General features: G+C 67.2%; 49 protein-coding genes and 2 pseudogenes. 10 read left to right on the top strand and 41 right to left on the bottom strand.

All coding sequences use genetic code 11. The features are described 5' to 3' along the window. Positions 1-692 (bottom strand): autotransporter-associated beta strand repeat-containing protein (locus FV226_RS14505; RefSeq protein ID WP_187278761.1); only part of this gene is annotated, 692 nt, incomplete at its 3' end. Between the two features lie 710 nt (positions 693-1,402). Between FV226_RS14505 and FV226_RS14500 the strand changes: the two genes are divergently transcribed. From FV226_RS14500 to FV226_RS14485, 3 genes are all read left to right on the top strand, one after another. Then, complete coding sequence (locus FV226_RS14500; protein ID WP_147763459.1) at positions 1,403-1,582, top strand: hypothetical protein; 180 nt, start codon at positions 1,403-1,405, stop codon at positions 1,580-1,582. Positions 1,583-2,835: 1,253 nt separating this feature from the next. Further along, complete coding sequence (locus FV226_RS14490) at positions 2,836-3,096, top strand: hypothetical protein (protein WP_147763457.1); 261 nt, start codon at positions 2,836-2,838, stop codon at positions 3,094-3,096. Next, positions 3,093-3,272 carry a hypothetical protein gene (locus FV226_RS14485; RefSeq protein ID WP_147763456.1) on the top strand — a complete coding sequence of 60 codons (180 nt, stop codon included), beginning with the start codon at positions 3,093-3,095 and terminating at the stop codon, positions 3,270-3,272. Before FV226_RS14490 ends, FV226_RS14485 begins: the two co-directional genes overlap by 4 nt. Before the next feature lie 73 nt (positions 3,273-3,345). Here FV226_RS14485 and FV226_RS14480 read toward each other — a convergent pair whose 3' ends face one another. Further along, the gene (locus FV226_RS14480; protein WP_147763455.1) at positions 3,346-3,753 is read right to left on the bottom strand and encodes a MucR family transcriptional regulator; all 408 of its coding nucleotides are present in this window, start codon (positions 3,751-3,753) and stop codon (positions 3,346-3,348) included. Between the two features lie 665 nt (positions 3,754-4,418). Next, on the bottom strand, positions 4,419-5,294 hold the full coding sequence (locus tag FV226_RS14475) for a LysR family transcriptional regulator (RefSeq protein ID WP_187275150.1): 876 nt from the start codon (positions 5,292-5,294) through the stop codon (positions 4,419-4,421). 77 nt (positions 5,295-5,371) lie between these two features. On the opposite strand from FV226_RS14475, the gene FV226_RS14470 reads away from it, so the two are divergent. Together FV226_RS14470 and FV226_RS14465 are read left to right on the top strand one after the other, a co-directional pair. Beyond that, positions 5,372-6,592 (top strand): YbfB/YjiJ family MFS transporter, encoded by a 1,221-nt coding sequence (locus FV226_RS14470; RefSeq protein WP_187278760.1) that lies wholly within the window; start codon positions 5,372-5,374, stop codon positions 6,590-6,592. Continuing rightward, positions 6,592-7,170: a carboxymuconolactone decarboxylase family protein gene (locus FV226_RS14465; protein WP_147752596.1), complete on the top strand. Its 579-nt coding sequence runs from the start codon at positions 6,592-6,594 to the stop codon at positions 7,168-7,170. Before FV226_RS14470 ends, FV226_RS14465 begins: the two co-directional genes overlap by 1 nt. A gap of 61 nt (positions 7,171-7,231) precedes the next feature. Here the strand turns inward: FV226_RS14465 and FV226_RS14460 are convergent. The 11 genes from FV226_RS14460 to FV226_RS14410 all read right to left on the bottom strand — a co-directional run bounded on the left by FV226_RS14460 (position 7,232) and on the right by FV226_RS14410 (position 19,319). Then, positions 7,232-8,175 (bottom strand): IS630 family transposase gene (locus tag FV226_RS14460; RefSeq protein ID WP_147763454.1). Its coding sequence is split into 2 segments (ribosomal slippage): positions 7,232-7,839 and positions 7,839-8,175, totalling 945 coding nucleotides; the frame shifts between segments, so codons are not numbered across the junction. 517 nt (positions 8,176-8,692) lie between these two features. Then, positions 8,693-10,192 carry a CoA-acylating methylmalonate-semialdehyde dehydrogenase gene (locus FV226_RS14455; RefSeq protein WP_147763453.1) on the bottom strand — a complete coding sequence of 500 codons (1,500 nt, stop codon included), beginning with the start codon at positions 10,190-10,192 and terminating at the stop codon, positions 8,693-8,695. 55 nt (positions 10,193-10,247) lie between these two features. After that, positions 10,248-10,721: a carbon monoxide dehydrogenase subunit G gene (locus FV226_RS14450; RefSeq protein ID WP_147763452.1), complete on the bottom strand. Its 474-nt coding sequence runs from the start codon at positions 10,719-10,721 to the stop codon at positions 10,248-10,250. A gap of 73 nt (positions 10,722-10,794) precedes the next feature. Then, positions 10,795-11,499, bottom strand: coding sequence for an ABC transporter ATP-binding protein (locus tag FV226_RS14445; protein ID WP_147763451.1), 705 nt, complete (start codon positions 11,497-11,499; stop codon positions 10,795-10,797). After that, positions 11,492-12,280, bottom strand: a complete 789-nt coding sequence (locus FV226_RS14440; protein ID WP_147763450.1) for an ABC transporter ATP-binding protein — start codon at positions 12,278-12,280, stop codon at positions 11,492-11,494. The genes FV226_RS14445 and FV226_RS14440 overlap by 8 nt, the downstream gene beginning before the upstream one ends. After that, a complete protein-coding gene (locus tag FV226_RS14435) occupies positions 12,277-13,293 on the bottom strand; it encodes a branched-chain amino acid ABC transporter permease (RefSeq protein WP_147763449.1) in 1,017 nt (338 codons plus the stop codon). The genes FV226_RS14440 and FV226_RS14435 overlap by 4 nt, the downstream gene beginning before the upstream one ends. Before the next feature lie 12 nt (positions 13,294-13,305). Further along, positions 13,306-14,202, bottom strand: a complete 897-nt coding sequence (locus FV226_RS14430) for a branched-chain amino acid ABC transporter permease (protein WP_147763448.1) — start codon at positions 14,200-14,202, stop codon at positions 13,306-13,308. A gap of 26 nt (positions 14,203-14,228) precedes the next feature. After that, positions 14,229-15,476 (bottom strand): ABC transporter substrate-binding protein, encoded by a 1,248-nt coding sequence (locus tag FV226_RS14425; RefSeq protein WP_147763447.1) that lies wholly within the window; start codon positions 15,474-15,476, stop codon positions 14,229-14,231. 80 nt (positions 15,477-15,556) lie between these two features. After that, on the bottom strand, positions 15,557-17,923 hold the full coding sequence (locus FV226_RS14420) for a xanthine dehydrogenase family protein molybdopterin-binding subunit (protein WP_147763446.1): 2,367 nt from the start codon (positions 17,921-17,923) through the stop codon (positions 15,557-15,559). Further along, positions 17,920-18,444 (bottom strand): (2Fe-2S)-binding protein, encoded by a 525-nt coding sequence (locus tag FV226_RS14415; protein ID WP_147763445.1) that lies wholly within the window; start codon positions 18,442-18,444, stop codon positions 17,920-17,922. The genes FV226_RS14420 and FV226_RS14415 overlap by 4 nt, the downstream gene beginning before the upstream one ends. Continuing rightward, positions 18,441-19,319, bottom strand: a complete 879-nt coding sequence (locus FV226_RS14410; RefSeq protein WP_147763444.1) for a xanthine dehydrogenase family protein subunit M — start codon at positions 19,317-19,319, stop codon at positions 18,441-18,443. Before FV226_RS14410 ends, FV226_RS14415 begins: the two co-directional genes overlap by 4 nt. A gap of 116 nt (positions 19,320-19,435) precedes the next feature. On the opposite strand from FV226_RS14410, the gene FV226_RS14405 reads away from it, so the two are divergent. Then, positions 19,436-20,143: a TetR/AcrR family transcriptional regulator gene (locus FV226_RS14405; protein WP_147763463.1), complete on the top strand. Its 708-nt coding sequence runs from the start codon at positions 19,436-19,438 to the stop codon at positions 20,141-20,143. 310 nt (positions 20,144-20,453) lie between these two features. Here the strand turns inward: FV226_RS14405 and FV226_RS14400 are convergent, their stop codons facing one another. Both FV226_RS14400 and FV226_RS14395 read right to left on the bottom strand, forming a co-directional pair. Beyond that, complete coding sequence (locus FV226_RS14400; protein ID WP_147763443.1) at positions 20,454-21,305, bottom strand: adenylate/guanylate cyclase domain-containing protein; 852 nt, start codon at positions 21,303-21,305, stop codon at positions 20,454-20,456. Then, positions 21,194-21,513: pseudogene (locus FV226_RS14395) on the bottom strand (transposase); the annotation flags it as partial. The gene FV226_RS14400 and the pseudogene FV226_RS14395, both read right to left, overlap by 112 nt. Positions 21,514-21,715: 202 nt before the next feature. Between FV226_RS14395 and soxC the strand changes: the two are divergent. Continuing rightward, positions 21,716-23,008 carry a sulfite dehydrogenase gene (gene soxC, locus FV226_RS14390; RefSeq protein WP_147763462.1) on the top strand — a complete coding sequence of 431 codons (1,293 nt, stop codon included), beginning with the start codon at positions 21,716-21,718 and terminating at the stop codon, positions 23,006-23,008. 19 nt (positions 23,009-23,027) lie between these two features. Beyond that, a complete protein-coding gene (locus FV226_RS14385) occupies positions 23,028-23,540 on the top strand; it encodes a cytochrome c (protein WP_246691603.1) in 513 nt (170 codons plus the stop codon). 35 nt (positions 23,541-23,575) lie between these two features. On the opposite strand, the gene FV226_RS14380 is transcribed toward FV226_RS14385, so the two are convergent. From FV226_RS14380 to FV226_RS14340, 9 genes and pseudogenes are all read right to left on the bottom strand, one after another. Next, the gene (locus tag FV226_RS14380) at positions 23,576-24,661 is read right to left on the bottom strand and encodes a putative sulfate exporter family transporter (RefSeq protein WP_147763441.1); all 1,086 of its coding nucleotides are present in this window, start codon (positions 24,659-24,661) and stop codon (positions 23,576-23,578) included. 155 nt (positions 24,662-24,816) lie between these two features. Continuing rightward, positions 24,817-25,137 (bottom strand): cytochrome c, encoded by a 321-nt coding sequence (locus FV226_RS14375; RefSeq protein ID WP_147763440.1) that lies wholly within the window; start codon positions 25,135-25,137, stop codon positions 24,817-24,819. A 41-nt stretch (positions 25,138-25,178) separates the two neighbouring features. Next, positions 25,179-26,394, bottom strand: a pseudogene (locus FV226_RS14370) (molybdopterin-dependent oxidoreductase). Positions 26,395-26,440: 46 nt separating this feature from the next. Next, complete coding sequence (locus tag FV226_RS14365; protein ID WP_147763439.1) at positions 26,441-27,169, bottom strand: GntR family transcriptional regulator; 729 nt, start codon at positions 27,167-27,169, stop codon at positions 26,441-26,443. A 155-nt stretch (positions 27,170-27,324) separates the two neighbouring features. Further along, the gene (locus FV226_RS14360; protein ID WP_147763438.1) at positions 27,325-28,320 is read right to left on the bottom strand and encodes an Ldh family oxidoreductase; all 996 of its coding nucleotides are present in this window, start codon (positions 28,318-28,320) and stop codon (positions 27,325-27,327) included. 5 nt (positions 28,321-28,325) lie between these two features. Beyond that, positions 28,326-29,267 carry a hydroxyacid dehydrogenase gene (locus tag FV226_RS14355; RefSeq protein ID WP_187278762.1) on the bottom strand — a complete coding sequence of 314 codons (942 nt, stop codon included), beginning with the start codon at positions 29,265-29,267 and terminating at the stop codon, positions 28,326-28,328. Positions 29,268-29,336: 69 nt separating this feature from the next. Then, a complete protein-coding gene (gene dctA, locus FV226_RS14350) occupies positions 29,337-30,707 on the bottom strand; it encodes a C4-dicarboxylate transporter DctA (protein WP_147763437.1) in 1,371 nt (456 codons plus the stop codon). A gap of 132 nt (positions 30,708-30,839) precedes the next feature. Continuing rightward, positions 30,840-31,991, bottom strand: a complete 1,152-nt coding sequence (locus FV226_RS14345; RefSeq protein ID WP_147763460.1) for a UxaA family hydrolase — start codon at positions 31,989-31,991, stop codon at positions 30,840-30,842. Between the two features lie 136 nt (positions 31,992-32,127). Further along, positions 32,128-32,445 (bottom strand): UxaA family hydrolase, encoded by a 318-nt coding sequence (locus FV226_RS14340; RefSeq protein WP_147763436.1) that lies wholly within the window; start codon positions 32,443-32,445, stop codon positions 32,128-32,130. Between the two features lie 264 nt (positions 32,446-32,709). On the opposite strand from FV226_RS14340, the gene FV226_RS14335 reads away from it, so the two are divergent. Next, a complete protein-coding gene (locus FV226_RS14335) occupies positions 32,710-33,453 on the top strand; it encodes a sulfite exporter TauE/SafE family protein (protein WP_147763435.1) in 744 nt (247 codons plus the stop codon). Positions 33,454-33,469: 16 nt separating this feature from the next. Here the strand turns inward: FV226_RS14335 and FV226_RS14330 are convergent, their stop codons facing one another. From FV226_RS14330 to FV226_RS14290, 9 genes are read right to left on the bottom strand one after another with little or no spacing between them, the layout of a single operon-like run. Then, positions 33,470-34,486, bottom strand: a complete 1,017-nt coding sequence (locus FV226_RS14330) for an ABC transporter substrate-binding protein (protein WP_147763434.1) — start codon at positions 34,484-34,486, stop codon at positions 33,470-33,472. A 40-nt stretch (positions 34,487-34,526) separates the two neighbouring features. Beyond that, positions 34,527-36,158, bottom strand: a complete 1,632-nt coding sequence (locus FV226_RS14325) for a thiamine pyrophosphate-binding protein (RefSeq protein ID WP_147763433.1) — start codon at positions 36,156-36,158, stop codon at positions 34,527-34,529. A gap of 38 nt (positions 36,159-36,196) precedes the next feature. Continuing rightward, positions 36,197-37,927 (bottom strand): FAD-binding protein, encoded by a 1,731-nt coding sequence (locus FV226_RS14320; RefSeq protein WP_147763432.1) that lies wholly within the window; start codon positions 37,925-37,927, stop codon positions 36,197-36,199. Further along, positions 37,924-38,631, bottom strand: coding sequence for a fumarate hydratase C-terminal domain-containing protein (locus tag FV226_RS14315; RefSeq protein ID WP_348644110.1), 708 nt, complete (start codon positions 38,629-38,631; stop codon positions 37,924-37,926). The genes FV226_RS14320 and FV226_RS14315 overlap by 4 nt, the downstream gene beginning before the upstream one ends. Then, positions 38,571-39,443: a fumarate hydratase gene (locus FV226_RS14310; RefSeq protein WP_147763430.1), complete on the bottom strand. Its 873-nt coding sequence runs from the start codon at positions 39,441-39,443 to the stop codon at positions 38,571-38,573. The genes FV226_RS14315 and FV226_RS14310 overlap by 61 nt, the downstream gene beginning before the upstream one ends. Positions 39,444-39,468: 25 nt before the next feature. Next, positions 39,469-39,849, bottom strand: a complete 381-nt coding sequence (locus FV226_RS14305) for a succinate dehydrogenase (RefSeq protein ID WP_147763429.1) — start codon at positions 39,847-39,849, stop codon at positions 39,469-39,471. Next, on the bottom strand, positions 39,846-40,175 hold the full coding sequence (locus tag FV226_RS14300) for a succinate dehydrogenase (RefSeq protein ID WP_147763428.1): 330 nt from the start codon (positions 40,173-40,175) through the stop codon (positions 39,846-39,848). Before FV226_RS14300 ends, FV226_RS14305 begins: the two co-directional genes overlap by 4 nt. Then, positions 40,172-40,957, bottom strand: a complete 786-nt coding sequence (locus FV226_RS14295) for a succinate dehydrogenase/fumarate reductase iron-sulfur subunit (protein ID WP_147763427.1) — start codon at positions 40,955-40,957, stop codon at positions 40,172-40,174. The genes FV226_RS14300 and FV226_RS14295 overlap by 4 nt, the downstream gene beginning before the upstream one ends. Positions 40,958-40,960: 3 nt before the next feature. After that, on the bottom strand, positions 40,961-41,980 hold the full coding sequence (locus FV226_RS14290) for an ABC transporter substrate-binding protein (RefSeq protein WP_147763426.1): 1,020 nt from the start codon (positions 41,978-41,980) through the stop codon (positions 40,961-40,963). A gap of 105 nt (positions 41,981-42,085) precedes the next feature. Here FV226_RS14290 and FV226_RS14285 point away from each other — a divergent pair, with 105 nt between their 5' ends. Continuing rightward, entirely contained in the window at positions 42,086-42,907 is an 822-nt protein-coding gene (locus tag FV226_RS14285; protein WP_147763425.1) for a GntR family transcriptional regulator, read from the top strand. Here the strand turns inward: FV226_RS14285 and FV226_RS14280 are convergent, their stop codons facing one another. From FV226_RS14280 to FV226_RS28000, 7 genes are all read right to left on the bottom strand, one after another. Beyond that, positions 42,908-43,807 (bottom strand): ABC transporter permease, encoded by a 900-nt coding sequence (locus FV226_RS14280; protein ID WP_147763424.1) that lies wholly within the window; start codon positions 43,805-43,807, stop codon positions 42,908-42,910. Next, complete coding sequence (locus tag FV226_RS14275) at positions 43,800-44,588, bottom strand: ABC transporter ATP-binding protein (RefSeq protein WP_246691602.1); 789 nt, start codon at positions 44,586-44,588, stop codon at positions 43,800-43,802. Before FV226_RS14275 ends, FV226_RS14280 begins: the two co-directional genes overlap by 8 nt. A gap of 223 nt (positions 44,589-44,811) precedes the next feature. After that, positions 44,812-45,846: a zincin-like metallopeptidase domain-containing protein gene (locus FV226_RS14270; RefSeq protein WP_147763422.1), complete on the bottom strand. Its 1,035-nt coding sequence runs from the start codon at positions 45,844-45,846 to the stop codon at positions 44,812-44,814. 118 nt (positions 45,847-45,964) lie between these two features. Beyond that, positions 45,965-46,210, bottom strand: a complete 246-nt coding sequence (locus tag FV226_RS14265; protein WP_147763421.1) for a hypothetical protein — start codon at positions 46,208-46,210, stop codon at positions 45,965-45,967. A gap of 250 nt (positions 46,211-46,460) precedes the next feature. Next, on the bottom strand, positions 46,461-46,724 hold the full coding sequence (locus FV226_RS14260) for a hypothetical protein (protein WP_147763420.1): 264 nt from the start codon (positions 46,722-46,724) through the stop codon (positions 46,461-46,463). Beyond that, complete coding sequence (locus tag FV226_RS14255) at positions 46,721-47,071, bottom strand: DUF2958 domain-containing protein (protein WP_147763419.1); 351 nt, start codon at positions 47,069-47,071, stop codon at positions 46,721-46,723. Before FV226_RS14255 ends, FV226_RS14260 begins: the two co-directional genes overlap by 4 nt. Then, a partial coding sequence (locus FV226_RS28000) for a hypothetical protein (protein ID WP_187278759.1) occupies positions 47,071-48,362 on the bottom strand: 1,292 nt, incomplete at its 5' end. The genes FV226_RS28000 and FV226_RS14255, both read right to left, overlap by 1 nt.

Genomic DNA, 48,362 nt, shown 5'->3' with positions numbered 1-48,362 from the left:
CGGATGGTACCGGCGGTGAGCACCACCGGGCCGGCGCTCGCGCTGGTGCCGCCGAGGTCGAGCGTTCCGCCGCCGACCACGAGGGCGGCGTCCGCGGCGCCGAGGCGTCCGGTCGAGGTCAGTTTCACCGTGCCGCCGTCGACGCGGGTGCCGCCTGAGTAAGTGTTGGCGCCCGACAGCATCACCGTGCCAGTGCCGGACTTCACGAGCGGGCCGGAGCCGGTCAGCGCGGCATCGATACTGCCGGATTGCACGTCGTAGACCGAGCCGCGCAGCGTCCCGTCCCCAATGGTGCCGCTGGTGAGCCGGACCAGTCCGACGGCTTGCGTCGTGCTGCCGAGGTCGAGTCGTCCGCCCAAGATCACCAGCGCTGCGTCGGGCGCACCGAGCGTCCCAGCCCCCGTCGTCGACAGCGTCCCGGCAGTGAGACTGGTGCCGCCGGCATAAGTATTGGCGGCCGAGAGCGTGACGCTGCCCGTGCCAGCCTTCGAAAGGCCACCAGAGCCGCCGATTGAGCTCGCCAGAGTCACGTCGTCCGGCCCGTCGCAGGCGAGACCTGTCGTGGTCGCCGCGCAGGCGGCATGCGCCGGACCCACCGGCACCGTCATCGCCGCCATGCCGAGTATCAGCGGCAGCAAGGCGGTCGTCGCGAGCAGGCGGCTCCGCGGCGGGCAGGAACTGGCGTGCGACATGCGGCCATCCGAAGGCGCGGAGAGACGGTCCGGCGGCCGCGTGGCCGCCGGCTGGGTGCCGAGCGTGACGGCACGACGACGCGGTGAAGACGGATTCCAGTTGGCGGCGAAACAATTAACGCGGCCTCAACCACGTTGAAAAAAATACAATTGCGGGTTGTTTTTCTCAATCGACATCGGCGCCACCCATCGCAAGCCGTGTGTAAGTGCATGAGGCGCTGCGACCGCCCTCCTTACCTTCGCCAAGCAGGCAGCGGCCGTCATATGTCAGCACCTGTCGGATAGATTGAGGGTCCTCACGAACGGAGGATGGCCGGTCCATCGTAGTCTCCGAGGAACGAACATGAAGGAGACATCAAGTGCATGATGCACTTGCCGGCCATACGGGCAGCGGTAGCGTTGGGCGGAGCTACGGAAGCGGCTTCGGGTTGAGGGCTCTGGCGGAGGAGATAGCTCCGATCGAGGCGCCTGAGGCGGTGCGGGGCCTGAGATCAAACCTGGACGCCCGCCCCTGAGGTTCCGCGATTCTATCGGGGACCGAACAGGGGGCCACGGCTTGACCGACCACATCAGCTACCAGCCGTTCAACATTGAATGCTGCTCTCTCCTGCGTAGTTCGCGCTATATGAACGGTTTTGATCAGTCAGGCGTTTAGATCGGAAAAGCATATAAGCTTCGCAGTATGGTGTCGCTCGCTGATGGTAGACTTGATGAATTCGGAATTCGACGGTTCGGTCGAAACGGATCAGACCGGACGGCTTGAGCGCCTGCGCACAAGCCTGACGACGTGGGCAGCGTTTGCGCTGCTTTTGACATTCCTGGTCGTCACTATCGCTCTGTGGGGCTATGCAGCTTGGGCTCTGATGAACTTGATGGAGCTATTCGCCTGATGGCTCATGCTCAGGCGCCTGGTGGCACCAGATCGCGAACTCGACAGTGCCGGCAAGCCAGCATGCACAGAGCAGGATCGGAGCGCTAAACACAAAATTCATTTCTGCACCCTCCCTGACTTCTGTTTAGAACTTGTGGCCAGCAATTACTTAGGTAGCAAAGAAATTCGATGCTGCACTGCGACGCGGCGACGCTTTGGGTGCTTTTATCTTGGAGCAGACCACTGGCAAAAGACGCGACGGTCGAGAGATGCCGTAAAGCAGCGCTGTATGCGGTGCGCGGCCTATCTCAGCCGCTCCGCGGTCTACATGATCGCCGCAACACACGGAATGACGGCCATGATCCGGGCGCCGTGTACAGTTGGAGTGACTCTCGCAGGAAAAATCGACATCGAAGCCAGAAACGTGTCGTAGCTTTGAATATTACCTTATAACAGATGACTATATATTATCACTGACGGAGTAAAGATTGTGCTCGCAATCGACAAAGCCATGAGAAAAACAACAACATTACCGTGTGATTTTGGCTTATCCTTTAGTATGAAATCAGCTGGCACTGACAGCAAAAGGAATGGCAATGAACATATGACGAAGACAGCGCATAAAGCGTAGTATGGGATCACCGCCACGATTAGCAGCGGGACCGAGAAATCAAGCCGTTTCGTTTCGCTCAACGTCGAGGACATGTAAGGCATGAAGCCGATCCCTGTTCCACGTAATATGCAACCAGAGATAGAATCGCATTTATTGTCGCAATCACAAGGGGATGGCGCCGCATTCGCGCGTCGGAGAATACGCAGGCTCGCGTTCGATATGTGGTGTCGGTTCCGAGGCGTTCGTACTGAGACAGCGTTTCTAAGCGAACCTGGCGGCGGCGTACGAGCGCCTACGCAGACACGAGCTTCTACGGACCGTGGCCGCTGCGCACTGGCTGAGTAAGTGCCGGCATGCCACGTCAGGCTATGACAAAGCCGGATGCGAACCACTGCGAAGTGAAGGTCAATGGTGCCTGGAAGCATATCAGCCTCATCGAGGCTCAGGGGATATACGCCAAAGCGGGAAAGCGCTGTCCGGCCTGCCACGGCCGTGTTGCAGTTTCTGGTTCATACACTGCGCTCGGTAAGCGAGTGCTCGTGCATCGTCGAAACCACGATGGATGTCCGCTGATTTCCAAGGCTTATTGCGGCACACTTTCGCTGCATCCAGAAGCGGTAGAGTAGCCTCGTGATGAAGGCGTCTTCGGAGCAGAGGCGATGAGCACCACGATCACAAGCGACCTGCTCAAGGCCAAAATCGTCACCGATGACGAGGTGAACGCTGCCGTGGACGTGTTTATGAAGGACGCGACAGTGAGCCTGTTCCGGTTCGCCAGTGGGCACACGATGGACCCTGCAGCCTCTGTGAAAGCGTACGAGCCGGCGCGCGCGGCGGTGACCGATCCAGACCGGACAGAGAAGTTCCGGCGCGGCATGGTGCGGACTGCGATTCTGCTGGGATGCGTGAAGGCACCATGAGCAACGATCCCTGCCAAGAAGCCGCCGACGTTCTCCGCACGATTGGCTGGAAGGTGGAGCCGACCGGCGATGATCTCGGACTATGGCTGGTAGACGGGGAGCAACTTGGAGATGCCGATCTGATGGCACTTGCCCGCCTCATAGGGCTAATTGCCGGTCCCGAGATGATCCAGTGAAGCCTGCTGACACCGCGCCGGCCAAGTGCAAGCCGGCGCGGTGTCAGCGATGAGCGCCCAGAAAGTCTTCGGATCACTCCGCCGCTTGCTGAAAGCGCAGGCGCTGGTTCTGCCCGATGGTGCGGGAGATCAGGGAGCGACGCGCACTATAGCTGGGGGCGACGAAGGGATAGTCGACCGGCAGGCCCCACTTGGCACGGTATGCCTCGGGTGACAGCCCCTTCATCGTGAGGTGCCGGCGCAGAGCCTTGTAGGGCTTGCCGTCCTCGAAGCTGATGATGGCGTCCTGTGAGACCGACTTGCGGATCTCAGCAGCGGTCGGCTTCGCCAGCACTGGCTTCGGCGAGGTCGCCAGGCCGGTGATCGAGCCGTGGACCGTGCGGATCAGGTCCGGCAGGCTCGTGGCCGGTACAGAGTTGCGGGCAACGTAGGCAGTGAGGATCTTGGCGGCGATCTCAATGGGGTCTGTCGTGGTCTGCACGGCTCGTCTCCTTCCGAATGCTGTCTGGTGGGTGCGTGTCCAAACGTGCTGTCGTCGGGCGCAGGATGTTTTCCGTCGTCGATCACCCTGAACGGTCTCGGCAGATCGGCCTGCCGTCGAACGATTATGCGCCTACAGTCCCAAAGCACAACTTCTGAGCGAGTTGATTGATGGATGCGATCTACTTAGAATTGATTAACGGGCTCAATTCGGTTGCGATGAGAACCCGCCTAGGCCGAGACGCTGCCAATTTGCCCATCGAAGCCTCGGATTAGGCACCCGTTGCGACCCTCGGCCTCGGCCTTCAGGCATGCAATTAAAGGTTGTGTGAACGGCATCCGCCTGTCGCCCCATCTGATCGGTTTGGGGGCCTGCTGCTGCGTACGGCAGAGGTGTAGGTTAATATGCCAAAGCTCAATCATGCTTGGCGCATCGCGCTAGCGAAACTAACCAGAAGGCTTTTGGCCATTTCCTGCTGTCTGCGAGAGCGGGGGCTTACGTCCGCTTTCCGGCAACGACGATGTCGTCTCGTACGGCCGAGTTGGGTCGAGACCCGTCCGTCCGTTCTACGACCGGGTCAATTGGGAAGCGGAACGTACGCTTTACCAGTAGCGGGTCCATAGTCTCTGTAAAGCACTCGTGTTCAGGGCAATCTGGAATCTTTTCTATGCTACCCGTTCATCGACACGTGCGCTGGGCAGCAGCGCGATGAGGGCTTGCAATGGCTCACTGGCCGCTCCGGGCCAGACGAGATGCGTGCGGTTGATGCGCAGGTGAGGCGGCAGCGAATGGCGCTCGACGGCCGTGCTCAGCACTGCATGATCCAGCACTTCCGCCGGCACGATCGCTGCCCCTGTCCCAGCAGCCACGCACGCCACGATGGCGTGATACGAACTCATCTCCAGAACACGCTGAGGTGATGCGCCTCCTTCCGTCAGCCACTCGATGAGGCGCTGACGGTAGGAACAGCCATGGGGAAACGCCACAACAGTCCGCCCACCCAACTCGACAGCGTGGCGGACTGTCGGCACCCCTCGGGCGGTAATCAGCACCAGTTCCTCGTCAAAGGCCGGCATCGAGGATAGATTTCCCCGCTCGAATGGTTCGGACACGAAGGCCGCTTCGACCTCAAACAGCTCCAGCTGGCGCAGCATCGCGCGGGTCGTACCGGTTTGCAGTTCGATGGTCACGTTGGGGTTCTGCGCATGAAAAGCCGACAGGATCGGCGGCAGCCGTGCACCGGCCGCGCTTTCTAAGGATCCAAGCCGGAGCACGCCGCGTACGATACCACTGCGCAGTTCCTGTTCGGCTAGGTCGGCCAACTGCAACAGCTTATCGGCATGCCCGAGCAGGGTACGTCCGGCATCAGTGAGGGTCAGGCTACGCCCTTCGCGTCGGAACAGAGCTACCCCAAGCCGCTCCTCGAACTGTTTGATCCGGGTGGTGACGTTGGAGGGGACCCGGTGCAGCTGGTGTGCGGCCCGCGTGATACCGCCTTCGCGAACGACGCTGCGGAAGATGTGTAGGTCGTTCAGATTCATAGTTCTCATGCAGAGAACGATACGTCACGATAATTCATTTTCCAAGAAGTGGGAAAGGTGTTCAATCGGACCATCCAATGAACACGACACACTCCTCTCCCGCCCAGCCCAGTCCCGCGACCCGGCCCGTGGTCGCCAGCGGACTCGTCGCACTTGCAATGGCGATGGGGGTCGGCCGTTTTGCCTTTACGCCGCTGATGCCGCTGATGATCCGTGACGGTACGCTGGACGCTGCCACCGGTACGGAATGGGCAGCAGCGAACTATGCTGGGTACTTCGTGGGTGCCCTGACCGCCTCGTGGTTCAGCGGCAACCCGCGTCGCGGTCTGCTGCTGAGCCTGATCGGTGTCGCTCTCACGACCCTGGCGATGGTGGCAGTTGATGCCGTTCCCACTACCCTGCTCGGGGTCATGCTGCGCGGGGCAGCTGGTGTGTTCAGCGCCTGGGCGCTGGTGTGCGCGAGCAGCTGGTGCCTGGCCGAACTTGCCCGGCGTCGGGCCGGGCAACTGGGCGCGTGGATTTACACGGGTGTCGGTCTCGGCATTGCGATAGCCGGTGTGATGGCTTGGCTCGGCGGACGCCAGCGGGCGGACTGGCTTTGGCTTGAACTGGGGCTCATCGCCAGTGCCGGAGCGGTGCTGGTTTGGACGCTGTCACGGGGGCAAAGCACGACCCCGGCCGAGATCGAAGAACGCGAGGCTACAGCAATCGCTCCGACGCGAGGGGGCGGGCAGTTGGCTCTGGTTCTCTGCTACGGAACGTTCGGGTTCGGCTACATCGTGCCGGCCACGTTCCTGCCGGCCATGGCGCGCGAACTAGCTCCCGATCCCCTAGTGTTCGGGTTGACTTGGCCCTTGTTCGGCTTCGCCGCCGCTCTGTCGGTCGCGGCCGTGGCCCGCTGGCTGCCAAGCACATCCCGTCAACGACTGTGGGCTCTGTCACAGGGCGTCATGGCGCTCGGCACCGCCCTGCCGCTATTCGTCCAAGCTCTCTGGGCTGTCGCGGCCTCAGCGGTCTTGGTCGGCGGCACGTTCATGGTCGCGACCATGGCCGGCTTGCAGCTCGCCCGCGAGGCGCAGCCGGACAATCCGACCCCGCTCATTGCGCGAATGACCGCTGCGTTCGCCGCCGGACAGATCGCTGGCCCACTGCTCGTCCGCGCGCTCGGTTCCGACCGCTGGGCCGGCTGGGATGCGCTCAGGTGGACGGGCGCTCTCGCTACGCTGCTGCTAGTGCTGACGGCACTATGGCTCTGGCGCAGCACCAAAACTTCCCTCAAAAGCCTGAGGCCCGTCTGATGCTTCCCAACCGTTCCGCCACCGCTACACCGTCCTTTCCTGAGGCCGGACTTCCCGAACGCCTTGGGCCACCAGCCACGCTCGATGCAGAGCAGCAGGCCGCTGCCGAAGAGTTAATCAACGGTCCTCGCCGGGGGGTCTACGGTCCGTTCCGCCCACTGCTGCACCGTCCGTCGTTACTCCAAGCGGTCGCCAAGGTCGGGGAGACCCTGCGCTATGCCGGGACCCTCGACGGCGCGTTGCGTGAGTGGACGATATGCGTTGTGTCGCGGGAGCTGTCCAACGTGTTTGAGTGGGACATGCACCTGCCGCTCGCGGGAGCAGCCGGTGTGCCGCCGGCTGCGTTGGCGGCGGTTGAGCGCGGTGCACCGCTCCCAGCCGACCTCCGGGTCGATCTAGTCCTAGCGCATGCTGTAGCCAGCGAACTCGTCCGTCGGCATCGTGTAAGTGATGAAACGTATGCCGCAGCTCTCAGCACGTGGGGTGAGGCGATCACGGTCGAGTTGCTGACGTTGGTTGGCTACTTCGTGATGGTGTGTTGGCTGATGAACGTCGCCCGCACGCCGGGGCCTCAATAATACGAGTCTGCTTCGTCCTCTGCGGCCTTCAATCCGGACGTTTGCCTAGCGCATTTTCGGTTTAATCTGGTTCGTATCCAGCGGCTGCGAAGAAATTTGCGCACTCGTGGGGCGTGACGGTGTCGACGAGGCGTTCGATGGTCGACCATAGTCCCTCGACGGTGCGTTCGGCCGCCTTGCGCAGCAGTGCCTTCAGCTTCGAGAAGGCCATCTCGATGGGGTTGAAATCCGGGCTGTAGGGCGGGAGGAACAGGAGCCGCGCGCTTGCCGCCTCGATCGCCGCCCGCACGGCCGGTCCCTTGTGGCTGCCGAGGTTGTCCATGACGACGATGTCGCCGGGGGTGAGTTCGGGCACCAGGACCTGATCGACGTAGGCCTGGAAGGCGTCGCGGTTGATCGGCCCGCCGAGCACGAACGGCGCAGCGATCCTGGACAGGCGCAGACCCGCCACCAGGGTGGTGGTCTTCCAATGGCCGTGCGGGATGGGAGAGCGCAGCCGCTCGCCACGCGGTGAGCGTCCGCGCAGGCGGGCCATGTTGGTAGCGGTCCAGGTCTCGTCAAGGAAAACCAGGCGCGCAGGGTCGAGGTCGGGCTGACCCGCAAACCACGCTTCGCGCGCCGCCTTCACGTCCGGGCGTTCCTGCTCGGTGGCGTGCGCTGTCTTTTTTTGTACGTGAGGTCGCGTGCGTCGAGGAAGCTCCACAGCGTGCCCAGTCCGACCGTGAGATCGTGCTCGTCCCGCAGCCGGGCGCGCATCTCCTCCAGGGTGACGTCGGCCTTCGCATCGATCAGCGCACGCAGGAACGCCTCGTGCGGGTCGAGCTTCGAGCGGCGCGCCCGCCCTTGCGGACGGGCCGCCACCGTCCCCGTCGTCGCGAGCGCGGCCATCCAGCGGATCGAGGTGGCGATGCCGACCCCAAAGCGCGCGGCCGCCTGGCGGCGCGAGGTCGTCGCAGCGGCTTCCACCACCCGCTCGCGCAGGTCCTGGCTGTAGGGTCGGCCCATGCTTCGCTCCTTCTCCGGAGCGATCAGTGAATCAGTCCAACAGCTTCGCGTGAACCCAACCCATGCGATTCAGCGCAGCCCGAAAACGCTCTAGCGACTATCGAGCCGCCGCTTCCCACCCTGAGCCGAAGTTGCCGGACGTCCGACCAGCGGCCGCTTTCGGGAAGCGCCGACTGCTTGTCGTACGGCTGGCTTGGGTCGGATGCGGAACGTCCGCTTGCGGACGCAATGCCGGGGTCCGCTTACCACCCCAAGCCGAAGTAGCCAGACGAGCTACGAATGTCCGCTTATGGGAAGCGGCTATGGCCAACCGGTTGGCTAGGTTGGGTCACGACCCGTCTGTCCGCTCTACGACCGGAAGCAGTCCTTCGCGAATGGGTTCTCGTCTGAGGGTGTGACCGCTTGTTTAATCCTCGACAGACTCGGTACAGCAGACAAGATAATTAGCACTGCCTACTCACGCGATGGACCGAGACACGACCGGCGTCAAAGCGCGCCGGTCGACAACGATGCAGGCCTATTCCATTGTGGGCATCACGAAATCAGCCCCGGCGCGGATGCCGGTGGGCCAGCGGGTCGTGATGGTCTTGAGGCGGGTGTAGAAGCGGACACCCTCAGGACCGTGCATGTGGTGGTCGCCGAACAGCGAAGCCTTCCAGCCGCCGAAGGAATGGAACGCCATCGGCACCGGAATCGGCACGTTGATGCCCACCATCCCGACCTCGATCTCGTGAGCGAACTCGCGGGCGGCGTCGCCGTCGCGGGTGAAGATCGCCGTGCCGTTGCCGAATTCGTGCTCGTTGATGAGCCGGGCCGCCGTTGCGTAGTCCGGCGCGCGGGTGATCGCCAGGACGGGACCGAAAATCTCTTCCCGGTAGATCGACATCTCCTGTGTGACCCGGTCGAACAGGGTGCCGCCGAGGAAGTAGCCGCCCTCGTAGCCCTGCAGGCTCAGCCCGCGCCCATCGACTAGAAGCTCGGCGCCCGCCGCCACGCCCGCATCGATGTAACCGCTGACCCTGTCGCGGTGGGTCCTAGTGACGAGGGGGCCCATCTCGGCCTCCGGATCGGTGCCGGGGCCGACCTTCAGGGCACGCACCTTCGGGATGAGCTTGGCCACCAGCGCGTCGGCGGTCTTCTCGCCCACCGGTACCGCCACCGAGATCGCCATGCAGCGCTCGCCGGCCGAACCGTAGGCGGCACCCATCAGGGCGTCCACCGCCTGGTCGAGGTCGGCGTCGGGCATGACGATCATGTGGTTCTTGGCGCCGCCCAGCGCCTGGGCGCGTTTCCCGTTGGCGGTGGCGGTGGCGTAGATATAGCGGGCGATCGGGGTCGAGCCGACGAAGCTCACCGCCGCTATGTCGGGGTGGTGCAGGAGGGCGTCGACCGCCTCTTTGTCGCCGTGCACCACGCTGAACACGCCGTCGGGCAGACCGGCCTCCTTGAGCCAGGCCGCCACCAGCAGAGCCGGCGAGGGGTCGCGCTCGGAGGGCTTCAGCACGAAGCAGTTGCCACAGGCCAGGGCCACCGGGAACATCCACATCGGCACCATGACGGGAAAGTTGAACGGCGTGATGCCGGCGACCACGCCCAGTGGCTGGCGGAGCGAATGGCTGTCGACGCGGGTGCCGACATTCTCTGTGACCTCGCCCTTGAGAAGCTGCGGGATGCCGGTGGCGAACTCTACCACCTCTAGCCCGCGCTGGATCTCGCCCTTGGCATCGGAAAGCACCTTGCCGTGCTCGGCGGTGATGAGGGCGGCTAGTTCGTCGGTGCGCTCCTCGGCGATGCGCAGGAAGGCGTTGAGTATGCGGGCGCGGCGCAAGGGCGTAGTGCGCGCCCAGTCGCGGGCTACCGCCTTGGCGGCGGCCACCGCCATGTTCACGTCCGAAGCGTCCGCGAGGGAGACCCGGCCGGTCTCCTCGCCGGTGGCGGGGTTGAAGACCGGGGCGGAGCGCGTGGCCGTGCCGGGGGCGAGCTGGCCGCCGATGAAATGCTGGATCGCGGTGGGCATGGTCGTCTCGTGTCCTGTGCGGGGTGTTCGGAGGCGCGGAGCGTTACGGGCCTGGTCAGGGGGTGGCCGGGGCCGGGCTCTCCGGTGCGGGTGCGCCAAGGTGGTTCGCGAACTTGCCGAAGAACTCATCGGCGAGCTTGCGGGACGTGGCCTGGATTAGGCGACCGCCGAGGGAGGCGATCTTGCCCCCGATCTCGGCCTTCGCCTCGTAGCGAAGGATGGTGTCAGGGCCATCTTCCGTGAGGTTCACCACGGCGCGCCCCTTGGCGAAGCCCGCCATGCCGCCATTGCCCTGGCCGACGAGGGTATAGCCCTCGGGGGGCCGGATATCCTCCAGCCGGACGGTGCCGGCGAAGGTGGCCGAGACCGGGCCGACCTTCAGGGCGACCTTGGCGGCCATCTCCTCGGGCGAGGCCTGGATGAGTTCCTTGCAGCCGGGGATGCAGAGCGTCAGTACCTCCGGGTCGTTAAGGGCGGCCCAGACGGTCTCGCGGGACGCCGCGATTCGATACTCGCCGATGATGTCCATGTTGTTCTCCCTGGCCGGCTCGCGCCGCTGCCGGCGCGGATCAGCCGGCCTCTGAGATCAATCACGCGCTCCGTCAGACCGCGCAGTACCGATCCTGGATCTCGGTGTCGGCGCGCAGAGCGGCGGCCGAGCTCTCGTGCACGACGGCACCCTGGTCGATGATCACGGCGCGGTTCGCGAGGTTGAGGGCCCACTCGACGTTCTGCTCGACGAGGAGCAGCGTGACGCCCCCGTCGCGCAGGGCGACGAACAGGCGGCCCATCTCCTCGACCAGCACCGGCATGATGCCCTCCGACGGCTCGTCGAGCAGGATGAGCTTGGGCCGCGCGATCATCGCGCGGGCGATGGCGAGCATCTGCTGCTCGCCGCCCGACATCGTCACGGCGATCTGGTCGAGGCGCTCGGCCAGCCGCGGGAAGGTCTCGGCGATTTCGGCGATCGCTACTCCTTCCTTGATCGTGCGCGGCGCGCGCAGGAGGCCGAGCTTCAGGTTCTCCCGCACGGTCAGGCCCGGGACGATGCGCCGGTCCTCGGGCACGTAGGCCAGGCCCAGGGGAAAGCGGGCATGGGCGGGGCGGCCGAGCAACTCTTCGCCGAGGAGGCGGACGCTGCCGCCGACCTTCGGGATCAGGCCCATCACGGCCTTCATGGTCGTGGTCTTGCCAGCACCGTTGCGGCCGACCAGGGCCAAGATCTCGCCGGCCCGGACGTCGAGGGAGAGCCCATGCAGGATGTGGCTCGGGCCGTACCACGCGTCGAGGCCATGGATCTCAAGCATGGCCGTACCCACCGCTCTGGCCGAGATAGACGCGCCGCACCTCGCGGTCGGCCTGGATCTCGGCCGGGGTACCATCAGCGATGAGCCGACCGTGATGCAGCACCAGGATGCGCTCGGACAGGCCGAGGATCATCTTCATCTTGTGCTCCACGAGGAGGATCGTCCGCGTCTCGCCGAGGCGGCGCAGCAGGGCGACCATCTCCTTAGTCTCCTCCGGCCCCATCCCGGCGGTCGGCTCGTCGAGAAGCAGAAGCTTGGGGTCGCTCGCCAGGGCGATGCCGATCTCCAGGGCCCGCTGCTCGCCATGGGCGAGGGACGCAGCGGGACGGTCGCGCCGGTCTGCCAAGCCGATATCAGCGAGCAACGCATCCGCCCGCTCCGCGAGGCCGGTCAGAGCGTCGCGCCGGCTCCAGAAGTCGTAGCGGCTCCACCGCGCCTGCATCGCCGTCCGCAGGTTCTCATGGGCGGTCAGGCGCGGGAAGACGTTCGTGATCTGGTAGGAGCGCGCGATGCCGAGATGTGCGAACCGAGCCTGGGGCATCCGCGTCATGTTGCGGCCCCCGAATCGGAGGCGGCCAGCCGTAGGTGCCAGGGCGCCAGAGAGCAGATTGAAAAGCGTGCTCTTGCCGGCCCCGTTCGGGCCGATGATGGCGGTAATGCGCTCCTTGCCGAAGGTGGCGCTGACATCCTCAAGTGCCGTGAACGCGCCGAAGCGGCGGCCGAGCGCCTCGACTTCTAAAACCGGAGCATGCAGATCCTCGGGCTGCTGAAGCGGGTTCATGGGCGCCTCCGGCGGAAGGCGAGGCGTTCCAGGGCCGAGCCCCAGAGGCCGCGCGGCAGGAACAGCACGAACAGAATGAATACGATCCCGAGGCCGAGCTGCCAGTGAGGCGTCCATTGGCTGAACACATCCTCCAGGACCAACACGGCCAGGGCGCCGACGAAGGGACCGAAGAAGGTGCCCGCGCCGCCCACCAGCGTCATCACCACCGCCATGCCCGAGGTGTGGTAGGCGAGGCTGTCGAGGGGAACGATCGAGAGGTGGATGGCCGAGAGCGCGCCGCTCAGGCCGCAGAACAGTCCAGACAGGACGAAGGCTAGGAGCTTCGAACGCTCCACGTCGAAGCCGCAGGCACGGGCGCGGGTCTCGTTCTCACGGATTGCCTCGATGGCCGTTCCGAATGGCGAGGCGAGGATGCGCGAGATCAGGGCCAGGGCCACGCCCACGAAGGCCAGCACGAAGAGGTATTTGACCTGCGGGTCGAGGATATCGAGCGAGACGGGCCCGACGTCGATCCGCGAGACCGTGAAGCCGCGCAGGCCGTTCTCGCCGCCGGTCCAGGACGAGGCCTGGAGCGCGGCGTAGTAGATGAGCTGGGCCAGGGCCAGGGTCACCATGGCGAAGTAGATGCCGCGCGAGCGGATCGAGACGGCCCCGACCGTCAGCGCCAACGCGCTGGCCGCGACCGTCCCGAGTCCCATCGCCGGGAACGGGTGGAGGCCATACGCGCCGATGACGATGCCGGTGACGTAGGCGCCCGTACCAAAGAACGCTGCGTGCCCGAAGGACAGGAGGCCGGTGTAGCCGTAGAGCAGATTGTAGCCGACGGCGTAGAGTCCGTAGATCAGGACGTTGACGGCGAGCGCCTGCGAGGGAAGCAGGAAAGGCAGGGTCAGGAGCGCGAGGATCGAGAGCGGCGCACGCCAGCGCGAGAGCCCCCCGGCGACTGGCGAGCGCCGCTCCCTCATCGGCCCCGGAGGAGCGTCGACGACGGTTTGGTCGAGGGTGTGCATGTGCGTTCTTCCTCAGACGCCGAGGCCGGGCTTGCCGAACAGGCCCTGGGGCCGGATCAGGAGAACCAAGGCCATGAAGGCGAACATCGCGATGCTCGCCATCTCGGGCGCGACGAGCGCCGTCATCGAGACGACGATGCCAACGAGGAGACCTGCGACGACGGAGCCCATCAGCGAGCCCATTCCGCCGATCACCGTCACGGCGAAGGCCTCACCGAGCACCGCGCTGCCCATTTCCGGATTGACCGAGCGCATCGGCGCGGCGAGGACGCCGCCCAGGGCCGCAAGCGCGATGCCGAGGCCGAACACCCAGAGCCAGAGCCGCTGGATGTCGATGCCGAGGACCCGGAGGATTTCCGGGTCGCGGGCACCGGCCCGCACGATCAGCCCGAGCCGCGTCCGCTCGAGGCCGTACCAGAGGACGACGAGCACCAGCGCCACCACGCCGACGACGAAGAGCCGGTAGATCGGGAAGTAGCCGATGCCGAGATCGGCGACACCGGAGAGCTCCTCCGGAGTGGCGAAGGGCAGACCGTCCGAGCCGAACAGGATGCGCACGCCCTCCACCAGGACGTAACCGAGCCCGAAGGTGAGGAGCAGGGGATCGTCCGGCGAGCGGCCGGCCAGGGGTCGGATCAGGAAGCGCTCGACCAGGAGGCCGAGGGCACCGACCATGAGCGGTCCGACCAGCAACGCTGCCCAGAAGCTGCCCGTGCGCTCCATGACGAAGACGCCCGCGTAGGCGCCGACCATGAAGAAGTTGCCGTGGGCGAAATTCACGATGCCGAGCATGCCGAAGATGATCGACAGGCCGAGGGCCAGCATCACGAAGACGGCGCCGAGCGCCACACCCGAGAACAGCTGCATCGCGACGAGTTCGAAATCGAAGGCGGCGAAAGCAGAGGTCATGGCCGGCTCCCGCTCATGGCGCCCGATCAGGCCCGGTGGCCGAGTTCGTCGCAGGTGCGGAGGGCGGCCTCGGAGCCGGCCTCGACCTCCAGGATGCGGAACAGGTCCGCCTCGCCCTGCATCTCGGACTTCTTGCGCGATTCCGTGATGAGCACGGACTGGATCGCCTGGTGGTCGCAGGCGCGGTAGCGCTCCGGTCCCTTGGCGACGTCGTAGGTCAGGCCCTCCAGGGCCGCGATGACCTTGTCCGTATCGGTATCGCCGGCCGCCTTCACGGCCATCAGCAGGGAGCGGACGGCCGTGTATCCGTAGGCGCCGTAATCGGTCGGAATTGCGTTGGCGTAGGCGGCCCGGAAAGCGTCGTTGAAGGCCTTGGCCGAGGGCACGGTCTCTTCCAGGCGCCAGTAGTAGTTGCTCGCTCCCACCACGCCCTCGAAGGCGTCGGCGCCGCCCGCGAGGCGCTGGTTGTGCAGCAGCACCGGCACGACGATCCGGGCAGCCTTCTTGAGCCCGAAATCATTAGCCTGCTTGATGCTGTTGGCCTGATCGCGCCCGAAATTGCAGATGCACAGGATGTCGGGGCGCATGGAGCGCAGGCGCGGCATGAAAGTCGAGTAGTCCGGCGCGCCGAAAGGGTGCAGGATCTCGCCGGCCGTCTCGGCGCCGATGGCGGCCGCCGCGCGCTTGAACCCGCGCAGCATCTCGTGGCCATAGGCGTAGTCGGCGGCGAGGTAAGCGACCCGAGTGCCCTTTTTGAAGGCGTGTTTGGCCACGGCCGCCGTGGTCATGTGCGGGTTCAGCGCCTCGTGGAAGGTGTAGCGGCTGAAATCCTTGGCCTCGTTGATCGTGTCGGACTGGCTGATCGACACGTAGAGGACCTTGCGCGAGCGGGTGATCTCGTTGACCGAGAGCTGGACCGCGCTCGACAGGGCACCGACGATGAAGTGGGCCTTGTCCTTCTCGATGAGTTCCAGCGTCCGGGTCGCTGCCTCGCCGGGGTTGAGCTTGTCGTCGCGGACCAGGAGTTCGGCCATCCGGCCGTTCAAGCCGCCGGCCTCGTTGAACTGCTTCACGGCGAGTTCGGCCGAGCGGATCTGATCCTTGGCCTCGGCGCCGAACGGGCCGGTGATCGGCGTCGGGAAACCGATTCGGATCGGTTCGGCGGCGCGGGCGACGAACGGTATCCCGATGCCCGCCAGCGCGCCCGTGGCGGCCAGTCCACGTACCAGCCTCCGGCGCGAGACGGAGCCCTGTCGCGATCCCTGTTCGGTCATGGTTTCCTCCTGTCGTCGCGCGGGCTCGTGAAGGCGGACCGCGTCGAGAAATCCGGGTGGCGCAGTCCGCCTGGAATGGATCAGATCACGTCGAGCGCCCTCAGGATGCGTTCGGGCGTCATAGGAAGCTGGGAGATTCCGGCGCCGAGGGGGCGCAGGGCGTCGTTGACCGCATTCAGCGCCGCACCGCTTGAGGCGGCGGTGCCCGCCTCGCCGCAGCCCTTGGCGCCGAGTTCGGTGTCCAGGGTTGGCGTCTCCACATGGGCGATGACGATGTCGGGCATCTCGCAGGCCATGGGCACGAGGTAGTCGGACATCGACCCGTTCAGGAGCTGGCCCGTCTCGCCGTAGCGGCATTCCTCGAAGAAGGCCGCGCCGAGCCCCTGCACCACGCCGCCCCGGATCTGCTCGTCGACGAGGAGTGGGTTGATGACGCGCCCGCAATCCTCCACGACCCAGTGCTTGAGGATCGTGACGAAGCCGGTCTCGGCATCGACCTCGACGAGGCTGCCGTGGATGCCGTTGGTGAAGGCGAAGGGATAGCCGCGCGGCGCGAAGTGGTGCGCCACCGTCAGGGCCGGAGAGACGTCCGGCGGCAGCAGGTCCGAGCGGTAATAGGCGAGGTTGGCGACCTCCCGCAGCGTCATGCGGGGCGTGCCGTCCGCGTCCGTGACCGCATCGTCGCGGATGTCGAGGCTGCCGGGCTTCGCCTGCAGGATCGCGGCGGCGATCTCCAGAATACGACCCTTCAGCTTGCGGCTCGCCTGGAGGGCCGTCTCGCCGCCGATACCGGCGCCTCGGCAGGCCCAGGTCGCCCCGCCGGAGGGCGTGGTCTCTGTGTCGCCGGTCAGGACCCGGACGTGGTCGCGGTCGACCCCGAGGCCTTCGGCGACGATCTGGCCGATGATCGCCTCGCTGCCCTGGCCCTGCTCGGTGATGCTGATCGCGCAACTCACCTCGCCGGCGGGGGTCAGCTTCAGAACGCATCCGTCCTGCGCCGAGATGTGCGCGCCCCCGACGCCGTAGAAGGCGGGCGTCGGATTGGTGATCTCCACGTAAGTCGCGATGCCGATGCCGCGATGGATGCCCTTCGCGCGCAGGGCGGCCTGCTCCGCGCGCAGCGCCGGATAGTCCATCAGGTCGTGGAGCTTCTCCAGGCAGGTGGCAAGGGAGAGCTTCTCGAAGCGGTACCCGCTCGGGGTGGTGTGCGGGTACATGTCGTCGGTGACGTAGTTGCGCCGCCGGATCTCGAACGGATCGAGGCCAAGCCGGTCCGCCGCGAGGTCGACGAGGCGCTCCGTCACCGCGCAGGCGATCGGATGACCGACCGCCCGGTACTGGCTCATCTGGACTTTGTTCTGGGCCACCACCGTCAGGTCGGCGCGGTAATCGGTCAGCCGGTAGGGCGCGCCGATCAGGCGCACGACCTGATTGCCCTCCACCGCGCTGGTGCGCGGATAGGCCGAGAACGGGCCAACGGCCGTCACGTCGTCCACCTCGATCGCCCGCAGCGCGCCATCCGGCCCCACCGCGAGCCGCGCGCGTACGCGGTGGTCGCGGGCATGGATGTCGCTGGCGAAGGCCTCCATCCGGTCGGCGGTGAACTTCACCGGCCGCTTCAGGAGCAGGCTCGCGCCCACCACCGCCATGTCCTCGTGGTAGAGATGAAGCTTCATCCCGAAGGAGCCGCCGACATCCGGGGCGATCACCCGCACGCGGGCCTCCGAGAGGCCGAAGTGGCGGGCGTAGAGATCCTGGAACTGGTAGGGCGTCTGCGTCGACTGGTGGACGGTGAGGCGATCCTCGCTCGGGTCGAAATCGGCGAGCACCGCGCGTGGCTCCATGGTCACGGCGGTGTGGCGGCCGAAGCGCAGATCGACCGAGACGACCTCGGCCCCCGCGAAGGCGCCGGCGGTCGAGCCAGCCTCGATGCGGGTTCGGAACAGGACGTTGTCGGGCGCGCCCACGTCGATGACGGGGCTCTCCGGCGCACGGGCCGCGTCTAGGTCCACGACCGCATCGAGTTCCTCGAACGCGACCTCGATCACCTCGAGGGCATCCTCGGCCTGGGCGCGGGTCTCGGCGATCACCATCACCACCGGCTGGCCCGCCCAGACCACCTTATCCGTCGGCAGGGGGCGCTGGGGCGCGGAACGCATGCCCTTGAAGTGGCTGAGCGTCCCCACCCAGGGCGTGCAGAGGGGCTCGAAATCGGCGCCGGTCAGCACCCGGTGGACCCCCGGCATCGCGGCGGCGGCGGAGACGTCGATCGCGCCGAGCCGCGCATGGGCGTAAGGGCTGCGCAGGAAGGCCGCGTGGAGCATGCGGGGCAGCACCACGTCGTCGGTGTAGCGGCCCCGTCCCGCCAGCAGGCGCCGCGCGCCGGGGCGCGGCAAGCCGCGCCCGATATAGCGTCCCGCGCCCGGGCTGTCGGCCGCAGCACTCATATCGCCGCCTCCCTGCCGGAATGCGGGTCGGAGCGGCCCGCGCGGGCCCTGGCGACGCTCTCGATCGCGTCGACGATGGCCTCGTAGCCGGTGCAGCGGCAGTAATTGCCCGAGAGCGCGTCGCGGATCGCCTCCCGGGACGGGACGGTGCCGGACGCCGCCCATTCCCCGAGGCAGCCCTGCGCGACCACCAGGATGCCGGGGGTGCAGAACCCGCATTGGAGCGCGTTGCGAGAATGGAACGCGGCCTGGAGGTCGGCGAGGGTACCCGCCTCCGACAGCCCCTCGATCGTGTTGACCCGGAGCCCGTCCGCCTGCACCGCGAGCATCAGGCAGGCATGGACCGGTCGCCCGTCGAGGTTGACGATGCAGGCGCCGCAGGCGCCGGTCTCGCAGCCGAGATGCGTGCCGGTGAGGCCGAGATCGCCCCGCAGGAAATCGGCCAGGGACAAGCGCGGCTCCACGAAGTGCCGGACCGGCGTGCCGTTCACGGTGAGGGACAGGAGCTGCGGCGCGCTCATGCGGCCATCGCCTCGGTTCCGCCCTCGCCCAGGGCGGCCAGGACCCGGCCGAGCAGGACGCGGGCGAGATGCATGCGGGCCGCCGCCGAGAGGCTATCGTCGTCGTCCGGCGAGAGGTCGTCCGCGAGGGTTGCGCGGGCCGCCGCGAAGGCATCTCCGTCGAGGCGGCGGCCGTTGAGCGCGGCCTCCGTCGCGGGCGCCCGCATCGGCGTCGGCCCCACCGAGCAGAAACCGAGGCGGGCCGAGGTCACGATGCCGTCCGCCAGCACAAGGTTCGCCGCGAGCCCGACCATCGCGTAGTCGCCGCGGCGGCGGGCGATCTCGGCGAAGCGCATCCGCGACCCGGATGCCGCCAGCGGCACCTGCACGGCGGTCAGCAACTCGCCAGGGACGAGGGCCGTCTCATAGAGGTCCTGAAAGAAGTCGTCCGCCGGCACGCCTCGGATTCCACTCGGCCCTGTGATCTCCAGGGTGGCACCAAGGGCGCGCATGCAGGCCGGCAGTTCGGCGGCGGGATCGGCCAGCGAGAGGCTGCCGCCCATCGTGCCGAGATTGCGGATCGCCGGGTGCGCCATGTAGGCGGCGGCCTGGGTCAGGATCGGCGCGTGGGCGGCGACGAGGGGGGATGCCAGGGTTTCGGAATGGCGCGTGAGGGCGCCGATCCGCAGGGATTCCCCGTCGATGGCGATGCCGCGCAGCGCCTCGATCCGCCCGATGTCGATGAGGAGATCCGGGGCGTCGAGGCGCAGGTTCAGGGCCGGCAGCAGGCTCTGGCCGCCTGCGAGGTATCGCGCCTCCCCGGTACAGGCGGCATGGGCGTCGAGCGCCTCCGCCACGCTTGCCACGCGGCGATAATCGAAGGCCCGCGCCTTCATCAGCGTCCCTCCCACAGGTCGCATATCGGTGCGATCACTCGTTGTTGACCGCTTGGTTACAAGCTATCCAGGGTCGGACGGCATCGTCAAGCGAAATAACCAAGCGGTCACGAAGCATGGATTGTCCCGATGCCCGCGCCCCGGATGCGTTCGTCGCCGGGTCGGAGAAGGCCGCGCCGGCCGGCCGGCGGCGCCTGCCCGCCGCGCAGCGCGAGCAGCAGATCGTCGAGGCGGCGGCGCAGTTCTTCGCGGAGCATGGTCTCGCCGGCCAGACGCGTGAACTGGCCCGCGAGATCGGCATCACGCATTCGGCGATCTTCCGCTACTTTCCGACCAAGGAGGCGCTCCTCGAACGGGTCTACGAGCATATCTACGTTAAGCGCTGGAACCCGGCCTGGGGCGGCTTGGTGCAGGACCGGTCGCAGGCGCTCGAGACGCGCATCCTGCGGTTCTATCGGGAATACGCTGAGAAGATCTTTGACTACGTCTGGGTGCGGATCTTCGTGTTCTCTGGCCTGAAGGGCTACGACATCGCCCCGCGCTACCTCACCATCATCCGCGACCGGGTGATCCATCCGATCTGCACGGAGATGCGGGCGGACCTGAACCTGCCTCCTCCCGAGACCGTGCCCCTGACCGAACGCGAGACCGAGGCCGCCTGGGCCTTGCACGGGAAAATCTTCTACTTGGCAATCCGCAAGTTCGTGTATGGCTGGCCGATCCCCGACGACCTCTCACACGTCATCGCCGACGATGTCGGAGCGTTCTTGAGGGGCGCGGCGCCAATTTTCGTCGATAGCGTCAGAGACATCTCGCCGCCTTGAATACTAAATGTATTTATCTTTAGGAGGAGGTAATTATTTTTAAGCAGGCCCATTGGCACAAAGAAATATATTTATTTTAACTAAGTCGACGTGTCTCTACGGCAGGGCTGTAATCGGAACCGCGTGGACATTCTACGGTCAGAATGGGCTAGTGTCCGCGCGTTCGCTCTACGACCGGATCGGGTGATAAGCGGTCGGTCTGCTTTTGTGTGCGAAGAACCAGCATCCGGATACGGATGGATGCGTCGTATTGGCGGCGAGCCATCCAAAGAGATCAGAGATCGTCACCCTGCTTGAAGCTAATCGACGACTAGCGCTGCATCTCTCGGAATTGCGAACAGTCGTAGGGCATCCGAATCGAGGCCCTAGCCTCACGGCAGTGATGCTCGACGCGGCTCGCAACGTTCACTGTATCGCCCAGGACCGTCAATTCCAGCCGGCTTTCGCATCCGACATCGCCGAGCACGACATCGCCGTAATGGATCCCGATGGCAACGGCGACCGCCTCCAGTCCCGACGTCGCACGTTCATCGTTCCATGCCTGGAGCCTCACCTGCATGGTCAGCGCACACCGTACGGCGTTCGTGGCACTCAGGTCGTTCGAGACGGGCAGGCCGAACACAGCGATCAAACCGTCGCCCGTGAACTTGTCGACGGTACCGTGGTGCTCGAACACACTGGCACTCAAAATGCACAGCAGTTCCCGAAGCATGGCGATCACGTCCTGCGGCCGTAGAACGCTGCAGAATTTCGTGAACCCAATCATATCGACGAACAGGACCGCGGCAGGTTCGTAGCGCGTCGTCGATAGGGCGATGTCGTTCGTAGCGATCTGCTCGACGATGGCGGGGGGGAAAAACCGAGCCAAGTTGTCCTTTTCTTTACCGACCGTGATGAGTCGCTCGCGAGTGGCGATGTTCAGCAAAGCCAGTTTCGTCGTGATCGCAATGGCAGCAAGACTGATCAACGTCCGGGCCGACGCAGCGCTCTCCAGATCCGCGCCATGAGTGATAATAAAGCTCAGGCCTGTTAGACCCCGTTTCATAAGAATCAGGCGATCTGTCTGACGAGGATCATGGCTGCGGCGAGGACGAAGAAAGCGACTGAAGAGGACGGGGTAGCCTCGTGGTCGCGAGCCAGCCTCCGGCAGCGGGCGATCCAACTGAGCGTCCGCTCGATGACCCACCGCCTGGGTTGCACCGCGAAGCCCTTCTGGCCTTCCTTGGGTCCGACGATTTCGACCGTGATGGTCGTGGCCGCACCAACGCGCTCGCCGCGCAGGCTCGGTCGGCAGAGCAGCGGGCCAGGAAGGGGAACAGCCCACGCGATACGGGAAGCAGGGCAATCGCGCCGTGGCTGTCGTGCAGGTCAGTCGCACTAGCCTCGGCGTCCCGGTAGTCCGAATTTCCGCGTTGGCGGTGGGTCGACGCCGAACTGCTGCCAAGCGATCAATTGAAGCGATTCGTTTCGGCGATGTCACCCGGAGGACTAGCTTGGGGATGACTCAGTCGGATTGGCGGAACTACAATCTTGCGTCCGACCACGACCCCAATCCAGCTGAGGAGATACAGGGTGAGCGGAACAAAGTCTGATGCCGAAACCGTCCGAGACACCGAGGCGGTTGCGCCGACGTCGCGCCGGCGCTTCCTTGCGCAGGGGTCTGCTCTCGTCTACGGCGGCGTCGTTGCCGAATTTGCGGCCGGGCCGGCCTCCGCGAACGGGCCGCCAAGCGTGCCGCCCTGGATGAAGGTACCGGGCGCAGATACGGGGGCGCAGCCTTACGGCACGCCGTCGCCGTTCGAGGCGCACGTCGTCAAGAACGTCCCGAAGACCCTGAAGCAGTCGATATCGGCCTCGGTACGCACGCCGCTGCAGGAGCTCGACGGGATCATCACGCCCAACGGCCTGTTCTACGAGCGCAACCATGGCGGCGTCCCCGAGATCGACCCCGCTCAACATCGGCTGATGATCCACGGCCTGGTCGAGCGGCCGCTAGTGCTCACCATGGACGACATCCGGCGCTTCCCGAGCCTGTCGCAGATCCATTTCATCGAGTGCTCGGGAAACCCAGACTTCAAGGCGGTCCATGCGGGCCGGACGGCATCGGACCTCGTCGGGCTGGTGAGCTGCGCCGAATGGACCGGCGTTCGGCTCAGGACGGTGCTCGAGGAGGCCGGGCTCAAGCCGGGCGCCAAGTGGGTCATCGCCGAGGGCGCCGATGCGGCCGCGCTGACCCGCAGCATCCCGATCGAGAAATGCCTCGACGATGCGCTGCTCGTCTACAGCCAGAACGGCGAGCGCCTCCGCCCACAGCAGGGCTACCCGCTGCGTGTGCTGCTGCCCGGCTTCGAGGGCAACATGAACGTGAAGTGGCTGCGCCGCCTCAACGTTACGGACGAGCCGGCCTATTTCCGCGAGGAGACCGCGAAGTACACCGACCTAATGCCGGATGGGACCGCGCGGCAGTTCACTTTCATGATGGAGGCGAAGTCGGTGATCACACGGCCGTCGGGCACGCAGCGGATCGAGCCCGGCTTCAACGAGATCACGGGGATCGCCTGGAGCGGGCGCGGGAAGATCGCTCGGGTCGAGGTCTCGGTCGACGACGGCCGGACCTGGCAGGAGGCGCAGCTTCAGACACCAGTCCTCGGCAAGGCGCTGACCCGGTTCCGCCTCGCCTGGACCTGGACCGGTGAGCCAACCGTCATCCAGAGCCGCGCCATTGACGAGACCGGGTACATGCAGCCGCTCTTCGCCAAACTGGCCGATGCCCGTGGACTGAACTCGTTCTACCACAACAACGCTGTCATCCCGTGGCGCATCGCAGGAAGCGGAGAGGTGTCGAATGGCTATGCCAAGGCTTAGCGGCGCTGCCGCCGTCCTGATGCTCGTCGGCGCCGCGATCGCCCTGGCCGCCCCAGCCTCGGCCGAAGGTCGCTACGGCCTCGGACGCGCCGCCACCGAGGCGGAGATTGCCGGCTGGAACATCGACATCGATCGTGACGGCAGGAAGCTCCCAGCGGGAAGCGGCAGCGTCGCGCGCGGCCGTGCAGTCTTCGCCGAACACTGCGCGTCCTGTCATGGCGAGAAGGGGGAGGGCGGCATCGGCGACAGGCTCGTCGGGGGACAGGGCACGCTGGCCTCTGCCAAGCCGGTGAAGACGGTCGGGAGCTTCTGGCCCTATGCGCCCACGCTGTTCGACTATGTCCGCCGTGCGATGCCGATGAACGCACCGCAATCGCTCGACGACGACGAGGTCTACGCTGTGGTCGGCTACCTGCTGAACTTGAACGGCCTCTTGTCGGACGATGCCGTTCTGGACGCCCGGACGCTTCCGGCCGTGCGGATGCCCAATCGCGACGGCTTCGTTCCCGATCCGCGGCCCGACGTGCCCTGAGGCGAGGCGGCGCGCGTATTCCCGAACGATGAGTGTCAGACGATCTTCAGGGCCCAGATCAGGGACAGGCTGACGACGAGTAGGACGACGAGCGAGCCGGTGACCGCCAAGGTGACCCGGCCGCCGACCCGCGCCAGCACCCGCACGTCGACGCCGAGGCCGAGTGCCGCCATCGACACCACGGTGAGGAGGCCGGCCATCCGGGTCACCGGCTGGGATGCCGCCTCCGGGACTAGCCCGGCCGAGCGCAGGCCGGCCAGAGCCAAGAAGCCGAGGATGAACCAGGGCACGATCTTGAAGAAGCCGAGGCGTCCGGGCCGGACCTTAGCCGAGGCCCCCTCCGCCGGCAGGTGCGGCGCGATGAATGAGAACGCCACCACGACGGGCCCCAGCATGAGTACGCGGACGAGCTTGACCAGGGTGCCGACCTGGGTCGCCAGGATGCCGACTGGGACCGTCGCGGCGAGCACCTGCGGCACCGCGTAGACGGTGAGACCCGCGAGCGTCCCGTACTGGTGCTCGGACAGACCGACCAGAGGGATGAACAGAGGCAGGCCGAGCACCATCAGCACGCCGAGCACCGCCGTGAAGGCGATGGCGGCGACCACGTCTTTGCTGTCGGCCCCGATCACCGGCGCCACCGCGGCGATGGCCGAGTTGCCGCAGATGGCGTTGCCGCAGGCCACTAGAATGGCCATGCGGGGCGGCAGGCCGAGCGCCCGGCAGATGGCGTAACTGGCCACGATCGCCAGCACCACCGTGGCGACGATGCCGACAAGGAGGCTGGTGCCGGACGCAACGATGGCCCCGAGGCTGATCGAGGCGCCGAGCAGGGTGACGGCGAGTTCGAGCACCTGCTTAGCCGAGAACGCGATCCCGGCCCGGAAGCGGTCGCCTGGGCTCCACAGGGTGCGGAGCGCGATCCCCAGCAGGATCGCGATGACCAGCGCCTCGACGTACGGGTGGCCCGTAGCGCGCTCCTCAAGGGCCTGCACGGCCAGCGCCGCCATCGTAACGGCGAGGCAGACCAGGATGCCGGGCACGAGCGAGACGATCCAGCCGCTGGCTGCTTCCGGCCTGCTCGCTCCGGCGGCGGCCGTCGTGATGTTTTTGGCGCTCATGCGAAGCTTTCAAAGCTCATGGTGCCTTTCCGTGATGGAGTCGGAAGGAACATCTGCCCCGGCCGCCGATGGCGAGAGCGATGTCCGCCCCCATCACTGATAGTCTCTAAGATCCCGGCGCCTTTCGAAACGGAGCCCATTGTCAGCTCCAACGCCTAGTACGCCTCCACGAGGTAATCGGTGATGACTTGGCTGTCCGCATCGCTGATTGGCGCATGATAGACTTTGCGCATCTTCGTCACCTCGCTGCTCCAGAAGGCCGATCCTTTCCCGGGCGGCTGCATCGCGATGTAGTCGACCGAGTGGCAGCTCTGGCAGTTAGCCTCGGCCGCCGCGCGGCCCGCGTCCTGGCTGGGCGCGGGCCGAAGCTGCGCGGTCGGCTCCGGCAGATCGTAGCTCCGGGGCGCGGCGGCGGCGGGCAGACCAGCCAGAAAGCTGGCTCCCGCAAGCGCGGCCGCGAGGGGAAGGAACGTCATCCCGGCCGTTCTGCTTGTGACCCTCGTCATCGTGATCCTCCTCATGCCGCCCGCACCCGGACGGACTCGATGACGTTGCGCATGTAGCCCGGCGGGTTCCACCGAGGCTCCATCGGCTGGGTCGCGCCGTCGTTGGCCGTGGCCTTGACCCGGATCGCGTGCGCCCCCGTGGCCAGATCGACTTCCGCGTTCCAGCGCCGGAAGGCGTAGCCGCCGAGGTCTTGCTCAAGATTGGCCGGACTCCAGGTCCGACCGTCGTCGACGGAGACTTCCACCGTCCTGATGCCCGAGCCGCCGTCGAAGGCGATGCCGCGCAGGGCCACCTTGCCGGCCTTGACGTCCGCTCCGTCCGTTAGGTTCGTTACGAAGGAGCGGACGTTGAGGCGGCCGATCGGCACGGTCTTGTCCGCCGCCTTGCCGGGCTCGGTGCAGGCGCAGGCGTTGTCTGGGATGCGGTAGGCCGTCTTCATCCAGAATCCTTCGTAGGGCTTGTCGAAGGCCGGTGACGGCGTTGAGGTGCTTCACCCAGTAGGTGCCGTAATAGCCTGGCACCACGAGGCGCAACGGGAAGCCGTTGAGCCAGGGCAGGTCCTGCCCGTTCATGCTCCAGGCCAGCATCACCGCCCCGTCGCGGGCGTGGTCGAGGGTGAGCGCTTTCGCAAAGTCCGGCGTTTCCGGAAGGACCGGGCCGTCGAGCCCCTCGAAGGAGACCTGGACGGCCCCGGCCTTCACGCCTGCCTTGTCGAGGACGGTCTTCAGGGGCACGCCGACGAAGCGGGCGCAGCCCATTGCACCGTTGGCGAGCTGGCCGCCCGCGACCCGCGGCTCGACGAAGCCGCGCGAGTTGCCCGAGCACTGGTTGACCGCGACCACCTCGGTCCCGCCCATCCCCTTGAGGTCGGCGAGCGAGAGGGAGACCGGGCGCTCGACATGGCCGCCGATCTCGACGCGGAAGGCCTGAGGGTCGATCTCGGTGGGGATGTCGGCGAGATGGTAGCGCACGAAGAAGGCGTCGTTCGGGGTGATCGCGCCTTCGTCGAACACCGAGAACGGCGTTTCGAGCTGCGGTGGCCGCGCGGTCATCTGCAGGAGCGGGCGCTTGGCCGGGTAGGCTACGAGCGACCGCTCCCCGTTGCCGAAGGGTAAGGTGACGGCATCGCCCGCCCGGGCCGCCCAGGGCGTGAGGGCCGCGCCGGTGGCCGCGATCAGGGCCGCCCCGGCCTGCCGGAGGAGGGTCCTGCGATCGGTTTCGGTCATTCCCACGTCCTCCAACCGGCTGAACTCGTCCGCCTCGTCCGCGCGGTCATCGCAGCACGGAGGCGTAGTGCATGTCTTCCGTGAGGCAGGTCGACAGGCGCCATTCCACCGGTCGGTCCTCAAGGTCGACGGCGACGCGGTCGACCTCAAGGACCGGCGTTCCCGCCGGCATCCCCAGCAGGGCCGCCTTGTCCGGGATGAGGGCGATCGCCTTCAGGCGCTCGTGCGCGGTGGCGATGGTGATCCCGAACCGGGTGGCGTAGAGGCTGTAGAGCGTGTTCGGGAGCTCCATCGCCGCCAGGCCGGGAAACAGGCTCGACGGAACCGCGATCGTCTCGAACAAGCAGACGCGTCCATCGAGGGCGCGCACCCGATCCAGCCGCACCACGCGCGCGTTGCGCAGGAGAGCGAGACGGTCGCGCTCGTCGATGGTGGCGGCGGCCTCCGCGATTGAGACGACCCGGCTCGTCGGCGTGCCGGCCACCGCCCCATCGGGGCGTAGCTTGAAGAAGCGAAAGACGCTCTGCACGTCGTCGTGCTCGGCCACGAAGGTACCGCGCCCCTGGCGACGCACCAGTAGGCTGTCGGCGGTGAGCGCGTCTAGGGCCTTCCGGACCGTCCCTTGGCTGACGCCGAGTTCCGTGGCGAGCACCCCCTCGCTCGGGAGGATCTGGCCCGGCTGCCAGACCGCGTCGGCGAGGCGGCGCAGGAGCGTGTCGTAGACTTGCCGGTAGAGAGGCCGGAAGCCCACCGCCTGACCACCCGTACGTTCCATGTCGGCGCGCCCCTGATCCCCGGGCGTGGGAGGAGGGAGGGAGAGCTTTCCCAGCACGGTGTCTCGTCCTTCGTTAAGGCCGAGCCCCGCTCCGGGCAATCGCTCGATTCGGAGGGCCGGCGGCCGGGGGCGGGCCCCGTCCAGGATGGTGGCCTTCATCGACCGAGCGCCTCGATCTCGGCCACGAGGGCGTCCGGGACGGCGAGGCCCTCGGCCCCGGCCCGGGCCCGGAGGGCGAGGCGGCGCGCACCGGGCAGGCGAGCCCCGTCCTGGGCCTCGATGGAGCCGGCGAGGTCCGCGAACCGCGCCAGCGCTCCAGGGCCGAAGGCATCCGCCGCGAACGCGACGACGAGCTGACCGGTGCCCGGCGGATCGCCTTCGGCGTCGAGGAAGGAGCTCGCCTCACTGGCGAAGCGTCCGCCGGTCAGGCCAGCGGCAAGGAGCTCCACCATCAGGGCCAGCGCGGTACCCTTGGCATCGCCGAGCGGCACCATGGTGCCCTTGAGGGCTGCGGCCGCATCAGTGGTCGGCGCGCCCGCGGCATCAAGGGCCCAACCCTCAGGAATCGCCTCGCCGCGCTGGCGGGCGGCCATGATCGCGCCGCGCGCCACCTTCGAGAGGGACAGGTCGATTACGATCGGCGCGCGGCCCGGCAGGGGGCAGGCGAAGGCGAGGGGGTTCGTCCCGAACACCGCCCGCGAGCCGCCCCAGGGAGCCATGGCCGCGGGCGTATTGGCCAACAGAATCGCCACGAGCCCGGCCTCAGCCAGGGCCTCGACGGGCCGGCCGGCCGCGCCGCAATGGTGCGAACGGCGAATGCCGGCCGCCGCGACGCCTTGCTCCCGGACGATCGCCGGAAGTTGCTCCACCACCGCCTCGAGGGCCGGATAAGCGAAGCCGTGGGCGGCGTCGACGGCGAGCAGACCCGGCCGGGGCCGCGTCACCGCGACCGCGGCGTCGCCCACCACCTTGCCGGCCCGGACCTGGGCCGCATAGGAGGTCACCCGCGAGAGCCCGTGGCCCTTCAACCCGTCGGCCTCGGCGCCGACGAGGGCGCGTGCGACGCTTCCGGCGGCGGGCGCTAGCGTTCCGCAGCGGATAAGGGCCTCGGTGACGAGAGTGTGGGCGGCGGCGAGGCTCAGGGTGGTCATGGCTGTCAGCCTTCGGAGAAGTGGAGGCGCACGGCCTGCGCCGTGACGCGGGAGACGCGCACGTTGGACTCCTGCGTCACACCCGCGATGTGCGGCGTCAGAACGAGGTTGGGCAGGTCGCGGAAAAGGGCGCCCGCGGCCGCGTCGAGGGGCTCCTGCGGAAACACGTCGAGGGCGGCCCCCCCGAGATGCCCGGAACGCAGCGCGTCCGCCACGACCGCGCCGTCGACCACCTCACCCCGCGCGGCGTTGATCAGAACCGCCCCAGCCGGCATCCGGGCGATGGTGCCCGCATCGATCATCCCCCGGGTTTCGGGTGTCAGCGGCACGTGCAGGGACAGGACGTCGGCGCCGGCGATGAGCGCCTCGAGATCGACTCGCGCCACCGCGCCGCCATCCGGCCGCCAGGCCGGGTCGTCAGCCGGCAGGAACGGGTCGTGGGCCGAGACCCGCATCCCGAGGGCGAGGGCGCGGCGGGCGGTCTCGCGGGCGATGGCGCCGAACCCGACGAGGCCGAGGCGCTTGCCCGCGATCTCCCGGCCCATCAGCGCGTTGCGCGGCCAGGTCCCGGCCGCCACCGCGACTGTGGCGCCGTAGGCGCCGCGCAGGAGGAGCATCGCGGTGCCGATCACGTACTCGGCCACCGCGACGTCGTTGGCGCCGGTGGCGGGGTAGACCGCGATGCCGCGATTTCGGCAGGCGTCCAGGTCGATGTTGTCGAGGCCGACGCCCAGGCGCCCGACCGCCTTGAGATCGGGCGCGGCGGCCAGCAGCGCCGCGTTCACCTGGGTGCGGTTGCGAACCACCAGGGCATCCGCATCGGCCAGCGCCGCCCGCAGGTCGCCCGGCCGATCGACCAGGCCCGGGTCGTAGAGCGTCGCGAACGCATTGAGCTCGTCTGCGATGGCGGCCTCGTCCATGAATTCGCTGATCACGACTTTCGGCACGCGGCCCGTCGGGGTGTCTGATGTCGGCATGGCACTGGGGCTCTGGTTGGGCACTGGAAGCGCTGGGGTTCAGGTCGCCGCAACCCCGACGGGCATCGCCCCGTGACGGACGGGTTTCGAGGCGGCTCTCGGCGGTGCCGGTTCGTCGACCACCTCGTCCGGCTCGTCGAGGCTGTCGAGGTCGGGCTGGATGCGCCCGTCCAGGACAGCGCGGGCATGGGCGAGGTCGATCTTGCCCTCCCACCGGGCGATCACCAGCGTTGCCACCATGTTGCCGATGGCGTTGGTGATGGCGCGCAGCTCGTTGAGGATCCGATCGACGCCGATGATCAGCGCGATGCCGGCGACGGGCAGGAGCTGGGACGCCTGAAGCGTCGCGGCCAGCACGAACAGGATGGCGCCAGCTACACCCGCCACCCCCTTGGAGGTCACAAGGGCAATCGCGAGGAGGCCGAGCTCCTGCTCCCAGGTCAGCGGGATGTTCAAGGCCTGGGCGATGAAACCGATCGCCATGGTCAGGTAGATGCACGACCCGTCCATGTTGAAGGACAGGCCGGCCGGCATCACCAGGCCGGTGACGCCCTTCTCCACGGAGAGGCCCCCGAGCTTGGCCATCAGGCGGGGAAGGACGGATTCGGTGCTGGTGGTGCCGAGGAGAATGAACATCTCTTCGCGGACGTAGAGGAACAACTTCCATAGGCTGAGACCGACGTAGAACCGCATCACGCTACCAAGGAACAGCACGATAAACACGAAGAACGTCAGGTAGAGAGAGACAATCAGCAGTCCGTATTGGGCGAGGATGCCGAGGCCGAACTTGCCGATGGTGAAAGCCATGGCACCGAACGCCCCAATGGGTGCGAAGCGCATGATGATGCCGACGACCCTCATCAGGATATCGCCGAAGGCGTGGATCACCTTCAGGGGGAACTGCCCCTTCGGTCCCATGGCGGCGAGCCCCATCCCCATGAGCACGGAGAAGAACATCACCTGGAGCAGGTCGCCCTTGGCGAAGGCGTCGACCGCGCTGTGCGGGATGATGTTGGCGATGATCTCCATCACGCTCTGGGCATGCGCCTTGCCGGCGATGGTGGCGACGCTCTTGGCGTCCAGGCTCTCGATAGTGGCGTTGATGCCGTCGCCCGGCCGCAGGAGGTTGACGAACAGCAGGCCGGCTCCGAGCGCCACGGTGGTCGAGACCTCGAAGTAGACGAGCGTTTTCAGGCCCATGCGGCCGACGCTTTTCATGTCGCCGACATGGGCGATGCCGACTACCACCGTGCAGAAGATCACCGGCCCGACGACCATCTTGATCAGGTTGATGAACATGTCGCCGAGGATTTTTAGATCGACGGCGAAGTCTGGAAAGAACACGCCCACGACGATGCCGAGGGCGATGCCGATCAGGACCTGACCGTAGATCGATCGCAAGAACCGCATTAGCGTTCCTCCCACGCGCGCTTCGAACAAGATGCGCCGCTCCGCGGTCTTCATCCCTTCGCGAAAGACCCGATGGCGTCGGGACGGGACGCCGCGTCCCTGTCCGGAACGCGGCGGGAGAGGCTGCGCCCGTCAGGCGCTCCGGTACAGCTTCGTCATCACGAACTCGCGGTGGCCGAGGGATTCGGCGGCCGTGAGCCGTCCGTTGGCGGTCCGCACCACCATGTCGATGAGCGCGTCGCCGGCCTGCGGGATGGTCATCTCGCGGGTCAGGACGCCCGACACGTCGACGTCGATGTGCTCGCCCATGGTGCGCACCGTGCGCGGGTTACCGGTGATCTTGATCACCGGGACGATCGGGTTGCCGATGACGTTGCCTTGCCCGGTGGGGAAGGTGTGGACCACGTAGCCCGCCGCCGCCATCAGGGTCACGCACTCGGCCGCCGCCGAAGAGGTGTCCATGTAGTATAGGCCCGGCCCCTTGGCGGGGGCTTCGGCCGGCTGCAGCGCGTCAATGTAACGGCAGTCGTGGCCGATCTTCTCGAGGTTGCCGAGCGCCTTCTCCTCGATGGTGCTCAGGCCGCCGAGGATGTTGCCCTTGGTCGGCTGGGAATCCGAGAGGTCGTCGGTCTTGTGGGCCTCAATGACGTCGTCCTGGTAGGACTTCCACATGGTAAACCACTTGTCGCCGATCTCGGGGGTGGCGGCGCGCTCGCGGCAGAGGTGCTCGGCGCCGGTGATCTCCGACGTTTCGCCGAACACCCCGTAGATCCCCTGCGGGATCAGCTTGTCGTAGAGGTTGCCCACGGTGGGGCAGGAGGACAGGCCGGTGGTGGTGTCGGACTCGCCGCACTTCGTCGAGATCCAAAGGTCGGCGATCGGGCATTCCTCGCGGCGCAGCTCGGTCGCCCACTGCACGAAGCGCTTGGCCTGGTAGCTGGCCTTGGCGATGGTGGCGATGTCGCCGTGCCCCTCGATGCCAAATCCGACCACGGGCTTGCCCGTCATGGCGATGCCCTCGACGATCCGGTTGGTCCACTGGTCCTCGATGCCGATGACCACCACGGCCGCCACGTTCGGGTTCGAGCCGATGCCAATCAGGGTGCGGAAGTGGAGATCGAGATCCTCGCCGAACTGCAGGCGGCCGTAGGCGTGGGGCAGCGCCATCGTGCCCTTCACGTTGTTCGCAACCGCCTCGCAGGCGGCGTTCGAGAGGTCGTCCAGGGGCAGGAGGACGACGTGGTTGCGTACGCCGACGCGGCCGTTCTCGCGGCGCCAGCCCATGAAGCTGGCGGCCTTGACGTCCGTCGAGGGCCGAGCGGAGCCGAGGGCCCCCGTCGCGAACTGGTCGGGGGCTCCGCCGACGAAGGGGGAGGTGGTCTCTGGGGCGTTCATGATCGACTCTCCGGGCATCGCGACCTCACCAGCGCTTGGTCTTGAGGTTCTGGACGTGGACATGCTCGCCCTTGGCGACGTCCTTGATGATCTTGCCGATATCCTGGCCGTACTTGATAGCGGTGTCGCCGGCCTTCAGGTCGGTGAGCGCCACCTTGTGGCCGATCGGGATGTCGTGGCGGACGTTCACCGCGAAGGTCGAATCGTCCTCGGTGATGACGCCGAACGCATCGGTGTCGGCGCTCAGGCCCTCGATGACGGCGACGGCAACGTTGTCCAGCGGGCTGTGGGCGAGAAGGTGCGGCTTCGTCCGCCCCTCGCCCGATCCGGCGTGGCTGCTCATTCCAGGATCCTCCTTGGTGAAGCCGTCGGCTCTTTGCGGCGACTGAGTCTTGTATAAGACATCTTAATTTGCCCCGTCAATCACAGATCGTGATGAAAGCTCCAGCGATTGGGAAACGCGCTCGCCGGCTTGAGCATAAAGGGGAAGCGAACGCTCTTCGGCGCGCCGCGAAGAAGCGGCTTGATCAGTCATTAATCTTATATAAGACAAGCATCGATAGCATCGTGCGCTGCCCGATGCGCCGTCCGGAGACCGATACGCACCGTGAGCGAAACCCTCCAGATCGTCCTGTGCCTGAGCTGCGCCGGCCTCATCTCCGGGCTGACGGGCTTCGCCTTCGCCCTGGTGGCCTCCGGCACCCTGCTGTCGATCCGGGCTCCCATCGAGGCGACGGCCCTCGTGCTGACCTGCAGCATCCTCTCGCAGGCGCTGTCGGTGATGCGGCTGCGGACCCTGCCGCCTCGCGCGACGGCCCTGGCGATGATCGGCCCTGGCCTCCTCGGGGCGCCAATCGGGATCTACCTCCTCAAGGACCTCAATCCCGAGGTGGTGAAGGTGATGATCGGGGTCTTCCTGATCCTCTACAGCGCCGTGGTGGCGCTGCTGCGCACCGACTACCGGGTCTCGTTCGGCAATGCCTGGAGCGACGGCGCCGTGGGCTTTCTCGGCGGCATCCTCGGCGGCATCGCCGGGCTGTCGGGTGCGCTTCCCACCGCCTGGAGCCTGGTGCGCGGCTGGGAGCCTCGTATGCAGCGCGCGGTCTACCAGAGCTTCACCCTGGTACTGCAAATCTGGTCCCTGACGATCCTGGCCGCGTTCAATCCGTTCCCGCCCGAATTGATGGCCGACCTCGCGCTCGGCCTCCCGATCGTCCTCGTCAGCGTGCTGGCCGGGCTGTCGCTGTTTTCCCATATCGATCAGCGCCGGTTCCGGTCCATCGTCCTGGCGCTGCTCGCCGCCATCGGCTTCACCACCACCGCCCTGGCGCTCCCGGGCCTGCTGCACTGAGGCCACGGGCGAGGCCTCAGCTACCGGGCTTGCCATGGACGTTGGCGAAGAACAGCTCTCGCCAGTCCCGGGCCCCGCGGCGGATCGCCTTGGTGCGGGCCATGAAGTCGACGTAGTGCAGGATCGCTTGGGGCGTCGTCGTGAAGGTGACCTGGGGCGAGGCCAGGATCGACGCGATGAGGCCGATGTCGGAGCCGTCGCGGGCGAGGCGCGCATAGGCCTGGGCGGCGGCCCGGAGGTCGCCCGCGATGGACGCGACCGCCTCCTCGAGGGCTGCCGTGAAGGCGGCGTGGATGGTGGGATTGGCCTCAACGAAGGCGGCGGAGGCCCAGACCACGTTGAAGGTCGAGGGACCGCCGAGCACGTCGAAGGTGTTCAGGATCGTGCGGATGCCGGGCTTGCGCAGCTCCAGCTCCTGGATCGGCGCGGCGGTGAAATGCGCGCTGACCTCCTGACCTGACAAGAGAGCCGCCATGCCGTCCGGGTGCGACAGAGTCACGGTCAGGCGGTCAAGATCGTTCCGCCGCGCCTCCCCGAGCGCCTTCTCGGCCGCCATCTGCAGGAACATGGCCTGGACCGAGACCTTCACCGCGGGCAAGGCGATCTTGTCCCGGTCGGTGAAGTCGGCGAGCGACTGGATGCGCTCCGCGTTGGTGTTCATGAGGAGCGGCATGGCGTTCATCGCCGCAACGCCCTTCACCGCCATGCCGGTTCCTTCGGTCTTGGACCAGAGCAGGACGAGGGGCGGCACGCCACCAGCCACGAACTGGACCGAGCCGGACAGGAGCGCGTCGTTCATCGCGGCCCCGCCCGCCAGGGTAAGGTAGCGGGCGCCGAGCCCGGACAGGCCCCGCGCCGCGGCGTGCTTCTGGAGCAGGCCTTGGTCCTCCATGAGCATCAGCGGCAGGTGCCCCAGGCTTGGCTGGCGCGCAATGCTGACCGCCTGCATCTCGGCCTGCGCCGGCCGCAGCCCCGCGAGGAGGGGCAGTCCCGCACCGAGTAGTCCACGGGCCAGTACGTCGCGTCGGCGCATGTGAACCTCCCTGGGTCGGAGCCTTGTTGGGGATCTGCGGTCAGCCCGCCTTCGGCCGCCGGATCACCGGGGCGGGCACGCTCTCGATCAGCACGTTAAGGCAGGCCGGCAGGCCGCTCGCATAAGCGTCCTCCAGGGCCTCGGGCAGGTCCTCGGCCCGGGTGACGAGGGCCCCGTAGCCGCCGAGCGCCGTCGCGACGCGATCGTAGCGCGAGCTCAGGAGGTCGCAGTGTTGCGCCCGCGCCGCGCCGTAGTTGCGGAGCTGGATCTGGTACTCGGCGTTCCAGCGAGCATCGTTGCCCACCACGGCGATGAAGGGCAGGCCGTAGCGCACGGCGGTGTCGAACTCGGCCATGTGGAAGCCAAAGGTGCCGTCCCCCAAAACCGCCACCACGGGACCGGCCGGGTCGTGGAGCCGGGCCGCGAGGGCGAAGGGCAGCGACGCGCCGATGGTGCCCGAGACCCCGTTGATAAGGCGCCGGGGAGCGTTCACCAGGGCCTGGGGCCATTGCCCGATCTCGCCGCCGTCGCAGATCAGCGTGCCGCCGGGATGCCGGTCGAGGAAGGCGGCGACGCCCCGGCACAGCTCCACCGGATGTAGGCGGCCCTCGGAGCCGCGCCAGTCGTCCCAGTCCGGCGGCCGGTAATCGACCGCCTCCCGCACGGCGGCGTGCCAGTCCGGACGCGGCTCGTCGCCGAGACGGCGCGCCAGGGCTTCGAGGGTCGGCAAGGCGTCGGCCGTGCCCGAGACCGCGAGCCGATTCGGGTCGACCCGTGCGACGAGGGCCGGGTCGGGGTCGACGACGACGAAGCGGCAGGCCGGCGCCACCGCGGGCGCCTCGCCGAACTTCAGGGTGAAGTCGAGGGGCTTGCCGACAAGCACGAGGCAGTCGGCCTGCGCCAGCACCTCTGCGAAGGCGCCCAGACTCGGATCGTTAAGGCCGCGCGGGCTCTCCATGCCGAGCACGGGGATGCCGGAGGCCGCCTCCAGCGCAGCCATCCGCCCGTGCCCCTCCGCGCCGCAGGCGGCCGGGCCGCACAGGATCAGGGGGCGCCGCGCCCGGCCGAGCTCCGCCGCTATGGCCGCGATGAGGTCGGCGCCGGGCTCGCCGACTCGGATTGAGGCGTCGAGAGGGAGCGACGGTGCGGCCGCAGCGGGCGCCTCCAGCAGATCGACCGGCAGGCTGAGATGCACGGGGCCCGGTCGGCCCTCTCGGGCGATCCGCAGAGCCCGTGCGATGTCGTCGGCCAGGGTATCGACGGAGGCGGCCGTCCACGAGGCCTTGGTCATCGGGCGAGCGATGTCGGCCTGGGCGAGTTCCTGGAATGCGCCGCGCCCGATCTCCGACAAGCCGGCATGGCCCGAGAGCAGCAGGATGGGGCTCTCAGCCGCGAGCGCCGTGAACAGGGCGGCGGCGCCGTTAGTCTGCCCCTGGCCGCCGGTGACCAGGGCGACTCCGACCTCACCGGTCAGGCGCCCCCAGGCATCGGCCATGTGCACGCAGGCGGCCTCCTGGCGCACATGCACCACCGCGATGTTCGTGCCCAGCAGGGCGTCGAAGATCGGCATGATGTGGTTGCCCGACAGAGTAAAGACGCGGCTGACGCCGAGGCGCTCCAGCGTCTCGACGACGATGTCGGCTCCGCGTGGCCGGCCCTGGGACTGGTCCATGGCGTCTCTCTCCGAGATCCCGCGTGCGGGGGGCGGCCTCAGGCCGCCGCGTCGAGCAGGGAGGCGCCGGGGCGCACATGGGTGAAGGCGACGGGCTCCATGGTGACGTCGAGACCAGCCGCGCCCTGGCGCACCACGGTGTAGTGCGAGGTGGCGAGATCCGAGGCGTCGGGGAAGTCCTCGCGGAAATGAGCCCCGCGGCTGTCGGTGCGGGACAGCGCCGCGGCGCGGATCGACTGGCTGACGAGGACGAGGTTCTCGAGGTTGAGCCGGTCCATCCAGGTCAGGTTGTAGCGGCGGTCGCCGTCGGGGATGCCGGCCTCCGCGACCGCGGCGGCGAGGGCGTCGAGGCGCTTGCCGGCCCGCGCCAGCCCGGCCGCGTTGCGCAGGATGCCGACATCGTCCCACATGGTCGCGTAGAGGGCCTCCCGGATTGCCTCGAGGTCCCCAGCCGGGCGCCCGAGGGGGCCGTAGGCGCGGGCGAGCCCCACCTCGACCGCGCGGGGATCGGGCTCGGCGCGGAACCGCATGCCTCGGATGTCGCGGGCCATGGCGGAGCCAGCCAGGCCCCCGAAAACCGTCGAGTTGGCGACGCCGTTGCCGCCGAGGCGGTTGGCCCCGTGAACCCCGCCGGTATCCTCCCCGGCCGCGTAGAGGCGGGGCAGCTCGGTGCCGCAGCCGGGACGGAAGGCGACCCCGCCCATCATGTAATGGGCGGTGGGGATGACTTCGACCAGGCCCCCGGCGAGGTCGAAGCCACAATCGGCGCAGCGATCGACCATGCCCTTAAACTTGCGCCGCACGTCCTCGGGCCCGAGATGGCTCATCTGGATGTAGACGCCCCCGTTCGGGGTGGCATGCCCGTCGCGGATGCGCCGCATGATCGAGCGGCTGACGACGTCGCGCGTCGCCCGCTCCGCGCGCGGATCGTAGTGGTGCATGAAGCGCTCAGTCGAGGCGTCGAGCAGGTAGCCTCCGGCCCCGCGCAGGCCTTCCTCCAGCACCGTGCCAGTCATCCGGGTGCCGGCCCCCGCCAGCAGGCCGGTGGGATGGAACTGGACCATCTCCATGTCGCGCAGGGGCAGGCCCGCGCGGAGCGCCATGGCAAGGCCGTCGCAGGTCTTGTCGCCCGACGGCGTGTGGAACTTGTACATGGTCGGGCCGCCGCCCGTGGCGAGCAGGGTCGCTTTGGCCCGCACCAGGACCGGGATGCCGGTCCGCATGTCGAGCATCAGCACCCCGGCGAGGCCGGAGCCATCGGCGGCTGGGATCAGCTCGAGGGCGCGGTGATCCTCCAGGCGCCGGACGTCGCGGCGCCAGACCTGCTCGGAGAGGCGATTGATGATCTCGATGCCGGTAAGGTCGCCCTTGTGCACGGTGCGGTCGAAGGTCTGACCGGCGAAGGCCTTCTGGTGGACGCTGCCGTCAGGATTGCGGTCGAAGAAACAGCCGAGCTCCGTCTCGAGCTCGCGGATGCGGACCTGCGCCTCGGTCACCAGGGTCCAGGCCAGCTCCTGGTTGTTGAGCCACTTGCCGCCCTCGATCGTGTCCATGAAGTGGCGCTCGACCGAATCGCCCGGGGCGAGGGCGACGTTGTAGCCGCCCTGGACCATGCGGGTGCAGCCGCACTTGCCGAGCAACCCCTTGACCGCGACGGTGACCTCGAGCTCCGGGGCGGCCTTCTTGGCGTGGAGGGCAGCGAACAGGCCGGCTCCCCCCGAGCCCAGGATGAGGATGTCGGTCTCGATGGTCGTCGGCACGGCGTTCATCGGGCGGCTCCCAGGCTCTCGATGACGGCATCCCGCCGGCTAGCGACGTCGCGCTGGACCTCGGCGAAGAGCGAGCCGCCGTGCGAATCCATGCCGACCAGAAGCGGTCCGAAATCATGGATCGCGAACTTCCACAGGCTCTCGGGATGGAGGTCGTCGAGGTCGATGTCCTCGATCCGCTCGATCCAGGTCGTCTCCAGGGCGGCGGCGCCCCCGACGATGGCGAGGTAGGCGCCGCCCTGCTCGGCGAAGGCCTCCAGGGTCTTCGGACCCATGCCGCCCTTGCCGACGATGAGACGCACGCCCTCCCGCCGCATCAGGGCGTCGGTGAAGCGCTCCATCCGCATGGAGGTGGTGGTGCCGATGCAGAACGGCGCGTAGCCGACGGGGGCCTCGGCCGAGACCGGCACCCGGTGGACGTTGGGCGCGGTATGGATGACCGCGTGGCCGGCGAGATCGAGATGTGTCCGGCGCTCCCGGTCGAACATGTGGATCAGGGTGGCATCGCGGATGCCGAACAGGGTCTTCCGCAGGGTGACGGTGTCGCCGACCTTCAGGGCGCGGACCTGCGCCTCGTCGATCGGCATGTCGAGAACGTGGTGCATGGCGCTGCCCTCCCGGCGGTGTCGATAAGGCGTTCGGGTCAGTCGAAGGCGATGCCGCCGGGTGTGAAGGTCGCCTTGGCCCGGCGGGCCGAGTGGCACTGGATGTTCACCGCCACCGGGTTCTGGGTGATGTGGGTCGCGGCGATTTCCACATGGACGGCGAAGCTGGTGGAGCGGCCGCCGAGCCCCTGCGGGCCGATGCCGAGCTCGTTTACGGCGCGCGACAGCTCCGCCTCGATGCGTGCGCCCTCCGGGTCGGAACAGGCGGTGCGCAGCTTGCGCGTGGCCGCCACCTTGGCGAGGTGCATGCACAGGTCCGAGGTACCGCCGATGCCGACGCCCACGATGGTCGGCGGACAGACGCGGCCGCCGAGCTCGATCACCCTGTCGATGACGAACCGCTTGACCGCGTTGATGCCGTCAGAGGGCAGGAGCATCTGCAGGAACGAGCCGTTCTCCGAACCCGAGCCCTTCGGGATCATCTCGACCGACACAGTCTCGGGCCGATCGTCGAAATCCACGTGGATGATCGGCACGCGGATGCCGCAGGAGGTCTGCTCGTTCACGCGGGTGATCGGGTGGACCACCGAGGAGCGCAGGGAGTGCTCGGTGGTGGCGCGGGCGCAGCCGCGCCGGATGGCGGCCTTGAGGTCGGCGCCGTCGAAGCGCACGTCGCGCCCGACCGTCACGTTGTAGATCGGGATGCCGGTATCCTGGCACAGGATGTTCTTGGTGCGCTCGGCCACCGCGATGTTCTCGACCATGGTGCCGAGGATCGCCCGGCCGGTGGCGCTGGTCTCCTCCCGCGCCAGCTCCGCGAAGCCCGCCTTGATGTCGGGGGGCAGCAGCTTCAGGGCGCGGACGTAGAGGTCCTTGCACACCGCTTCGACTTCGGTGAGGTCGAGATCCATGTCGGTCTCCTTGCAGGAATTGGGTTCACGCGCCGCCAAGCAGGAACAGGAGCCCGACCGCGAGCCCTGCCGCTACGCAGGCTGAGACGATGAGCGCCGTCCGCTCCCGAGTCGCGAACCACTCGATGGCGAGCACGCGAAGACCCAGGACCATGTGCAGGGCGAGCGCGCTGACGAGACCCCACTCGGCCGTCCGCACGAAGCCGTTATGGGTCAGCCCGAGGAAACTCTCGAGGCGGTCGGCCCCCTGCAGCGCGGTGCCGAGGGCGATGAAGTGCATCGGCAGGAACAGGGCAAGGGCAATCCCGGATAGGCGATGCAGCAGGGCGGCGGCGAAGCCCGCCCGCGGCCGTGCCGTGCGGCGGGTGCCGCGCCGGGGGAAGGCGGTCTGTGTCCCGGCGCTCATGCGACGTAGACCGCCAACGCTGCGCGCAGGCCGAGGACGAGGAGGAGCGCCGAGACGGCGAGCATCGCCCCGTCGAGGGAGCGTCCGCGCCAGCGCGTCCACTCGCGCAGGATGCTACGCAGGCCGATCGGCGCGTGGATGGCGGCGGCTACTACGAAGAGGCCGTAGAACAGCAGGAAGGCGAGGTTGCCCTGCGTCCGTCCGAGGATCTCCCCGGCGGTGAGGCCGCCACGCACGGCGTACAGGATCGTGCCGAGATGGACCGTCACGGCGACGGCAAGGATCACAGCGGTGCCGCGCTGCGCCACGTAGAGGAGGGGGCTCATGCCGACCTCCGGAAGTGCCGGGTGCCGAAGCGCTTCAGGGCGGACCGGGCGGTAGCGCGCTTCAGGCCCGCGATCGCGAAGGTCGGCGCCAGCGCCTTCGGACAATGCTCCGTGCAGCTCATGTGGGTGTGGCAGGACTGGCAGCCAGCATCCCCGGACACGGCCTCGAGCCGTGCATCCTGGCCTCGGTCGCGGACGTCGTTCACCAGGGTCCAGGCCCGGTTGAGGGCGGCCGGGCCGAGATAGTCCGGGTTCCAGGTGACCACGTCGCAGGCGGCGTAGCAGACGCCGCAATTGATGCACTCGATGCCGGCATCCACCGCCCGGCGCTCGGGCGAATCCGGGGCCACCACGGCGAAGTCCTCGGGCGGCGCGTCGCCTGGCTCGAAGGCGCCGTGGGCGGCCGTCCACTTCTGGAAGAACGGCTCCATGTCGACTGCCAGGTCCTTGATCACCGGCAGGTTTCGCAGGGGCTCAAGGGTGAGGCCGTCGTTCTCCGCCACCGCCGCGACCCGGGTGCGGCAGGTCCAGCGAGGACGGCCGTTCACCATCATGGCGCAGGAGCCGCACATGCCGACTCGGCAAGCGAAGCGGTAGGCCAGCGTCGGATCCTGCTCGCGCTGGATCTCGGTGACCACGTCGAGGATGGTCTGGGCCGGGCGCCGCGCCACGGTGAAGACCTGGAAGGCGTCGTCCCGCCGGATACGCACCGTCAGCGTCGCACCGGGCAAGGATTCGATCGTCGGATCTGCCGGGGAAGCAATGGGGACAGGGGCGTTCATGCCTCAGCGCTCCGCCTTGGCGACTGCGCCGGGGAAGAACAGCTCGCCTTGATCCGTGGCCTTCGCGGCCACGAGGCCGGCGCGGTTCATATAGTCGAGATAGGCAAGCATGTTCAGCGGCGCGCTAATCCACTGGGTCTGCGGCGCGCGGATGATGTCCACGGCTTCCGCCTCGGTCAGCCGGGCGTTCTCCGCTTTGATCCACAGAGCCGCCACCTTGGCGGGCTCCGCCTTGATCAGCGCCAAGCTCTCGTCCAGGGCGGCCCGGAAGGCCGCCACGATCTTCGGGTTGGCGCTGACGAAGCGGTTGCTCGCCCAGACGAGGTTGAAGGTGTGTGGCCCGCCCAGCACGTCGTAGCTGTCGAGCACCTTGTGGGCGCGCGGGTCCTTCAGCTCCATCTCCTGGAACGGCGGCGAGCCGAAATGCCCGGTGATCTCGGAGCGGCCGCCGAGCATCGCCGTCTGTGCATCGGGATGGCCCATCGAGACCGTCAGCGGATCGAGCTTGCCTTGCTGGCCGGGGCCGAAGGCCTTCTCGGCAGCCATCTGTAGGGTGATCGCCTGGATGGAGCTCTTCACCGTGGGCAAAGCGATCTTGTCCTTGTCGGTGAAGTCCTTGATCGACTTGACCGCCGGGTTCACTGAGACCAGCCAGAGCGGCATCGCATTGAGCGCCGCCACGCCCTTGACCTGCAGGTTGGCCCGGGTCCGCCCCCAGATCGTCAGCATCGGCCCGACGCCGCCAGCGGCGAAGTCGAGGTTCCCCGAGAGCAGGGCCTCGTTCATGCCGGAACCGCCGGTGAAGCGCAGCCACTCGGTCTTGAGCTCCAGGCCCTGCTGGCGGGCCTGCTTCTCAAGGAGGTGCTCCTCCTCCATCACGGTGAGGGGCAGGTAGGAGATGCCGAACTGCTTGGCGAGGCGCACTACGGCGGCCTCTGCCAGGGCGGATCCCGAGCCGGCCAGAAGGCTCGCCGAGAGCAGGGCCGCGGCTCCGCTGAGCCGGATGAAACGGCCGAGTGCCATGTGTTCCTCCTGGGCAGGCCCGAATTCTCTGGTCCGGTGCCGAGGGCCACGATAGCCTCGCGTCGACCGCTGTCAACGGTCATATGTCATACACATGAGTTGCCGATGTCGAATCGTATGCGCGCCGTCGCACCACAAGCGCATTCCGCAGCGCCGTCACCAAGCGAGCCGCTGGACGCGCGCTTCGCCGCTCCTCTGGCCGCCACGGTGGCTGCCCCCTTGGCGAGCCGTCCGCTCTACCTACAGGCACGCGATCTGCTGCTGCGCCGGATCGTGGATGGGACCTGGAAGCCGGGCGGCTACCTGCCGAGCGAGCCGCAGCTGGCCTTCGACCTCGGCGTCTCCATCGGGACGATCCGCAAGGCCATGGAGGACCTCGTCGGGCAGGGCCTGCTCGAGCGCCAGCACGGACGCGGCACGCAGGTGGTGCCCCATTCGAGCGACCGGTCGCGGTTCCGCTTCCTGCGCTTCGTCCACGACGACGGGCGGCCGTTCCGCCCTGTGGCGCACGTCCTCGCGGCCGGGACCGCACGGGCCGATGCGCAGGACCGGGCCGCCCTCGGTCTGGGAGCGGGGGCGAAGGTGCTGGTCCTGCTGCGCACCCGCAGCGAGGACGGCGTGCCGATGATCTATGAGCGCATCGCGCTGCCGGCGGAGCCCTTCGCCGCGCTGAAACTTGAGCCTGGGGCTGAGATGCTGGAGGAGATCTACGTGCTCTACCAGGCGCGTTGCGGCCAGACCGTGGCGCGGGCGCGCGACACGATCGCCACCGACCGGGCGAGCCCCACCATCGCGGAGGCTCTCCGCTGCCCGCCGGAGACACCCCTTCTCCTCGTGCGCCGGGTCGCCGTGGCTCTGAGCGGCGCCCCGATCGAGTATCGCCAGAGCTGGACGGCAGCGCTCAACTACCGCTCCGACCTCGATTGACTAGGCCTGCATGCCCCAGCGCTGCAGGGTGTGGCGCTCGATGGTCTGGAAGATCAGGTTCTCGACGCAGAGGCCGATGAGGATCACCGTCAGAAGCCCCGCGAAGACATTGGGGATGTCGAGCATGTTCTTGTTCTCGAAGATGAACCAGCCGAGGCCGCCCGAGCCCGAGCTGACGCCGAAGACGAGCTCCGCGGCGATCAGGGTGCGCCAGGCGAAGGCCCACCCGACCTTGAGGCCCGTGAGGATGCTGGGGAAGGCCGCAGGGATCAGGATCTTGGTGATCAGCCGGCTGCCGCGCAGTCCGTAGTTGCGACCGACCATCTTCAGGGTCCGGCTGACCGAGAGGAAGCCCGAATGGGTGTTCAGCGCGATGGCCCAGGTGACCGAATGGACCAGCACGAAGATGAGGCTGCCATTGCCGAGGCCGAACCAGATCAGCGCCAGCGGCAGCAGCGCGATCGCCGGCAGGGGATTGAACATCGACGTCATCGTCTCGAGGAAGTCGGTGCCGATGCGCGAGCTGATCGCGATGCCGGTCAGCACCGTCGCCAGCAGGATCCCGAGGGCGTACCCGATCAGCAGCACCTTGATCGAGCCCCAGGCCCGCAGCACCAGCGTCCCGTCCGCGACCCCGTGAGCGAAGGCCGTGACAGTGGCGGTGAAGGTCGGGAACAGGAGGTCGTTGTCGAGGTAGCGCCCATAGGCCTCCCAGATCAGGGCCAGCACCGCCAGGATCACGAGCTTTCGCAGCCAGCCGTGATTGTATAGGCGCTCGACAGTGGAAAGCGGCTTCTCGACGATGGCGCCGCCATAGGCGCCGCCGGTCTCGCGGACGATCTCGGGGCGGACCGGACCGAGGGAGATGGGGGACACGAGCGCCTTCGCAGTCCTAGACATTCTCCGCCTCCTTAATCTCTTCGGAAAAGAGCATCTGATGGATGCGCTGCTCCAGCTGCTGGATTTCCTGCGGCGAGGCGGCGGTGTTGAGTTCCGCCTTGACCTCGCCGGGATGGGGCGAGAGCAGGAGGATGCGCGAGCCGATCTTGATCGCCTCGGGGATCGAGTGCGTGACGAACAACACCGTGAAGCGCGTCTCCTCCCACAAGGCCAGGAGCTCGTCCTGCATCCGCCGGCGGGTCAGCGCGTCCAGCGCCGCGAACGGTTCGTCCATCAGCAGGATGTCGGGCTCCATCGCCATGCCTCGAGCGATGGCCACGCGCTGCTTCATGCCGCCCGAGAGCATGTGTGGATAGCTATCTGCGAAGGACGAGAGGTTAACCTTGTCGATATAGTGCATGGCCCGCTCGTCGGCGGCTCGGCCCGCCAGGCGCCCCGAGGCTTCGAGGGCGAAGGCCACGTTTTGGCGCACGGTCTTCCAGGGCAGGAGCTGGTCAAATTCCTGGAACACCATCATTCGGTCCGGTCCGGGCTCGACGACAACCTGTTTTTTTAGGCGGATCTGGCCCTCCGTCGGCGCCATGTAGCCGCCGACCGACTTCAAGAGGGTGGATTTTCCGCATCCCGAAGGGCCGAGCAGGACAAACCGATCGCTCGGGAACACTTGGAAACTGACCCGGTAGGTCGCCGTGACCAGGTGGTGAGGGGTCTTGTACTGCAACGTGACGCCATCAACTTCTAGCAGCGGCTCAGTGAAGTCCGATGGCAAGCCTGTCGCCAAGCTCATAACATCCTCCCTTAAGCCACGCGCATGGCGGCAATGCTGGTTATATGAGCGGTCTGGAGCCGCTTTGCATTCGAACGGTTGGTTCCCCGTATCCCGAGGCGTCGGGCCGGGCCGAACCGTTCGCCACGCCTCTGGATACCAAGCACAATCGTTCCTGTAAATATAAAAGCTATCTATTATAAGACAGGTATATATACCTGTACCTGTGGTAGCAGGTTCAGGCCGCTGCTCGGATAGGACCTGTGGTGGCATCGCTTTGGCTTGATCCAGCAGGGATTACCGAGGCGCCGATGTCGACGGGGCCGCGGCCTACGGCAACCTGCAGGTCAGCCAGGTACGCAGCAGCGCGAGAGGCGTGACCGGCGGCGGTGGCAAGCGCTCGGGACTCGGTGCGTAGAAGTGGCAGCCAGTGCGCGAGATAATTGGCGTGGTCGGGGTGCGGGCTGCGAGCGATGTTGAGGTCGGCCAGGACGAAGGCCGCTCCGAGTTCGGCCACCAGTTCTTCCGCGGCGTAGGCCTGCTTACCGAAGCTGCCGGTGAAATCCCGGCCGAGGCGCTGCGGCGCGCCGGTCCAATGGATTAACTCGTGGGCAAGCGTAGCGGCGTAGCCCTCGGTTGTGTGGAAGCTAATCTGCGGCGGCAGGCGAATGGTATCAGTCCTAAGATTGTAATAGGCGCGGGTGCCAGCTTCGACGACCTGCGCACCGGTGGCTGAGATGAAAGTGGTGAGGACTGGGAGTGGGTCGTGTGCCGAGCAGGTCGGCAGATGTGCAGCCCGGTCAGAGGCACCGTCGACTTGAGCAGCATTGAAGACGTGGCTCGTACGCGCAACAAACCGAGGGCCGTGATCAGCGCCGTCGACCGTATCGGTGCCGGCAAGCGTCAAGTCGCGGTAGAAGAGCACGGCAGTACCGCGCTCACCCCGACGCACCTGCGCGCCGAGGGCGGCCCACTGCCGGTAGGTGGCCCAGCGTGGGTCGGTGTAGTCATTTGCCTGGGCGGCGACCCAGAGGACGAGGATGTTGATGCCCGAATAGCGCCAGCCGGTGAGGGCGTTGCACGGCAGAGGGTCGGCCCCGTGCCAGGGCGGCGTCCACGCCGCGGGATCTGCCGTCTCGAGCTGTGCCAGGATCTGCGCGGTGATGCGGCTTTGCGGGGTTGCGTCTCTGGCAGCGGTCCGATCAGTGTCTGTCGGGCTGGGCGCGGTGCGAGCAGGCGGTGTGACAGGCAACGATGTGATGACAAGCGGCATAGCGGTTCCGGACTGACCGTCGGGCTGACGGTGTTCCGAAGTAGCTTCGGCGCGGGTCCACGAAGTTCAGCCTGTGCGAGGCGACCGAACGACGGTCGCCTGAATCGCAGTGGCCCCTTCAATGGCGTGCTCGGGTCTCGGCAGGCGGCGTATTTGCGGTGCCAATAGTTCCGACACGAGGCTGAGCCGCGAGCCAATCCTGTGCGGCCTCGACTGGGATGAGCAGGCGTCGGCCCACCTTGACCGCGCGGAGGCGGCCACCCGTGATTTCCTCAAGCGTCTTCGTACGGCCGATTCCGGACCAGTGAAGAAACTCCTTCAAGGAAAAGGCCCCCTTGCTGGAAAAATAAGCGAGGTCGGCCATCAGCATCTATCCACATCGCATGAGCCACCATGGCCAGCTAAACTACTGTTCCATATAGCAAAAATTCCGCTTACCTCATAGCGGGAGTTCGCTGGACGCCGGGACGGAAGTGGCTCGAACAGACAGCGTTGTCGGCGCGCCGAAGAAAGCCTCACGGCATGCGCGCCATCTCCCTCCTTCTGTGACCGGCGCACGCACCCACATTGGCTGCCCTGCTGGTGCATCGGACCGGTTAAGGCGAGGGTTACCCTTAGATGACGCCGAAACGTTTGAGCCAGGACGGGTGGCCGTGCACGCAGGTACCGTCGGGCTCGACAAGGCAGCCGTCCGTCGCCTCGGCGCAGGCATCGAACAGGAACAACGCGAGCGCAACGAAGTCCGGTTCGAGACAGGTCGGCTCGGGCCAGGGCAGCCCCGTGTCGGGATCGCGCGTCACGTGTGGGATGAGTTCATCATCGCTGGCAATGACATCGGATAGAGCGTTGGGGTCAGAGCGGTTCGCGATCTGGCTCATGCTCCAATCCTTCCCGTGCAGCGAGCCTCGGTAGCGTAGGTATAGAGCAGCCGGTCGGCGACGAAGTGGCGGTCGCGTTCAAGCGGCAGCCCAAGCCTGCCGCGTAGTGCGGCGAGCTCGACGAGGCAGACGTAACCGAGTTCAGGCGAGCCCAGGCCAGTGTCGCATAGACCAAAGGCACGGGTGGGCTGGTCTGGATCGAGCTCGGTCAGGAGCCAGGTGCCAGGTCCGTCCGGCATGAAGAGTTTGACGACGGGCTTTGGGTCGATGTCCTCGCCGCGGGCGGTGCGCTGACCGTTGGCGAGGAGCGCTGTGCGCTGAGCGGCGGTGAGGAGCGGGCCGGCCATCAGAGAGCTTCCGACGACGAGACATCGGGGCTGCGGCGCTGACGACGCGTATAGGTTGACGAAGGCGTGGGTCTGCCTGTCTTCGCGCCCGCCTTGGATTGGGCAATGTCTGGCTCCCTGCGGCGTGTGAGCGCTAGACGTTTCGGGCGGGGCCCCGTTTGGGTCTGCCGGTCAGGGCAGGCGCGAGCCCGCGCCGCAGCGGTCGGCACATCGGTTGACGAAGGGGCTGGGAGGAGAAGCAGGGGCGCTGCTGTGGTCGGTGGCTCGGGCGGCGGGTCGCCCAGCGCCAGCGCCGCGACACGGTCGAGGTCGAGGTAGCGGACGAAGATGGCCTCAGCCTGCTCCTCCGCACCAGCGGCGTGCAGGGCAGCGAGAACCGTCTCGAGGGTGAGATGGACGAAGCCGACGCGGTCTGGGCTGGCGCCGGCCGGATTGACGAGTTGGGCCGCGTAAAGCTTGGCACTGGCTGTCACGCGTCGGTTGAGGCGCGGACCGACGAGGACGAAGCAGGCGCGAGATGTGACGCTCTGATCGACCATGAGCTGGGCCAGACAATGCTCGCGGCGCAGTTGCTCGAGGCCGGGGCGGTAGAGCAGGGGATTGGCAGGATCGACGAAAAGGCGGCTTTCGTGGGCAGTCTCGGTGTAGCGAGGGCGCGGTGAGGCAGCAGGGCCGACCATGGCCTCGATGAACTTCAGCTTGATTGCGATGAAGGCAGGCTCACCGTCCGGCGTGATGACGTCGACGACGAGGTCGAAGGCGGTCCCATCGCCGAGGTAGGTGGGATCATCCCGGCCAGGGCTGGTCTCGAAGCGGATGGCGGTGACCTGATGGACAAAGTCCGGCAACAGACGCGCCCAGACGCGGGTGGCCAAGGTGAGGTCGAGAGCCTGCGCGACGAAGAGGTTGAGGGCAAGGCCAGCCGAGGACAAGAGGTTGCCGCGGATCTTGGCCTCGTCCCAGAGCGCGCCGGGCTCGCGCAGGACCAGCGCCTTTTGCACGAACGCAGCGGTCTCGGCGGAGAAGAAAGCCGCATCAGCCTTGGCTGCGTCTGGCCTGAGGCGCCAGCCGGCAGGGGACGAACGCGTTCGCCCGTTCGGGAGGCGGCGGACATGCAGGCCCGCGGTTAGGCCGCGGTCGGCGCGCCAAAGAGCGGCGAGGAGTCGGGTGGCGGCGGCGAAGCGGGTATCGGTCGCGATGAAGGCACCATGCTGGCGCAGGAGGTCGGTGGGCAGGAAAGGTGCGTAGGCGAGCGGGCTTTGTAGAAGTGGGGCAGGGGAGGGTGATGAAG

Source organism: Methylobacterium sp. WL12 (assembly GCF_008039475.1).
Taxonomy (GTDB): domain Bacteria; phylum Pseudomonadota; class Alphaproteobacteria; order Rhizobiales; family Beijerinckiaceae; genus Methylobacterium; species Methylobacterium cerastii.
The sequence above is the reverse complement of the archived record's forward strand: the minus strand, read 5'-3'. Positions and strand labels throughout refer to the sequence as shown.

What these genes read in the sequence shown, in the direction of transcription:
- FV226_RS14500 (WP_147763459.1), top strand. Translation starts at nt 1,403, where the DNA reads ATGAATTCGGAATTCGACGGTTCGGTCGAAACGGATCAGACCGGACGG.
- FV226_RS14490 (WP_147763457.1), top strand. Translation starts at nt 2,836, where the DNA reads ATGAGCACCACGATCACAAGCGACCTGCTCAAGGCCAAAATCGTCACC.
- FV226_RS14485 (WP_147763456.1), top strand. Translation starts at nt 3,093, where the DNA reads ATGAGCAACGATCCCTGCCAAGAAGCCGCCGACGTTCTCCGCACGATT.
- FV226_RS14475 (WP_187275150.1), bottom strand. Translation starts at nt 5,294, where the DNA reads ATGAATCTGAACGACCTACACATCTTCCGCAGCGTCGTTCGCGAAGGC.
- FV226_RS14470 (WP_187278760.1), top strand. Translation starts at nt 5,372, where the DNA reads ATGAACACGACACACTCCTCTCCCGCCCAGCCCAGTCCCGCGACCCGG.
- FV226_RS14465 (WP_147752596.1), top strand. Translation starts at nt 6,592, where the DNA reads ATGCTTCCCAACCGTTCCGCCACCGCTACACCGTCCTTTCCTGAGGCC.
- FV226_RS14455 (WP_147763453.1), bottom strand. Translation starts at nt 10,192, where the DNA reads ATGCCCACCGCGATCCAGCATTTCATCGGCGGCCAGCTCGCCCCCGGC.
- FV226_RS14450 (WP_147763452.1), bottom strand. Translation starts at nt 10,721, where the DNA reads ATGGACATCATCGGCGAGTATCGAATCGCGGCGTCCCGCGAGACCGTC.
- FV226_RS14445 (WP_147763451.1), bottom strand. Translation starts at nt 11,499, where the DNA reads ATGCTTGAGATCCATGGCCTCGACGCGTGGTACGGCCCGAGCCACATC.
- FV226_RS14440 (WP_147763450.1), bottom strand. Translation starts at nt 12,280, where the DNA reads ATGAACCCGCTTCAGCAGCCCGAGGATCTGCATGCTCCGGTTTTAGAA.
- FV226_RS14435 (WP_147763449.1), bottom strand. Translation starts at nt 13,293, where the DNA reads ATGCACACCCTCGACCAAACCGTCGTCGACGCTCCTCCGGGGCCGATG.
- FV226_RS14430 (WP_147763448.1), bottom strand. Translation starts at nt 14,202, where the DNA reads ATGACCTCTGCTTTCGCCGCCTTCGATTTCGAACTCGTCGCGATGCAG.
- FV226_RS14425 (WP_147763447.1), bottom strand. Translation starts at nt 15,476, where the DNA reads ATGACCGAACAGGGATCGCGACAGGGCTCCGTCTCGCGCCGGAGGCTG.
- FV226_RS14420 (WP_147763446.1), bottom strand. Translation starts at nt 17,923, where the DNA reads ATGAGTGCTGCGGCCGACAGCCCGGGCGCGGGACGCTATATCGGGCGC.
- FV226_RS14415 (WP_147763445.1), bottom strand. Translation starts at nt 18,444, where the DNA reads ATGAGCGCGCCGCAGCTCCTGTCCCTCACCGTGAACGGCACGCCGGTC.
- FV226_RS14410 (WP_147763444.1), bottom strand. Translation starts at nt 19,319, where the DNA reads ATGAAGGCGCGGGCCTTCGATTATCGCCGCGTGGCAAGCGTGGCGGAG.
- FV226_RS14405 (WP_147763463.1), top strand. Translation starts at nt 19,436, where the DNA reads ATGGATTGTCCCGATGCCCGCGCCCCGGATGCGTTCGTCGCCGGGTCG.
- FV226_RS14385 (WP_246691603.1), top strand. Translation starts at nt 23,028, where the DNA reads ATGCTCGTCGGCGCCGCGATCGCCCTGGCCGCCCCAGCCTCGGCCGAA.
- FV226_RS14380 (WP_147763441.1), bottom strand. Translation starts at nt 24,661, where the DNA reads ATGAGCGCCAAAAACATCACGACGGCCGCCGCCGGAGCGAGCAGGCCG.
- FV226_RS14375 (WP_147763440.1), bottom strand. Translation starts at nt 25,137, where the DNA reads ATGACGTTCCTTCCCCTCGCGGCCGCGCTTGCGGGAGCCAGCTTTCTG.
- FV226_RS14365 (WP_147763439.1), bottom strand. Translation starts at nt 27,169, where the DNA reads ATGGAACGTACGGGTGGTCAGGCGGTGGGCTTCCGGCCTCTCTACCGG.
- FV226_RS14360 (WP_147763438.1), bottom strand. Translation starts at nt 28,320, where the DNA reads ATGACCACCCTGAGCCTCGCCGCCGCCCACACTCTCGTCACCGAGGCC.
- dctA (WP_147763437.1), bottom strand. Translation starts at nt 30,707, where the DNA reads ATGCGGTTCTTGCGATCGATCTACGGTCAGGTCCTGATCGGCATCGCC.
- FV226_RS14345 (WP_147763460.1), bottom strand. Translation starts at nt 31,991, where the DNA reads ATGGGCTGGCGCCGCGAGAACGGCCGCGTCGGCGTACGCAACCACGTC.
- FV226_RS14340 (WP_147763436.1), bottom strand. Translation starts at nt 32,445, where the DNA reads ATGAGCAGCCACGCCGGATCGGGCGAGGGGCGGACGAAGCCGCACCTT.
- FV226_RS14330 (WP_147763434.1), bottom strand. Translation starts at nt 34,486, where the DNA reads ATGCGCCGACGCGACGTACTGGCCCGTGGACTACTCGGTGCGGGACTG.
- FV226_RS14325 (WP_147763433.1), bottom strand. Translation starts at nt 36,158, where the DNA reads ATGGACCAGTCCCAGGGCCGGCCACGCGGAGCCGACATCGTCGTCGAG.
- FV226_RS14320 (WP_147763432.1), bottom strand. Translation starts at nt 37,927, where the DNA reads ATGAACGCCGTGCCGACGACCATCGAGACCGACATCCTCATCCTGGGC.
- FV226_RS14310 (WP_147763430.1), bottom strand. Translation starts at nt 39,443, where the DNA reads ATGGATCTCGACCTCACCGAAGTCGAAGCGGTGTGCAAGGACCTCTAC.
- FV226_RS14305 (WP_147763429.1), bottom strand. Translation starts at nt 39,849, where the DNA reads ATGAGCGCCGGGACACAGACCGCCTTCCCCCGGCGCGGCACCCGCCGC.
- FV226_RS14300 (WP_147763428.1), bottom strand. Translation starts at nt 40,175, where the DNA reads ATGAGCCCCCTCCTCTACGTGGCGCAGCGCGGCACCGCTGTGATCCTT.
- FV226_RS14295 (WP_147763427.1), bottom strand. Translation starts at nt 40,957, where the DNA reads ATGAACGCCCCTGTCCCCATTGCTTCCCCGGCAGATCCGACGATCGAA.
- FV226_RS14290 (WP_147763426.1), bottom strand. Translation starts at nt 41,980, where the DNA reads ATGGCACTCGGCCGTTTCATCCGGCTCAGCGGAGCCGCGGCCCTGCTC.
- FV226_RS14285 (WP_147763425.1), top strand. Translation starts at nt 42,086, where the DNA reads ATGTCGAATCGTATGCGCGCCGTCGCACCACAAGCGCATTCCGCAGCG.
- FV226_RS14280 (WP_147763424.1), bottom strand. Translation starts at nt 43,807, where the DNA reads ATGTCTAGGACTGCGAAGGCGCTCGTGTCCCCCATCTCCCTCGGTCCG.
- FV226_RS14270 (WP_147763422.1), bottom strand. Translation starts at nt 45,846, where the DNA reads ATGCCGCTTGTCATCACATCGTTGCCTGTCACACCGCCTGCTCGCACC.
- FV226_RS14265 (WP_147763421.1), bottom strand. Translation starts at nt 46,210, where the DNA reads ATGGCCGACCTCGCTTATTTTTCCAGCAAGGGGGCCTTTTCCTTGAAG.
- FV226_RS14260 (WP_147763420.1), bottom strand. Translation starts at nt 46,724, where the DNA reads ATGAGCCAGATCGCGAACCGCTCTGACCCCAACGCTCTATCCGATGTC.
- FV226_RS14255 (WP_147763419.1), bottom strand. Translation starts at nt 47,071, where the DNA reads ATGGCCGGCCCGCTCCTCACCGCCGCTCAGCGCACAGCGCTCCTCGCC.